Genomic DNA, 55,586 nt, shown 5'->3' on the forward strand with positions numbered 1-55,586 from the left:
GGCGTCCCTTGCGGACGCCGCCCCTCCTCTTGCACTCTTTCCCCAGGCCCGCGGCAGCCCCGCGCCCCCTCATCCGATAGGAGTCGACGATGACCGGCCCCACTCTCTACATCGAGCGCCCCCATATCACTGCTGAAGAGCGCGCCGCCCGACGCAAGCGCAAGCGTGCCGAGGCCTGGGCCGAAGCCGCCGGAGCGGGGTGGAAGGTCTGGCTCGTCAAGATCGTCTGCCTCGGCATCATCGACGCGATGGGGATCTACGCGATCCTCGTCCTCATCGGCAGCGGCTTCCTCGTGCCGCTGCTGATCGCCGCCGCGATCCTCCTCATCAACGTCATCTATCTGAAGCCAGGACTCCTGCCGGCGAAGTACCTCACCCCCGGCCTCGTCTTCCTCTTCGTCTTCCAGATCTTCGTGGTGCTCTTCTGCATCTACATCGCGTTCACCAACTACGGGTCGGGCCACGTCTCGACGAAGGACGACGCCGTCAACGCGCTGCTCATCCAGAACCAGCAGCGCGTCGACGACTCCCCCACCTACCCGCTCTCGATCGTCGAGCAGAACGGCTCCTACTTCTTCCTCGTGACCGATCCCGACGGCGACGCGCTCGTCGGCGGCGCGGATCGGCCGCTCGAGCCGGCTGACGACGCGCAGTTCAGCGGAGACCGGGCCATCTCGCTCCCGGGCTACACCACCCTGAACTTCGCGCAGATCGTCGCCAACCAGTCGGCCATCACCGCGCTGGCCGTCCCGTTCTCCGACGATCCGAACGACGGCACCCTGCAGACCCGCGACGGGTCGGTCGCCTACCAATACACCTCGACCCTCGCCTGGGATGCGACGGCTGGCACCATGACGAACACCGAGACGGGTGTCGTCTACAAAGACAACGGCAACGGCTCGTTCGTGTCGGATGACGGACAGACCCTTGCGACGGGATGGCAGGTGTGGGTCGGCCTCGACAACTTCGTCCGCGCCTTCACCACCGAGTCCATCCGCGGTCCGTTCATCGCGGTGACGATCTGGACGTTCGCTTTCGCGATCCTGTCGGTCGCGACCACTTTCGCCCTCGGCCTCTTCCTCGCGATCGTCTTCAACGACCCCCGCATGAAGAGCAAGAAGTACTACCGCGTGGTGATGATCCTCCCCTACGCGTTCCCCGCATTCCTGTCGGCACTCGTCTGGGCGGGCATGTTCAACCAGGACTTCGGGTTCATCAACCAGACGCTGCTCGGCGGGGCATCCATCCCCTGGCTGCAAGACCCGTTCCTCGCGAAGGTCTCGATCCTCATCGTGAACCTGTGGCTCGGGTACCCGTACATGTTCCTCGTGACCACGGGAGCGATCCAATCGATCCCCGAAGACATCCAAGAGGCGGGCAAGGTCGACGGCGCGGGCGTGTGGCAGATCTTCCGCTACATCAAGTTCCCGCTGTTGCTCGTGGCCGTCGCACCGCTGCTGATCTCGTCGTTCGCGTTCAACTTCAACAACTTCAACCTGATCTACATGCTCACCGGCGGCGGACCCCGCATTCCCGACGCGTCGATCAACGTCGGGCACAGCGACATCTTGATCTCGATGGTCTACAAGGTCGCGTTCGTGGGAGCCGAGCGCGATTACGGTCTGGCGAGCGCCTTCTCGATCATCATCTTCGTGCTGGTCGCCGTCATCTCGTACCTGAGCTTCCGCCAGACCAAGGTCCTCGAGGAGTTGAACTGACATGAGCATCCAAGAAGCGGTTCCCGCGGCATCCGTCGCGTCCTCGTCCGGTGACGGCGGCAGCACCGGCAAGAAGTGGGGCGACGCCGGCGTCCCCGGCGCCAAAGAGCCGCGCCGGCCCTTCGGCCGCTGGTTCCGCGAGACGGGATGGCGGCACCTGGTCGGCATCGTCATGATCGTCTTCTCGGCGTTCCCGCTCGTGTACGTGCTGTCGGCCTCCCTCAACCCCGGGGGCACCCTGCTGACGGCCAACAGCCTGTTCTCGAACTTCGACATCGGCAGCTACATCGCGCTGTTCCAAGACCCGCTCCGGCCCTACGGGGCGTGGTTCGTCAACTCGATCTTCATCGGGCTCACCACGTCGTTCTTCACGGTGGTGCTCTGCGCCCTGGCCGCCTATGCGTTCTCGCGGATGCGTTTCCGTGGCCGGCGCGCGGGGCTTCTGACGCTGCTGCTCGTGCAGATGTTCCCGCAGCTGCTCGCGGTCGTGGCGATCTTCCTGCTGATGTCGGCGATCAGCGACGTGTTCCCGGCGCTGGGTCTGAACTCCCAGATCGGCCTCATCATGGTCTACCTCGGTGGCGCGCTGGGTGTGAACACGTTCCTCATGTACGGGTTCTTCAACACCGTCCCGGCATCGATCGACGAGGCCGCGAAGATCGACGGCGCCGGTCACGCGCGCATCTTCTTCACGATCATCCTGCGCCTGGTCGCCCCCGTCCTGGCCGTGATCGGCCTCCTCTCGTTCATCGGCACGATGAACGACTTCCTCATCGCGTCGGTCATCTTGGTCGACCCCGAGAAGCAGACGCTCGCCGTCGGGCTCTACCAGTTCGTCTCGCAAGAGACCGCGCGCAACTGGAGCGTCTTCGCCGCCGGTGCGGTCCTCGCCGCGATCCTGCCGATGGCGCTGTTCCTGTCGCTCCAGCGGTTCATCGTCGGCGGACTGACGGCGGGTTCGGTGAAGTGACCCACTGAGCGCGCCGTGGCCACATCGGATGGCACTCGGTAGACTGACAACACAACTGAGGGGCTCTGTCACGCGCTCGCGTGCAACCACGTCGCATCTCGCCGACGTCGGAGTCGGTACCCAACCGGAGGTCCTCATGATGGATGCCGCACGCCGCCCGCACCACGACGGCTCGCCCCTGTACGTCTCGCACTCTGCACCCGCCCTCGGCGACGAGGTCGCCGTACGACTTCGCGTGCCGGAGGGCTACGACGCGGTGGGGCGGGTGCTCGTCCGCTCCAACCCCGACCACGAACCGGTCTGGGTCGAGGCCTCACGCGACGGCGCGGCCGACGGATGGGAGTGGTGGACCGCGCACATCGTCGTCACGAACCCTCGGCACGGCTACCGTTTCCATCTGGTGCTCGCCGACGGACGGGTGGAGATCCTCAACCAGGGCGGCCTCACCGATGTCGACGCCCTCGACGGGCAGGACTTCGCCCTCGTCGCCGAGAATCCGCCGCCGGCATGGATGGACGACACCGTCCTCTATCAGATCTTCCCCGACCGGTTCGCCCGCTCACAGGCCGCCGATGCGCGACCCGCGCCGCACTGGGCGATCCCCGCGGCATGGGACGGACCGCTCGACCCGGTGCACCCGGGGCGCGGGCGCCAGTTCTACGGCGGCGATCTCGACGGCGCCGCCGAGAAGCTCGACCATCTCTCCGACCTCGGGGTCACGGCGCTGTACCACACGCCGATCTTCCCGGCGGAGTCCAACCACCGGTACGACGCCTCGCGTTTCGACGCCGTCGATCCGCTCGTCGGCGGAGACGACGCCTACCTCCGCCTGATCGAGGCGTCGCACGCGCGCGGCATCCGCATCATCGGCGACCTCACGACCAACCACTCGGGCATCGCGCACGACTGGTTCCGTGCCGCTCTCGGGCACCCCGAGGCGCCGGAGAGCGCGTTCTACTACTTTCACGACGAGGCGAACGAGACCTACGAGACGTGGCTCGACGCCGACACCCTGCCGAAGTTCGACTGGTCGAGCGCCGAGCTTCGCCGCCGCTTCATCGAGGGCCCGGACTCCGTCGTCGCGCAGTGGCTGCGTGCCCCGTACGGAATCGACGGCTGGCGGATCGACGTCGCGAACATGACCGGCCGGCTCGGCCGAGTCGATCTGAACGCCGAGGTACGGCAGACGCTTCGCCGCACCATGATCGACGTGAACCCCGACACGCTCCTGCTCGCCGAGTCGACCAACGACGCGGCATCCGATCTGCAGGGCGACGCCTGGCACGGCGGCATGACCTACCCGGCGTTCACCCGCGGCGTGTGGGCGTGGCTGGCCGACCCGCGGCGCATCCCGCACTACGGGTTCCACGGCGAGCTGAGCAACGACATGTGGTTCTTCGGGCTGCCGACGGGTATGCCGCGATACAGCGCACGCCAGTTCGTCGAGCAGTTCCAACGCTTCACCAGCCAGATCCCGTGGCGAGTGCAGCGCGGCACGATGTCGGCGCTCGACACGCACGACACGGCACGCTTCGCGACGTACGCCTCGCCCGGCGCGGTGCCGGTGGCGCTCGGGCTGTCGATGACTCTCCCCGGCATTCCCGTGGTCTATGCCGGGGATGAGTTCGGGCTCGAGGGCGTGGACGGCGAGATGAGCCGCACGCCGATGCCGTGGGATCGCATGGCCGAGCCCGAGATCGCAGCGCGCATCGCGCTCTACCGCGAACTCATCGCGCTGCGCCGCACGCACCCTGCACTGTCGACCGGCGGGCTGCGCTGGCTGCACGTCGACGACGCCGGAGTCGTGTTCGTACGTGAGAGCGCGGCCGAGAGCGTGCTCGTCGTCGCGACGCGCGGCGGTGTGGATGCCCGGGTCGAGGCCCCTCTCATCGTCGGTGCCGCCGCGGCGAAGCGCCTCTACGGCGACGCGGCGCTCGACGTCGACGCGGACGGAGCGGTGCGCGTCCGCGCCGAGGGGACGTCGTTCGCGGCCTTCGCCCTGCCCGGCGTCACCGCACCGCCGATCTCTGCGGCCTCACCGGCTCTCGAAGAGATCGACCCCGAGGCGTTCGTCCAATTGGGGGCACCGTCCGAGTGACCGCGCCGCGCCGCGCTCAGCGCGCGGCGAGCGCCGCCTGGTAGAGCTCGCGCGAGCTGAGCCCGGTCTGCGCGGCGACTTCGGCCGCGGCATCCTTCAGGCGCGTGCCCGCTGCGACGAGCGCCTGCACCTGCGCGAGGGCGTCGCCTCGCGACACCTCGCGCTCGGGGGCGCCGCCGACGACGACCACGATCTCGCCGCGCACGCCGTCTTCGGCCCAGGCGGCGAGGTCGCCGAGGCTGCCCCGCACGACCTCTTCGTGCAGTTTGGTCAGCTCGCGGCAGACGGCGGCGGGGCGACCGGGGCCGAAGGCATCCGCCATCGCGGCGAGCGTCTCGGCGAGGCGCGACGGGGCTTCGAAGAACACCATCGTGCGCGCTTCACCCGACAGCCCCGTGAGCGCGCGGCGGCGGTCGCCGGTCTTGCGGGGCAGAAATCCCTCGAACGTGAACCGGTCGGTCGGCAGGCCTGCGACGGCGAGCGCCGTGACGACGGCACTCGGGCCGGGGATCGCGGTCACCGTGACCCCTTGCGCGACGGCCTCGGCGACGAGGCCGTAGCCGGGGTCGCTCACGGTCGGCATGCCGGCGTCGCTCAGCACCAGCAGGTCCTCGTCGCGCGCCTGCGCGACGAGCTCCGCCGCCCGCTGCTTCTCGTTGTGGTCGTGCAGGGCGATCAGCTTCGGACGGTTGGCGATCCCGAGTGCCTGCAGCAGGCGCTGGGTCGTGCGCGTGTCCTCCGCCGCGACGACCGTCGCCGCTTCGAGGGCGGCCACGAGCCGCGCCGAGGCGTCGCCGAGGTTTCCGATGGGCGTCGCGGCGAGGATGATCACCCTTCCAGCTTAGGAGCGCACCCGACGCAGACATCGCCGGCGCAGGATCGCGCCGGCTCGACCGCTTAGGCTGATGCCCGTGTCCACCGCCGTCGAGCCGCTGCTTCCCGAGCTCCGCCCGTCCCGGTACGACGCGTGGCGAACCCGCCTCGCGGGCGACGCCCGCCTGCAGCGCCTCTACGGCTGGCTGCTGCCGACGCTGATCACCCTGCTCGCCGCCGTCCTGAGGTTCTGGAACCTCGGGCATCCCCACAGCCTCGTGTTCGACGAGACGTATTACGTCAAGGATGCCTGGAGCCAGTGGAACCTCGGCTACGCGGCGACGTGGCCCGACGGCGCCGACGCCCGCTTCGCAGCCGGTGAGACGGACATCTTCGGGGCGACGGGAAGCTTCGTCGTGCATCCGCCGCTGGGCAAGTTCCTGATCGGCGCGGGCATGGCACTCTTCGGTCCCGACAACTCCTTCGGTTGGCGTTTCGCCACAGCGTTGGCGGGTACGGCGCTCGTGCTCATCCTCTTCTTCTTCGCGCGGTCGCTGACGAACTCGATCGTGTTCGCCTCGATCGCCTCGTTCCTGCTCGCGATCGATGGCCTCGGCATCGTGATGAGCCGCGTCGCGCTGCTGGACGTGTTCCTGGCCTTCTTCGTGCTGCTCGCCTTCTGGTTCGTCGTACTCGACCGCAGACGTGCACCGGATCGGCTGGCCGCCCGCACCGTCGCCCGAGAACGTGACGGAGCGGCCCCCGCGTGGGGCGCGATCCTGTGGAACCGCCCCTGGCTGATCGCCGCGGGCGCCGCCGCAGGGGCGGCGACCGCCGTCAAGTGGTCGGGTGTCTGGGTGCTCGCCGCGATCGGCATCTACCTGGTGGTGACCGATGCGCTCGAACGCCGCCGCCTGGGCGTGACGTTCTGGCCGATGGATGCCGTCCGGCAGGGCCTCGTCTCGTTCGTGCTGCTGGTGCCGGTCGCCCTGTGCGTCTACCTCGCCTCGTGGACGGGATGGATCGTCACCGACGGAGGGTATGACCGGCACGCCGCCGACGCCAACCCCGCGACGGGACTGTTCTCCTGGGTGCCCCTCTGGCTGCAGAGCCTGTGGAAGTACCACCAGACGATCTACACCTCGATGGCGAACATGACCTCGCCGCACAACTACGAGAGCCCGGCATGGCAGTGGGCGCTGCTGTGGCGGCCGACGTCGATGTACGCCCAGGCGACCGGCGACGGTCAGTCCGGGTGCGCGGGCGGCAGCGCGGGATGCCTGGACATCCTCTACTCCATGCCGAACCCGCTGCTGTGGTACGCGAGCGTCGCCGCGGCCCTCTACCTCGTCTACCGCTTCGCCCTGGAGCGCAACTGGCGGCATGCGCTGATCCTCGTCGCCATCGCCGCGACCTGGCTGCCGTGGCTCGCCTTCCCGGAGCGGACGATCTTCCAGTTCTACACGATCGCGATCTGGCCGTTCCTGCTCGTCGCACTCACCTTCGCGCTGCGCGAGATCGCGGGGCCTGCGCACGCGAGTGCGACCCGCCGCCGGTCGGGTCAGCAGATCGTGCTCGTGGTTCTCATCGTCGCTGTCGCCCTGTCGATCTTCTGGTATCCGCTCTGGTCGGCGATGCAGGTGCCCTACGACTTCTACCGTCTGCACAACTGGCTGCAGGGCTGGGTCTGATCGCCGTGCCGTGGCGGTCGGGCGATGGGGAGTTCTGCCCATCGCCGGACCGCCGCGCATCTCGTACGGTGAGGGGACCGGAGCGACGACGAGGAAGAACATGGCCGACCTGAACATCGATGTCACGGAACTGACGACGAGCGCCTCGCGGGCCGAGCGGATCGCGAGCGACTTCTCCACCGCCGAGCGCATCGCCGACGAGACCGCCGGCTACACCGGCCACGACGGTCTCGCCGGCAAAGTGCGCGACTTCGGCGACAAGTGGGACATCGCGCGGCACAAGCTCGAGGAGAACCTCACCACGATCGCGCAGTACCTGCGCGCCGTCGTCGACACGTTCGACGATCTGGATACGAATCTCGCGTCCTCGCTGCGAGACTCGGCCCAGGGCGACGCCGCGATGAGCCGCGAGATCGACGACGCGGTCGTCGCGCAGTCGACACCTCCGGTGGCCCCCGCGCCCGCGCCCACGCCGTCGCCCGCCCCCGGGCCCGCACCCACGGCACCGTCGACGAACGGAGGCGATCACTGATGGCACTCCCGGGCAACCCCACCGCACTGGCCGAACGCGCCGCGACCTACCAGGCATCCGCGAGTCGGATCGACCGCGCCGCCGCCGACCTGCGCGCGCTGGCCTACACGAGCACCGCGAAGTCGCTGGATGCCATCCGGCAGCGCAGCGGCGAGGTCGCGGGCACCCTCAGCGAGGCCTACGGCCGCTACGCCGGCACGGCCGCCGCCCTCGTGGAGTACGCCGCAGCCCTCGGCGACGCGCACCGCCGCGCCGACGCCGCCGACGCCGCCGAGGCGACGGCCGAGAGCTACGCCGGGCAGGCCGGCTCCCGCCTCGACGCGCTCACCCGGCGCGTGCAGGGCCTGGAGGACGCCGCGGCGCCCCTCGGGGCGATCGAGGCCGCCGAGCGCGAGGTCGCCGACGCGCAGCGCGCCGCGCGCCGCTACGACGCCGCCGCGTCGAGCGCACGCGACGACCATGAGGCCGCCCGTCGCGAGATGGAGGCCGCCGCGCAGCGCGCCATGTCGCTCATCGACAGCGCGATCGACGCGACCAACGAAAGCTGGCTCGATCACGTCGGCAATTTCTTCGCCGGCGTCGGGTCGTGGCTCGCCGACCTCGGACGGTGGGTGGGCGAGTTCCTCCACGACCTCTGGGACGAGCTGCAACGTCTCGTCTCGACCGTGCTGGCACTGCTCGGCACGATCCTCATCCTCGTGCTGGTCTATGCCCTGCTGTCCCTCATCCCCGTCATCGGCCCGCTGATCGCGGCGCTCGTCGTCGGCATCCTCGCGGGATTCCTGCTCGGCAGCATCCTCTCGGACGTCCTGAAGCCCACCCCGAAGGTCGGCGAGTACACCCGCGACGAGCGGGAGAAGCGACAGGACATGGGGCAGCCCCGCGACCTGTCGACCGCCATCAAAGAAGCGGCGTACGTCGACAAGCTCGGCCACGTCTACACCTACAACGAGGACGGCACCGTCAAGACCGATGTCGCGAACGAGTCGGTGATCAGCGTGACCAAGGTCGTCGACGCCGACGGCGTGGTGCGCTGGCGGGTGTCGCTGCCCAGCACCCAGGAGTGGCTGTCGCGGTTCGACGGAGATCAGGGCGCGACCAACGATCTCGACAGCAACCTCGCCCTCATGCTCACTCCGTCGCTGCGTTCGCAGTACGAGCGCGCCGTGCTCGACGCGATGAAGCAGGCCGGTGTCGGTCCCGAGGACCCCGTCATGCTCGTCGGCTTCAGCCAGGGCGGGATCATGGCCGGCACGCTCGCGGCGTACAACTCCGACTACAACTGGAGCGCCGTCGTCGTGGCAGGCGCCCCGATCGACAGCATGCCCATCCCCTCCACGACGCAGGTCGTCTCGGTGCAGCACGACGGGGACCTCGTGCCCCGACTCGACAGCATCATCTCGCTCGGCACCGGTGGATACGCCCAGCACCGCCCGAACTGGACGACGATCAACGAGCCCTCACCGCTCGCGGCGGAGGGCATGGGCGGCATCCACAACGGCGCCGCGTACAACAGCACGCTGCAGAGCAACATCGGCCAGGTGCCGCCGTCGACGCGCGACGACCTGGATCGCTACTTCATCGGCGATGAGAACGCCTACGGTTACCAGGAGACGTACTACAGCTGGCAGGAGAAGTGATGCCCTCATCGAGGATCGCGCGACGAGCGCTCGCCACCGCAGCGTCCGGTGCGCTTCTGCTCGCGCTCGCCGCCGGATGCTCGGCGACGCCCCCCTTGCCCTCGTCCCCGACCACTCCCCGAGGAGAAGCCACCGTGAACGCCCTGCAGACGATGTACGACGCCGTCGCCGCCGCCGATCCGCGCGTCACGGATCCTCTCGCCACGGTGAGCCGGTCGGGCGCGAACACCGTGCTCTCCCTCAGCGTGCTCATCACCGGCGACGAGGCGGTGTCGACGCAGACGCTGAGCGCCGTCCTCCGCGCGGCGCGGGACTCGTCGATCCCCTTCGATCAGCTCGATCTCAACGCTCGCTCCGCGGCGAACTCGGAGCAGATCCTCGATCTCACCCCCGCGAGCAAGGGGCTGCCCGCCGACGCGAACGTCCTCGCCGTCGACGGCGGCGTGACGCTCATGCGCGCCGGCCTGGAGAAGATCGGCGGATGACCGACACTGCACCGGAGCTCGTCTTCCGGCTCATCGGCACGTGGTGGCGGGTCGATCTCGACTCCGACGAGACGGCCCGCGCCTCGGCATCCGACATCGCCCGCGGCACGCTCGGCAGCCGCGACAACGAGGCGACCGCACGTCGCCGGATACGCGAGGACCTCGTGCGTGCGGCGGCGCGCGCGCGCGAGGCGAACGCCCGGCTCATGCTGCTGCAGACCGAGCTCGGCCCAGGAGACCCGATGTCGGCCGCCCTGACGCTCTATGACGACGATCGGGTGCGGATGAGCCCCGCGATCGGCACGAGCCCGGACCGCGTTCTCGGAGTCCTCGAGGAGAGCCTTCCGACGATCTCGCCCGATCTCGCCGCGACCGCGGTGCGTCGCCCGTTCGAGGGCGGCGAGGCGGTGCGCGTGCACCGGATCGACGAGACCACCGAGGTCGAGGACGGCCAGGAGTTCACGCAGCGGCGGCTGGTCGCCCAGTACTGGTACCCGCAGCCCGGCTCGAAGCGGCTGGCGCTCGTCGTCCTCTCCACCCCGCTCGGCGACATCCCGCACACCCTTCTGTCGTACTTCGACGCGATCGTCGAGGTCTCGCGGTTCGACACGCCCGTCGAGCGCTGACCCCCGCCCGGTCGCCGACCGGGCACCGCGATACGATGGAGGGCTATGCCTTCCCCCGAGCCCGTGATCTCCTATCCGCCGGAGCTGCCCGTCAGCGCGGCGCGCGACGAGATCGCGCGAGCGATCGCGGACCATCAGGTCGTGATCGTCGCCGGCGCGACCGGATCGGGCAAGACGACCCAGCTGCCGAAGATCTGCCTCGAACTCGGCCGCACCTCCATCGCGCACACGCAGCCCCGGCGCATCGCCGCACGCACGATCGCCGAGCGCATCGCGCACGAGCTGCAGGTGCCCCTCGGCGGCGCAGTGGGCTACAAGGTGCGGTTCACCGACCAGGTGTCGGCCGACACCAAGATCGCCCTCGTCACCGACGGCATCCTGCTCAACGAGATCCATCGCGACCGGCTGCTCCGCCGCTACGACACGATCATCATCGACGAGGCGCACGAGCGCTCCCTCAACATCGACTTCCTGCTCGGCTACCTCGCCCGCGTCCTGCCCGAGCGCCCCGATCTGAAGGTGATCGTCACCTCGGCGACGATCGATCCGGAGAGCTTCGCGCAACACTTCGCGGATGCCGCCGGCACCCCCGCACCGGTCATCGAGGTCTCGGGGCGCACCTACCCGGTCGAGATCCGATACCGGCCCGGAACCGCGGAGAGCGAGGCCACGTCGATTCCGACGCCGGGCACGGCGCGCTCGAGCGGGCGCGCGAAGGACGACGACGCCGGCGACGACATCGACACGCTCCTCGCTGCCCTCCGCGAACTCGACCGCGAGCCCGACGGCGACGTGCTGGTCTTCCTCCCGGGCGAAGCCGAGATCCGCGACGCCGCAGATGCCGTCCGCGGCATGTACGCGAAGGACGCCCGCCCGACGGAGGTGCTGCCCCTGTACGGCAGGCTCTCCGCCGCCGAGCAGCACCGCGTGTTCGAACCGTCGACGATCGCCGGGCTGCGTCGCCGCGTCATCCTCGCGACCAACGTGGCCGAGACGAGCCTGACCGTTCCCGGCATCCGCTACGTCATCGACGGCGGCACGGCGCGCATCTCGCGCTACAGCGCGCGCACCAAGATCCAGCAGTTGCCGATCGAGGCCATCTCGCAGGCATCCGCACAGCAGCGCTCGGGGCGCGCCGGACGCACCTCGAACGGCATCGCGATCCGCCTCTACGCCGAAGACGACTTCGACGCCCGCCCCGAGTACACCGAGCCCGAGATCCTGCGCACCTCTCTCGCCTCCGTCATCCTGCAGATGCTCGCGCTCGGCTTCGGCGACATCGAGGACTTCCCGTTCCTCACGAAGCCCGACAGCCGCGGCGTGAAGGCGGCGTTCGACCTGCTCACCGAGCTGCGCGCGGTGTCGTCGTCGCGTCGCCTCACCACGCTCGGCCGCGAGATCGCCCGTCTGCCGATCGATCCGCGGTTCGCGCGCATGCTGATCGAGGCGCGCCGGCTCGAGGTGCTGCCCGACGTGCTCGCGATCGTCGCGGGTCTGTCGATCCAGGACGTGCGCGAGCGTCCCTCCGTCGAAGACCCCGGCGCGCGGGAGCAGGCCGACCGCCTGCACGCCCGCTTCACCGACCCGACGAGCGACTTCCTCACGCTGCTGAACCTGTGGAATCACCTGCAGGAGCAGCAGCGCGAGCTCGGCTCGAGCGCGTTCCGGCGCCTGTGCCGCAGCGAGTTCCTGAACTATGTACGCGTTCGGGAATGGGCCGATGTCCACCGTCAGCTCCGGCAGCTGATGGGCACGAAGGGCGCGAAAAGCGCGCCCTCGTCGGGCGCCGCCGACCCGGCCCGGGTGCACCGCGCGATCCTGGCCGGGCTGCTCTCGCACATCGGCGTGCTCGACACCCGCTCGATCGCCCCGAAGGGAACCAAGCCCGGCGACAAGCGCAAGCCGATCGCGAGCTACCGCGGTTCGCGCGGCGCGGCGTTCGCGATCTTCCCGGGCTCGGGGCTGCGCAAGGCGACCCCCGACGCGGTGATGGCGGCCGAGCTCGTGGAGACGTCGCGGCTGTTCGCGCGGACGGTGGCGGTGATCGATCCCGCGTGGGCGGAGGAGCTCGCCGGCGACCTCGCGCACCGACAGCTGAGCGATCCGCACTGGTCGAAGGATGCCGGGGCGGCCGTTGCCGCAGAGAAGGTGACCCTGTTCGGGGTCGAGATCATCCCCCGCCGGCGGGTGCAGCTCGCCCGCATCGACCGGACGCTCGCCCGCGAGCTGTTCGTGCGCCACGCGCTCGTCGACGGCGAGTGGAACAGCCAGCACCTCGACAAGCGTCTGACGGCGTTCGAGCGTCGGAACCTCGAGCTGCGGCGGCGCCTCGAGAAGGTCGAGGAGCGCGAGCGCCGCCGCGACATCCTGGTCGGTGACGAAGCCGTGTTCGTGTTCTACGACACGCGCCTGCCGCAGGACGTCGTCGACGTGCGCTCGTTCGAGTCGTGGTGGCGGGATGCCTCCGCGCGCACCCCGCGCCTGCTCGACATGACCGAGGCCGACCTGCTCGACGACGCGTCGCGCTCGGACGAGCGCGCGTTCCCGGGCCGGTGGCAGCAGGGCGATCAGGTGCTGTCACTGTCGTACCGCTTCGAGCCCGGCAACCCGGAGGACGGCGTGAGCGTTGTCGTGCCGTTGCCGCTGCTGGCGGGGCTGCGTGCCGACGGATTCGACTGGCAGGTGCCGGGGCTGCGTGCCGAGCTCACGACCGCGCTGCTGAAGGCGCTCCCGAAAGCGATCCGGCGACACGTCGTACCGGCCGCCGACTGGGCCGCGAAGCTCGGCGACGAACTCGCCGGGGCAGGACCCGAGCACCACGACGGACTGCCGCCGCAGACCCTGCGCGCCGCGCTCGCCGCCCGCATCCAGCGCGTCGCGAACCAGCCCGTCACGACGGACGACTTCGACCTCGATCGGGTGCCGGCGCACCTGCTCGTGACGTTCCGCGCCGTGGACCACCGCGGACGCACCGTCGGCACCTCGCGCGATCTCGCCGACCTGCAGGACCGTCTCGCCGGGCGCGCCCGCGAGCAGGTCGCACGCAGCCTCACACGCGAGGCCCCGCCGGCAGCGCGCGTGGCGCGCGCCTCGGGCGCCGCCGGCACCGCGTTCGCGGCGGCGGGCCCGGCGCTCGCCGAGCGTGCCGGCATCGTGACCTGGGATCTCGGCGCCCTCCCCGAGGTCGTCGACACGAGAGTCGCCGGCGGCGTCGTGCGCGGCTATCCGGCGCTCGTCGACGAGAAGGATGCCGTGGCGCTGCGCATCGAGTCGACCCCGGAGCGCGCGGCTCGCCTCACCCATGCCGGGGTTCGGCGTCTGCTGCTGCTGGCCGTCCCCTCGCCCAGCGCTTACGTCCTGGATCACCTGACCGCGGCCGAGAAGCTGTCGCTCGCGGCATCCCCGTACCCTTCCGCGAAAGCGCTGATCGAGGATGCCCGGGTCGCCGTCGCCGACGAGGTGATGGCGCGCACGGCACCGCAGGGCGTGCGCACCGCGGAGCAGTTCGCCGCCGTCCGCGACGCGCTGTCCGCCGCCGTGGTCGACGACCTCTTCCAGGCGGTGTCACTCACGGCCCGCATCCTCACGGCGCAGCGCGACGTCGACCGTGCCGTGAAGTCGCAGAACTCCATGACGCTGTTGGGGGCCCTCGGCGACGTGAAGTCGCAGCTGGCGGGGCTCGTCTTCCCCGGCTTCGTCTCGCGCACGGGACTCGCCCGTCTGCGGCACCTCCCCCGGTACCTGCAGGGCGCGCTCGATCGGGTGCGCGCACTCGCCGACAACCCGGGTCGCGATCGGCAGCGGCTCACCGAGTTCGAACGCGCCGCCGCACTCTACGCCGACGCCGGCGGCACGATCCCCCTGCCCGTGGATGCCCCCGCACCCCTCGCCCACGCCCGCTGGCTGCTCGAGGAGTACCGCGTGAGCCTGTTCGCCCAGCAGCTCGGCACAGCGGAGCCGGTCTCACTGCCGCGGATCACGAAGGCGCTCTCGTCCTGACCGACTGAGCGCGCCGAGTACCGCACGTCCCGGCATCCGACCCGGCACGAACTCCGCATCCATGCGCGTACTCCGCATCCGACCCCCGCGACGGGTGCGGAGCACGCACCGATCTGAGGAGTACGCACCCCGCGGAATACGCACGGGCGCTCATGGTTGCACCCGTCATGAGCACAGCGATCGTGTACACCGAGTTCGGAGGACCCGACGTCCTCACCGTCGCCGAGATCCCCACCCCGACCCCGGGGCCCGGCGATGTCCTCGTCCATCTCGACGCGGTCGGCGTGAACCCGATCGATCACAAGCTGCGCTCGGGTCTGCGTCCGTCGGCTGTCATCACCACGCCGCGACGGCTCGGGTCGGATGCCGCAGGCACCGTCACCGCCGTCGGCGCCGAGGTCGAGGGGTTCCGCCCGGGCGACGCGGTCGTCGTCTTCGGAGCCGCCGGCGCCTACACGACCGACCTCGTCGTGACGCCGAGCTCCCTCGTTCCACGTCCGCCGCAGGTGTCGGCCGCCGCGGGCGCGGCTCTCGGCATTCCGGTGGGCACGGCGTATCAGACCCTGCGGTCGCTCGCCGTCGGCGCCGGAGACACGCTCCTCATCCACGGCGGATCGGGTGCGGTCGGTCAGGCCGCGATCCAGCATGCCGTGCTCTCGGGCGCCACCGTGCTCGCCACCACGAGCGAGCGCCGCGCCGACCGCGTGCGCTCGCTCGGAGCGACCCCGCTCCCCTACGGGCCCGGTGTCGTCGACCGCGTGCGTGAGCTCGCTCCCGAAGGCGTCACGGTCGCGATCGATCTCGCCGGCACCGACGAGGCCCTCGAGCAATCGATCGACCTCGTCGCCGATCGCCGTCGCATCGCGACCCTCGTCCGCGGCCGCGACGCGGCCGGCCTCGGCATCCGCGCGTTCAGCGGCGGCAGTCCTGAGCCTCTCACCGCGCAGCAGCTCGCCTGGCGGGCCGAGGCGATCCCGGTGACGGTCGCGCTGCTGGCCGCGGGCCGCTTCAGCGTCGAGCTCGGTCCGCAGTTGCCGCTCGCCGACGCCGCCGAGGCCCACCGCCTCGTCGAGGCCGGCACCGACGGCAAAGTGATCCTGCTGCCCTGATCGCCCAGCGGGAGGCGATCAGCTGGCGGCGATGAGGGCGCGATAAAACCCGATCCCCCGCAGCCACACGTCGACGCGGATGCGCTCGTTGTGCGAATGCAGTGCGTCCCGCTCTGCCCGGGTCAGGTGGAACGGCGTGAAGCGGTACACGTGATCGCTGATCACCGTGAACCAGCGGCTGTCGCTCGCGCCGAGCTGGATGTACGGGGTCGTGACCACCTCATGTCCGAGTTCGTCGGCGACGGCCGTCGCGATCCGCCGCCACTGCTCCCCGCGCCAGGGCGAGACGGGCGACGGCTCCGATCCGTGCCGCAGCGTGATCTCGACCTCGGGATCGGCGACGGCGCGACGGACGTGGGCGAGGGCTCCGGCGATCGAGTCGCCGGTCAGCAGCCGGATGTTGATCGACGCGCTCGCGGTCGTCGCGAGGACGTTCTCACCGGGTGCGCCCGAGAGCTCCGTGGCGACCGCGGTCGTTCGCACCATCGCGTTCGTCTCGGCGCCGGCGAGGGTGAGCGCCCGGGCGACCATCGGACCCGTGATCGCCAGATGACCGAGCACCCAGCGCAGCGGCTGGCGCGTGTGCGGGGCGAGGGTCGCGAACAGCGCTCGGGCCGGCGGGGTCATGCGCACGGGGAAAGGATGCCGGTGGAGCCGGTCGACCGCACGCGCCAGCCGCACGGTCGCAGGCATCCGCGGCGGTGTCGAGGCGTGGCCGCCCGCCTCCGCGGCGGTGAGACGCACGGTCATCACGCCGCGCTCGGCGACGCCGACCATCGCGGTGGTGACGGAGATCCCGGGAACGACGCCGTCGACGACGGCCCCACCCTCGTCGAGCACGAGCCCCGGCCGCACGCCGCGCTCAGCCAGCAGCGCCACGATGGCACGCGCTCCGCCTCCGGCCGTTTCTTCGTTGTGCCCGAACGAGAGATAGACATCCCGCGCGGGTGAGAATCCCTCGACGACAAGTCTCTCCACCGCCTCCAGGATCGCGACGAGCGCGCCCTTGTCGTCGATCGCGCCGCGCGCGTGCACCGTGGCCTCGGCACCGTCGCCGACCACGTCGGCGGCGAAGGGCGGGTGCTCCCACTCCTCGGCCACCACGGGCACGACATCGAGATGCGCCATCAACACGAGAGGATCCGCGACATCCGCACCCGCCCATCGGTACAGCAGCGAGTGCCCGTCGACGACCTCGCGCTCGAGCGCCTCGTGCACACGCGGGTACAGACGCTCCACGGCGTCCAGGAAGTCATCGAACGGCTGCCAGTCGATGAGCGACTCATCGGCATGCGAGACGGTCGGGATCTGCAGCAGTTCTCGCAGGCGCGCGAGCGCCTCGTCATCGGGTGAGGTCACCCGTCGAGCCTACGCGCCGGTCGATTCGACATGCCCGACGCACGCATCGTCGCGGCGGACGGTGGGCGGGCGACCTCGCCGGACGGCGAGCGCACGCCGTAGGCTCGATGCATGACCGATACCGCCGAGGGCCGGAGCCCCGAGACCGACCTGTCCGTGTCCGGACCGCGGTGGGGCATCCTCGCCCCGGGCGGCATCGCCCACGCGTTCGCGAGCGATCTGCGAACGGCAGGGCGTCGTATCGCCGCCGTCGGCTCGCGCCGCGCGGAGGCGGCCGACGCGTTCGCCGCCGAGTTCGACATTCCCCATGCGCACGGCTCGTACGAGGATCTTGTCGCCGATCCCGACGTCGACATCGTCTACGTCGCCTCTCCGCACAGCCATCATCTCGCCCACGCGGCATTGGCGCTCGAAGCGGGCAAGCACGTCCTCATCGAGAAGCCGGTCACGCTCGACGCCGACGAGGCCATCGCGATCCGCGACCTCGCCGCGGGTCGCGGCCTGCTCGCGATGGAGGCGATGTGGACGCGCTACCTGCCGCACATGGTGCGCATCCGAGAACTCCTCGCGGACGGTGCACTGGGCCAGATCCGCACGGTGATCGCCGACCACACGCAGGCCCTCCCGACCGACCCCGCCCACCGTCTCAATGCGCTCGAGCTGGGCGGCGGTGCCCTGCTCGATCTGGGCATCTACCCCGTCTCGTTCGCAGTCGACGTGCTCGGCCCCGTGCGCGTCGCACTCGCGACCGGCCGCCTCGGTGAGACCGGCGCCGACAACGACGTCGCGATCGCGCTCGCGCACGACTCGGGAGCTGTATCGTCGCTCGCGGTGAGCTCGCGCGGTGCCGGCCCGAACGCCGCGCACATCGTGGGGTCGGATGCCCGTATCGAGATCGATCGCGTCTGGTACACCCCGACGTCGTTCCGAGTGATCGAGCCCGACGGCGCCGTGCGCGAGGAGTACGTGTCGCAGGTGGAGGGGCGCGGCATGCAGTTCCAGGCGCTGTACGCCGAGCGGCTCATCGCCGAGGGAGCCACCGACAGCACGCTGTTGCCGTTCGAGCAGTCGGTGGCGATCATGCGGATCCTCGACGACATCCGGGCCCAGCTGGGCGTCGTCTACCCGAAGGGGCGCTGACGTGGCCGATCTGCAGAGCAATCGCGTCGCGGTCTACCTCGACTTCGACAACATCGTGATGAGCTGGTACGACCGCGTCCACGGCCGCAACGCGTATGCGGGAGACCGGCAGAAGATCATCGCCGATCCCGACGAGCCCACGATCGCGCAGCGTCTGAAGGACGCCACGATCGATGTCGGCGCGATCATCGACTACGCGGCATCCTTCGGCACGCTCGTGCTCACCCGCGCCTACGCGGACTGGTCCTCGCCCGTCAATGCGTTCTACCGCTCGCAGCTGGTCGCCCGCGCCGTCGACCTGGTGCAGTTGTTCCCGGCGGCGGCCTATGCCAAGAACGGCGCCGACATCCGCCTGGCCGTCGACACCGTGGAAGACATGTTCCGCCTCCCCGACCTCACCCACGTGGTGATCGTCGCCGGCGACAGCGACTACGTGCCGCTCGCGCAGCGCTGCAAGCGTCTCGGCCGCTTCGTCGTGGGCGTCGGGGTCGCCGGCTCCACGGCGAAGTCGCTCGCCGCGGCGTGCGACCAGTTCGACGCCTACGACTCGCTGCCGGGCGTCGTGCCGCCGCAGCCGGCGGCGCAGAAGAAGACGGATGCCTCGGCATCCGCCACCACCTCCTCACGACGCCGCAAGAAGCCCGAGGACCCGTCCGCGGAGCTGCTCGCCCGGGCGCTGCGACTCGAGCAGGAGCGCACCGACGACGAATGGGTGCACCTGTCGGCGGTGAAGAACCTGCTGAAGCGGATGGATCCGTCCTTCAGCGAGAAGTCACTCGGTCACCGGTCGTTCTCGGATTTCGTGAACGCGTACCCTCAGGTCGCCGACATCGACGAGTCGACCAACATCGTGCGCGTGCGCTCGCACGTCTCCGACGCGGGCTGACCGACCGGAAGCGTTCAGTCGCGCGTCGACCAGAGCGCCCATGCGACCAGCACAGGCTGGAAGAAGAGGCGTACGACGCGGGCGCGGTCGCTGTCGAGGCCGAACGCGGGACGCTTGTCGAGGGCCTGGGCGATGTTGCCGGGAAAGACGGCGACGAAGAACGCGGCGAGGAGCGCGCCGATGCGGCGGCGCTCGCGGGGAAGCACGACGAGAGCGGCACCGAGCATCATCTCGACCGCCCCGGATGCGACGACGACGCCGTCCTTGTCGATGGGCAGCGCGTCGGTGACGACGTCGGGCACCTGGGCCTGGAACTCGCGCCGCGCCCAGAACAGGTGACTGAGACCCGCGAACACCATTCCGCCGGCGAGCAGCCAGCGCGCGACCGTCTTCATAGGAGCCAGTATGCCCCCTCCGGATAGGCTGGGGGTCGTGAGCGATGGCGCGAGAACCCCGATCCGCCGGATGCCCGACGGCACCGTCAAACAGGTCGGCCCCCTCACCGGGACCCAGGTGTGGACGGTCCCCGGGCGGGCGAACCGGCCTCTGGAAGCCCCGCGCGATGCGCCCCGCCCCGTCGCTCCGGGCGAGGCCGACCGCGTGTGCGCGTTCTGCGCGACGCGCTACCTCGAGACCACGCCTGAGAAGGAACGACTGGTCGGAGAGGATGTCGAACTGCACCGTCACGTTCCGCCGGGCGACCTGTTCGACACCGTCGCGGAGTTCCGTCGCTTCGGCAACCTGTTCGAGATCGTGTCGGCGGAGTACTGGCGCGAGAACCACGGATTCCGTCAGCCCTCCGCCATCGTCGAATGGGCGCAGGAGTACCTCTCCACCGCCGAGGGCCGTACGCACATCGAGACTCTTGCGGCGATCCGCGCCCAGGCCACGGGTGAGGAGGTCTCGCTCGAAGAGGCGGCGCTCGATCTTCTGGGCGGGTCGCACGACGTCATCGTCGCGCGCCGCCACCTCGTCGACGACGCCCGCTACGACGATCAGCTCGCCTCGGCGGGAACCCTCTCCCCCGACGAGCACGCCGCCTACACCGCGTTCACGGTACGCGCCCTCGCCGAGATCCAGGCCGCGCAGCCGAACGCCGCCTACGTCGCGGTGTTCCAGAACTGGCTGCGACCCGCCGGCGCGTCGTTCGAGCATCTGCACAAGCAGCTCGTCGCGATCGACGAGCACGGTCCGCAGGTCGACCACGAGCTGCGGCTGCTCTCGCACGACCGCGACCTGTACCAACGCGAGCTCGCCGACCTCGCCGTGTCCGAGCGCCTGCTCGTCGCGGCGACCGACGGCGCCGTCGCCTTCGCGGGCATCGGGCACCGGTACCCGGCGTTCGAGGTGTTCTCGACCTCGGAGGCGAACCTGCCGCAGGAGCACAGCGCGGCGGGCATCCGTGCCGTCTCCGACCTCGTTCATGCGTTGCACGCCGTCTCGGGACCGCTCGTGCCCACGAATGAGGAATGGCACTACCGTCCGCCGGGAGCACCCTGGCCGATGCCGTGGCGCGTCGTGCTGAAGTGGCGCATCTCGAACCCTGCGGGCTTCGAAGGCGGCACGAAGATCTACGTGAACACCATCGACCCGTGGGAGCTGCGGCGCCGCGCCGTCGCCGAGCTGCAGGCGCTGCGCACCGACGGCCGGATCGCGCCGGGCATCCGGATCGGCGACGAGTGCGTCGCGAGCGACGCGACGCTGCGCTACGCCGACGCGCCGGAGCGCGCGTGAGTCTTCCGTTCGAACGTTTGCGTCGCACCCCCGATGTCGAGGGGCCGGGGCTCGTCGCCGTCGACGCCGCCGACCGGCTTCTGCTCGACGAGTCCGCCGCGCGCAGAGCAGCCTGCGCGAGTGAGGATCTGGTCGTCATCGGCGACGCGTACGGGGCGCTCGCCCTCGGGTGCGCGTGGGAGTCGAGCGCAGGATGCCGCGCCGTGCGCGTGCACCAGGATTCGCTCACCGGCGAACGCGCTCTCGCCGCCAACGCCGCGCGCTTTCCGGAACGCCCGGACCTCGGCCGCCGCGTCGCGGCCAGCCCGACGCTCGATGCCGACCTGGTGCGCGGTGCGCGCGTCGTGCTGCTGCGTCTGCCGCGCTCCCTCGATGCGCTGCGCGACATCGCCGCTCTCATCGCCGCCCATGCCGACCCCGATGTCGTCGTCTATGCGGGCGGGCGCATCAAGCACATGAGCGTCGCGATGAACGCGGTTCTCGGCGAGTGCTTCTCACGCGTCGACGTCACTCATGCGCGCCAGAAGTCGCGCGTGCTGATCGCGCACGGACCGCATGACGGCCACGACCCCCGTCCCGACGCCGCCTCCCTCGACACGCCGGGCGACATCGCGCTCGAGCTGCGCGCATTCGGGGGCGCGTTCGGAGGCGCCCGGCTCGACGCCGGCACCCGGTTGCTGCTCGCCCACCTGCCGGCGCGGATCGCCGGGGGCGGGCCCGACGATCCGTTCGTCGATCTCGCGTGCGGCACCGGGGTGATCGGGGCGTGGCTGGCGCTGCGGCATTCGCAGGCGTTCGTGTGGTCGTCCGACCCGTCCGCCGCCGCGATCGCGTCGGCACGGGCGACCGCCGCCGCGAACCACGTGGACGAGCGAGTGCGGGTGGTGCGCGACGACGCGCTGTCGCTCCGGCCCGCGGGCAGCGCCTCGTTCCTCACGCTGAATCCGCCGTTCCACTCGGGCGCAGCGGTCACCGACCGCATCGCTCCGCACCTGTTCGCGGATGCCGCGCGCGTGCTGCGCCCCGGCGGCGAACTGTGGTGCGTCTGGAACTCGCCCCTCGGCTACCGCCCGATGCTCGAGCGGCTCGTCGGCCCCACCCGACAGGTGGCGCGCGATCCGCGCTTCACCGTGACGGTGTCCACACGCCGCTGAGCGTGACGGTGCGAACCGGTCGGACGGTGACCGGTCAGCCAGGTCAGACGATGCCGGCGCGGATGCCGTCGAGGGAGGCCGCGACGTTCGGCAGGCGCTGAGCGAGCGCGTCGTCGAGCTGGAAGAGGCGGTCGCGCGCCTCCTGCAGCACACGCGCGCCCTTCGCCGTCACGTGCAGGTCGCTGGCGGCACCGGCGTGCGCCGTGGCATCCTGCACGAGCCCCTCGTCGACGAGACTGCGCACCGCGGTGTGCGCGGATTGCACGGTGATGTGCGAGCGACGGGCGAGCTCCGAGAACGAGATTCCGGGTTCGGCGTAGACGTGACCGAGCAGTCCGAACTTGCGCGTCGTGATCCCGAGGTCCTTGAGAATCGCCGCCAGTTGGCCCTCCCACATCGCCGACACCGCGAGCAGCGCGATGACGGGGCTGAAACGGGGGGCGTCCTGACTCATGCGCCAATGTTAGCGAGGCGTTCCCTGTGTCGGCGGCTCGCCGTACCGTGATTTCCCGAGGGAGGGATCACAACATGGACTGGAGAATCGAGCTCATCTTCGTGCCGGTGACCGATGTCGACCGCGCGAAGGAGTTCTACACCCGGATCGGCTTCCATGCCGATGTCGACGTGACACCCGAGCCGGGGGTGCGCTTCGTGCAGCTGACGCCGCCGGGTTCGGCCTGCTCGATCGCGATCGGGGCGGGGCTGGGTTCGCAGGTGCCTCCGGGCACGCTCGATGTGATCCAGGTCGTCGTTCCCGATGCCGACGCAGCACTCGCCCACCTGCGCGAGCTCGGTGTCGAGGCGGAGGGCGTCGACGAGCAGGATTGGGGGCGGTTCGTCCGTTTCACCGATCCCGACGGCAACCGCTGGGCGCTGCAGCAGCTCGTCCCCTACGACTGAGGCGTCACGCTTTGGTGCCGCCGGGAGGGCCGATCAGCAGCAGCGCGGCGAACAGGGCCGCGACGAGGACCAGGATGCCCCCGACGAGCACCCACGGCCGGCGCAGGAACCACGCGAGCGGCGCGTCGTACCAGCGGCGCTCCGCATCGAGCGTGGCGGAGCTTTCCGTGCGCCATTGTCCGTCGAGCAGGCCGCGGCGGTGCAGCCAGATCTCGGCCGGGACCGTCGCATAGGGGACGATCGCAGAGACCAGCGCGGCCGCCGTCGGGCCGACGCGCCAGCGGTTGTTGAGCGCGACGAGGACGACGGTCGCGCCGTAGGAGAGGAACACGAAGCCGTGGATGCCTCCCCCGATCGTGACGGCCGGCGCCCAGCCGGTCGTGGCGCGGACGATGAGTCCGGCGATGAGGAGCGTCCACGACACGGCTTCCGCGAAGGCGAGCGTGCGGAACAGGGTGAGGGGTGCACGGAACATACCTTCAGCCTACCTGAAGCAGGTGTTCGGACCGACACAGCGTGATCGAGATGACACACGCCGACGGTCGAAGCCGTCCGTCGCGTCCGCAGAGCGGACGGCCTGCTGACTCGGTTCACCTCACCGGTCGAGAGACGGGACGAGAAAGGCCCGGACCCGCAAGGATCTGCGGGTCCGGGCCTATGCTCGGCTTCTTACCGGAGCCGGGCTGAGATCACTCTCAGAAGTCCCAGTCGTCGTCCTCGGTCGCGACGGCCTTGCCGATGACGTACGACGAGCCCGACCCGCTGAAGAAGTCGTGGTTCTCGTCGGCGTTCGGCGAGAGCGCCGACAGGATCGCGGGGTTCACGTTCGTCAGCTGCGAGGGGAACATCGGCTCGTAACCGAGGTTCATGAGCGCCTTGTTCGCGTTGTAGTGCAGGAACTTCTTGACGTCCTCGGTCAGGCCGATGCCGTCGTACAGGTCCTGCGTGTACTGCACCTCGTTGTCGTAGAGCTCGTACAGCAGCGAGAAGGTGTAGTCCTTCAGCTCGTCGCGCTCGGGCTGCGTGAGCTTCTCGAGCCCCTTCTGGAACTTGTAGCCGATGTAGTACCCGTGCACGGCCTCGTCGCGGATGATGAGGCGAATGATGTCGGCCGTGTTGGTGAGCTTCGCCTTGCTCGACCAGTAGAGCGGCAGGTAGAAGCCCGAGTAGAACAGGAACGACTCGAGCAGGGTCGACGCGACCTTGCGCTTGAGGGGTTCGTCGCCACGGTAGTAATCCATGACGATGTGGGCCTTCTTCTGCAGGTTCGGGTTCTCGACCGACCAGCGGAAGGCGTCGTCGATCTCGGGCGTCGAGCACAGCGTCGAGAAGATCGACGAGTAGCTCTTCGCGTGCACCGACTCCATGAAGGCGATGTTCGTGTACACCGCCTCCTCGTGGGGCGTGATCGCGTCGGGAATGAGCGACACGGCGCCGACCGTGCCCTGGATCGTGTCGAGGAGCGTCAGCCCCGTGAACACCCGCATCGTGGTGGTCTGCTCTTCGGGGGTCAGCGTCGCCCACGACTGGATGTCGTTGGACAGCGGCACCTTCTCGGGCAACCAGAAGTTGTTCACGAGGCGGTTCCACACCTCGAGGTCCTTGTCGTCCTGGATGCGGTTCCAGTTGATCGCCTGGACGTGGTCGATGAGCTTGAGCGGCTCGGAGGGAGTCATGTTCTCTTCTCTTGATTCCGGATCAGAAGGTCACAGCATGCACGAGACGCACTCGGCCATGTCGGTGCCCTCGAGCGCCAGCTGCCGCAGGCGGATGTAGTAGATCGTCTTGATGCCCTTGCGCCACGCGTAGATCTGCGCCTTGTTGATGTCGCGCGTCGTGGCGGTGTCCTTGAAGAACAGCGTCAGCGACAGACCCTGGTCGACGTGCTGCGTGGCGGCGGCGTAGGTGTCGATGACCTTCTCGTAGCCGATCTCGTACGCGTCTTCGTAGTACTCCAGGTTCTCGTTCGTCATGAACGGGGCCGGGTAGTAGACGCGCCCGATCTTGCCCTCCTTGCGGATCTCGATCTTCGAGGCGATCGGGTGGATCGACGACGTCGAGTTGTTGATGTACGAGATCGAGCCGGTCGGCGGCACGGCCTGCAGGTTCTGGTTGTAGATGCCGTGCTGCTGGATGGATGCCTTCAGCTCGCGCCAGTCGTCCTGCGTCGGGATGTGGATGCCGGCGAACAGCTCCTGCACGCGCGCGGTCCGGGGAACCCATTCCTGCTCGATGTACTTGTCGAAGAACTCCCCCGACGCGTAGGTCGAGTCGGCGAAGCCGTCGAAGGCGGTGGCGCGCTCGATCGCGATGCGGTTGGACGCGCGCAGCGCGTGGAAGAGCACCGTGTAGAAGTAGATGTTCGTGAAGTCGATGCCCTCGTCCGAGCCGTAGTGCACGTGCTCCCGCGCAAGATACCCGTGCAGGTTCATCTGGCCGAGGCCGATCGCGTGCGAACGGTCGTTGCCGTCCTCGATCGAACGGACGGAGCGGATGTGGCTCTGGTCGCTGACCGCAGTGAGCGCGCGGATCGAGGTCTCGACGGTGCTCGCGAGGTCCTTGCCGTCCATTGCGAGCGCGATGTTCATCGACCCCAGGTTGCAGGAGATGTCCTTGCCGACCTGGCCGTACGAGAGGTCCTCGTTGTAGGTCGTGGGCGTGTTGACCTGCAGGATCTCGCTGCAGAGGTTGGACATGTTGATCCGACCCTTGATCGGGTTGGCCTTGTTCACCGTGTCCTCGAACATGATGTACGGGTAGCCCGACTCGAACTGGATCTCGGCGAGGGTCTGGAAGAACTCGCGCGCGTTGATCTTCGTCTTCTTGATACGAGCGTCATCGACCATCTCGCGGTACTTCTCGGTGACCGAGATGTCGCCGAACGGCACGCCGTAGACCTTCTCGACGTCGTAGGGCGAGAAGAGGTACATGTCCTCGCCGTTCTTGGCGAGCTCGAACGTGATGTCGGGGATCACGACGCCGAGCGACAGCGTCTTGATGCGGATCTTCTCGTCGGCGTTCTCGCGCTTCGTGTCGAGGAAGCGCAGGATGTCGGGGTGGTGCGCCGACAGGTAGACGGCGCCGGCGCCCTGGCGTGCGCCGAGCTGGTTGGCGTAGCTGAAGCTGTCTTCGAGCAGCTTCATGACGGGGATGATCCCCGACGACTGGTTCTCGATCTGCTTGATCGGCGCGCCGGCCTCGCGGATGTTCGAGAGCAGCAGGGCGACGCCGCCGCCGCGCTTGGACAGCTGCAGAGCGGAGTTGATGCCGCGGGCGATCGACTCCATGTTGTCTTCGATGCGCAGCAGGAAGCAGCTGACGAGCTCTCCGCGCTGGGCCTTGCCGGCGTTCAGGAATGTCGGGGTCGCCGGCTGGAACCGGCCCGAGATGATCTCGTCGACGAGCCGCTCGGCGAGACGCTGGTCACCGTCGGCGAGCCCGAGCGCCGTCATGACGACGCGGTCCTCGAAGCGCTCGAGGTAGCGCTTGCCGTCGAAGGTCTTGAGCGTGTAGCTCGTGTAGTACTTGAAGGCGCCGAGGAACGTCTCGAAGCGGAACTTGGCCGCATAGGCGCGGTCGTTGAGGCGCTGGATGAACTCGAACGGGTACTTCTCGAGCACCGCGCCTTCGTAGTACTCCTTCTCGACGAGGTAGTCGAGTCGCTCCTTGAGCGAGTGGAAGAACACCGTGTTCTGGTTGACGTGCTGCAGGAAGTACTCCCGCGCCGCGCGCTTGTCGGCGTCGAACTGGATCTTGCCGTCGTCACCGTACAGATTGAGCATCGCATTGAGGGCGTGATAGTCCATGCCCTCGAAGCGAGCCTCGGTCTTGAAGGTCGCCTCGGTCACTGCAGCTTCCACCATCGTTCCAATCCGTCGCTCACTCTCGCGACGTCGTCGGGCGTGCCGAACACTTCCAGCCGATACAGGTGCGGCACGGTGCACTTGCGGCTGATGATGTCACCGGCGAGGCAGTAGTCCTCGCCGAAATTCGTGTTGCCTGCGGAGATCACTCCGCGGATCAAGCGGCGATGCTTCTCGTCGTTGAGAAAACGGATCACCTGTTTGGGAACCGCGCCCTTCTCCTCACCTCGCCCCTGGCCGCCCCCGTAGGTCGGGGTGACGAGCACGAACGGCTCGTCGACCTCGATCACAGGGTCGGTCGGCAGGAGCGGGATACGGAGGGCCGGCATCCCGAGTTTCTCGATGAAACGCGCGGTGTTGCCCGACACGCTCGAGAAGAAGACGAGCAGCGGGGCGCTCGTCAATGTCGGCATGTCAGACCAGACGGCTCGCGAGCTCGGCGATCTTGTCGGGACGGAAGCCCGACCAGTGGTCCTCGTCCGTGACGACGACCGGCGCCTGCAGGTAGCCGAGCGACTTCACGTGCTCGAGCGCGGCGGCATCCTCGGACAGGTCGAGAACCTCGTAATCGATGCCCTTCGAGTCCAGTGCCCGGTACGTCGCGTTGCACTGCACGCACGACGGCTTCGTGTAAACCGTGATCGCCATATCGATCCGTTCTCCCCTCAATCTCAACCTTGGTGTTCGGCAGTGGCCCGCCGGGAGTCCAATACTACATATGGGTACGGACACCTGGGCGCACCACAAGGGCTAGTAGTTACATCCGTGTAGTTTTTCACCGCTCTCCCCAGGTACAACACATGTTGTCCACCGTTTCATCCACAGAAGACCGACTATCTCGCAGGCCGGAAAAGGCCGGGATCACCAGGGTTTCGACGCCCTCCGCGGCATCCATCCACAACACGCACGCTAAAGCCGCCCCCGGACATCGATGCGGCTGTGGAAACTCCTCCTCGGCGTGTCGCGGCGTGTCTGCCGTACGCGGCATCCGGCGACATGCGGCATGGCGAACAGAGCGTCCGCCGCGGGGGTACCGTGGAGAGGTGTCGGCCTATCGTGATCTGCTGCGCACCCCGGGGGTCGCTCGCATCATCGCCGCACAGCTGACCGCGCGCTTCCCGAACGGGATGACGAGCCTCGCGATCCTCCTGCACGTCGAACAGCAGACCGGCACGTACGGCGCAGCCGGCCTCGTGCTCGCCGCCGCATCGATCGGACAGGCCACGGCCGGGCCCGTCACGAGCCGGTGGATGGGCATCTGGGGCATGCGCCGTGTGCTGACCCTCACCACCAGCGTGTGCGTGGCAGCCGTGCTCGCGCTCGCCCTGGTGCCGATGGGCGTCGCCGGATACATGGTGTTCGGGCTCATCGCCGGGCTGTCCACCCCGCCCGTGCAATCGGCCGTACGCACGATCTACCCCAAGATCGTCAACGCACGCCAGCTCACGCCCCTGTTCTCGCTCGACGCCAGCCTGCAGGAGATCATCTGGATCCTCGCGCCCGTCGTCATCACGATCGTCGCGACGCAGGTCGGCACCGTCGAAGGGCTTCTGCTCATCGCGTTCATCCTGGTCGCGGGCGGGGCGTGGTTCATCCTCTCCCCCGAGGTCGGGCGCGTCCGCATCCCCCGCAGTCGGCGCGGCTTCGGCCGCGTCCTCGGAAAACCCGTCGTGCTGCTGGCGACCGTCATCGGCTTCCTCCTCATCGGAGCCTGCTCCGCCGTCGAGGCGGCCGTCGTCGCGACCTTCGGCCACGGCGGACTCGAAGCCGGCCTCGTCCTCGCCGTCTTCTCGGTCGGAAGCCTCGCGGGCGGCCTCGCCTTCGGGCACATCCCGATGGGTCCGTGGGCGATGGCGCGCCGGCTGAGCGTCGTCGCGGTCGGCCTCGTCATCGCCGTCTTCGTCGTGGGCGACATCGGCCCCTCGACGCCGTGGTGGGTGGGCGCGTGCCTGGTCGTCGCGGGCATCGGGGTCGCCCCCGCGCTCGCGGTGATGTTCGCGATGACCTCGGCCTCGGTGAAGTTCAGCGAGACCGCCGAGGCCTACGGCTGGATCGGCACCGGTCAGCTCATCGGTGCCGCGCTCGGCTCGGCCGCGGCCGGCTTCCTCATCGACGGCGTCGGTCCCGCGGGAGCGTACGGGGCCGCAGCATGCTTCGCGATGGTGGGCGCGATCGTCGCGACCGCCTTCGTCCGCGGCTTCCCCGACCTGCGCGGCCGCGACGCGAGTCCCATCCCCGACACCGAGCCGGTTCCCGTCATCACCTGACCCGCGGCGGGGCCCCCGTCACGCGATGCGCGCGAGCACGTGCAGGAGAGCGAGCGCATAGGCATCCGCGGGTTCGGGATGCTCGAACACGGAGCGCTCCCCGGCGAACTCGATGTCGACCCGGAACGTGTCCGGCAGCCGCACGAGCGCCCGAAACGCGCCGCGCAGCAGCTCGCGCAGCTGATCTTCGCGGGGCAGCCACAGGGCGTCCTCGAGGGCGACCGAATCGAGCGCCCACTCGGTCGTGCCGTTGAAGGCGAGAATCGTGCCGGTCGTGTAGCGCCGCGGCTCGATCGTCATCTCGCTCACCGTGAAGACGTCCGCCTCGAACTCGGGCTCGTCGAGCTGGAACCGGTCGCCCGAGGCAGGATGCCAGGCGAGGCCGGCCTCGCGCAGCGCCAGAGCGAGCTCGGTCGAGATCATGTCTCCATCCTGCCCCGCGCGCTGCACACCGGGGCGGCCCGAACTCCTCCAGCTGACGACGCGCGGTAGCGACAGCCCCCGCGGCACCGCGCCGACCGTTCCGGTGCGACGGCGGGATGGAGGAGTCCGGACCACCCGGCCGAGGCCCTGGCCGGTGCGGGCAGGGGCAGGATAGAGGGGTGAGTGCATTCGACCCGGCCGCGTACCTGCCCGATGACCTGCTGGAGCGCATCCGTGCGCGTGCGGCGGCGGTCGATCGCGACAATGTCTTCCCCGACGAGGATCTCGCCGAGCTGCGCGCCGCCGGCTACCTCGCCGTCCTCGTGCCGCAAGAGCTCGGCGGAGCGGGCCTCGGCCTCGCCGAGGTCGCCGTCCTGCAGCAGCGGCTCGCCGGTGCCGCCCCGGCGACCGCCCTCGCGATCAACATGCATCTCGTCTGGACGGGCGTGGCCAAGGTCATGGCCGATCGCGGCCTCGACGCGCTCCGCTTCGTGCAGGAGGGCGCCGTCGCGGGCGACGTCTTCGCGTTCGGAATCAGCGAGGCGGGCAACGACCTCGTGCTGTTCGGCAGCGACACCGCCGCCGTCCCGGCCTCCGACGGCTCCTACGCCTTCACCGGCACGAAGATCTTCACCTCGCTCGGTCCCGTCTGGACGCAGCTCGGTCTTCACGGGCTCGACACGACCGACCCGGAGAACCCGCAGATGGTCTACGCCTTCGTCCCGCGGACGGATGCCATCGTCACCCGGGACGACTGGGACACGATCGGCATGCGGGGCACCCAGTCACGCACGACCGAACTGCACGGCGCCGTCGCAGCGGCCGATCGCGTCGTCCGCCGGGTCGCGCCGGGCCCGAACCCCGACCCGATCGTGTTCGGCATCTTCAGCGTGTTCGAGGTTCTCCTGGCATCCGTCTACACCGGCATCGCCCGGCGGGCGCTCGACCTCTCCGTCGCCGCCGCGAAAGCGCGCACCTCGAAGAAGACCGGCCGCCCGTACAGCGACGATCCCGACATCCGGTGGCGCGTCGCCGAGATGGCCCTCGCCTACGACGCTCTGCCGCCGCAGATCGCTGCGGTCGCCCACGACGTCGACGGGTGCGCCGACCGCGGCGCCTTCTGGTTCCCCGCGTTGTCGGGGCTCAAGCACCGCGCCGTCGTCGCGGCGAAGCAGATCGTCGACGAGGCCATGCTCGTCGGCGGCGGGTCGTCGTACTTCGCCCGCAACGAGCTGAGCCGCCTCTATCGCGATGTGCTCGCCGGCATGTTCCACCCCTCCGACCCCGAGTCGGCGCATGCCACCGTCGCCGCCGCATGGCTCGGACCGGTCTCCGGCTGAGCCGGGCGCCGGGCATCCGTGAACCCGATCCGTCGGGATGAGCAATACGGATGTGAGCACAGACAACGAGGTGATCGAGCGATCCGCCGGCGAACCCGGCGCGTTTGCGACGCTCTACGACCGGCATGCGCGCGCGATCTACCGCTACGCGGCGCAGCGGATCGGCGATGATCGGGCCGAGGACGTCCTGTCCGAGACCTTCCTCGTGGCCTTCGAGAAGAGAGCCGTCTACGACCTCGCCGTCGTCGACGCCCGCCCGTGGCTGCTCGGGATCGCGACGCGTCTCCTCCGCAAGCACGTGCGGGTCGAGGCTCGGGCCTGGAAGGGGATGGTCGCCGACCTCGCCGCCCGGCTCGCGACCGATCAGATCGATCAGGCGGGAGCGCGCGTGGACGCCGCACGGCGCGTGCGGAAGCTGGCGGGGGCGCTGCGTGGGCTGTCGCCGGCGGATCGAGACACGCTTCTCCTCTATGCCTGGGGCGACCTGGACTACGCGGGGATCGCCGACGCGCTCGAGGTGCCGATCGGCACCGTGCGCTCACGACTGAACCGGGCGCGCCGTCTGCTGCGGAATGCAGCGGGCACGTCCGACACCGAACAGGAGACAGAGCATGGACGAACTGACCCTGCTGCGCAGCACGCGTAGCGATGCCGAACCGCCGCGCGACGTCCTCGACCGGGGGCGCGCCGCGCTCCTCGCGCGAGCGGCGCAGACCGACGGGCCGCTCCCGTCGCCGACCCGCCGCCCGCGCCGCGCCCGTCGACTCACGATCGGAGGCCTCAGCGCACTGGGGGCCGCAGCGCTCGTCACGGGCCTCGTGGTCACCGACCTCGTCGGCCTCGCGGGGTGGCGCGGCGGCGCGGATGCCGCGGCGGCCGCCGTCCTCGAGGACGCGAGCGTCGCGGCGATCGACACCGTCGACCCGGTGGTCGCGCCGGGTCAGTACCTGTCGGTGCACACGCGCGCCGTGCACCGGATGACCGGCCAACGCGGCGACATCACCGCGACGTTCCAGTACCTCGCCGACGACACGCTCTTCGTCCCCGCCGACCGCGCCGACGACTGGGTGTGGGATCGCGGGCCCCAGTCGGTCGCCGCGACGTTCGGGCCCGACTCGCAGGCCATCGCCGACGCCTGGCAGGCGGAGGCGCCCGCGGACGCGATCTCCGGCGGGGACCTGCTCCGCGCACCGGCGGGCGCGTTCTACGGAGGCAGCCCCGACGCGGGCTTCGACGACATCGGCGCGCTCCCGCGCGATCCGTATCGTCTGCTCAACCACATCTACCGGGTGACGCTCGGCTCCGGGCCCTCCCCCGACACCGAGGCGCTGGTCTTCCTCGCCGACCGCCTGCGGATCGGCGACGTGCCGGCCGACCTGCGTTCGGCGATGTACCGCGCGGCGGCGATGATCCCCGGCGTCGCCCTCGTCGACGACCAGGCGACCCTCGACGGCCACCGCGGGGTCGCGATCGGCCGCGATGAGCCGGCGTGGGGCAGCCGCATCGAGATCATCATCGATCCGGCCACGGGCGCGTTCCTCGGCGAGCGGGAGACGCTGCTGCGGAGCCAGGACGGGATTCCGGCGGGCACGATCGTCAGCTGGACGGCCGTGACGACCTCGGTCGTGGACGCCGCACCCGACGGCGGGACGCCGTGCGGACGGATGGCGGACGAGTCGACGAGCGGACGGTGCTGACCGTGGCGCGCGGCGAAGCGGCGGCATCCCTCGGCGACGGATTCGGCGTCGGATACGGTCCCGCCGATGTCGTCCTCCCGCCGACCGAGCCGATCGCGGTCCCCACGGCACCTGCCGGGCGATGATGCCGAGGGCATCCGGTGCGCACGTCGGCGCCGGGTGCCCTCGCCGCGTCGCGCGGCGCTCTCCACGGGCTCAGCGGGTCTCAGCGGGTCTCGAGGTCGTACGCCTTCAGCAGTTCGGTCACGGCGCGGTCGCGCTCCTCGCCGCCCTCGGCGAACATGTGGGCGACGTGGGTACGCAGATGGTTCTCGATGAGCAACTTGTCCAATGACGCGAGAGCTTTCTGCACCGCCCGCGACTGGGCGATGATGTCCATGCAGTAGTCCTCGTTCTCGATCATCTTGGCGAGCCCGCGCACTTGCCCCTCGAGGATGCTCGTGCGGTGCAGGGCGCGCTTCTTGATGTCGTCGATCACGCGGTCAGGATACGCCGCCGCGGGAGCGTCGTGACACACTGGCGGGATGCCACGCACCCCGACCGAACTGCTGAGCCCCGCCGATCAGGAGCGCCGACGGTCTCTGCGCGTCATGAAGGGAGTCGCCCTCGGCGCGCTGGTCGTCATGGCGGTGCTGTTCGTGATCGCGTTCGTGACGCAGGAGCGGATCCCCGCGATGGCCTACGTCCGGGCCGCCGCCGAGGGCGGGATGGTCGGCGCGCTCGCGGACTGGTTCGCGGTGACGGCGCTGTTCCGACACCCCCTCGGCATCCCCATCCCGCACACCGCGATCATCCCGAAGCGCAAGGACGAGATCGGCCGTAGCCTCGGCGAGTTCATCGAGACGAACTTCCTCGCAGGAGAGGTCGTGCGCGCCAAGCTCGAGTCGACGCCGATCGCCGCGACCGCGGGCGCGTGGCTGCGCGATCCGGAGCATGCGGAGCTCGTCTCGCGGGAGGCGTCGACGATGGCCGCCGGCATCTTGCGTGCCCTCAGCGACGACGAGGTGCAGGACCTCATCAGCGACCTCGCCCGCGAGCACCTGCTGAGCCCGGAGTGGGCGCCCACCCTCGGCGGCTGGCTCGAACGCGTCGTCGACGCCGGCGCCCATCACGGTGCCGTCGACCTCGGCATCGACAGCCTCTCGACGTGGCTGCGCACCAACCGCGACTCGTTCTCGGGACTGGTGTCGCGCCGCCTGCCGTCGTGGGTGCCGTCGGTGGCGATGCGGCTGGTCGACGACACCGTCTACAACGAGGCCGTGAAGTTCGCCGCCGCCGTGCAAGCCGACCCCGAGCATCCCGCACGTCATGCGATCGACCGGTACCTCTCCCGGCTCGCGGAGAACCTGCAGCACGACCCCTCGACGATCGGCCGACTCGAAGACGCCAAGAGCGCCGTCTTCGACAGCCCGCGCGTCCGCGAGCTCGCCGCCGAGGCCTGGAACACCGCCAAGGCGGGTCTGCTCGCCTCGCTCGCCGATCCCGACAGCGCACTGCGCCGCCGCGGTGTCGCGGCCCTGCGCGAAGTGGGCGACCGGCTCGCGACCGATCCGACGCTGCAGTCGCGCGTGGATCAGCGCGTCGCCGATGCCGCGGTCTTCGTGGTCGACCGCTACCGCCACGACATCGCGTCGATCATCACCGACACGGTCGAGAAGTGGGACCCGGCGGAGACGACCGAGAAGATCGAGCTCATGGTGGGTCGCGACCTGCAGTACATCCGCCTGAACGGCACGGTGGTGGGCGCCCTCGCCGGCGTCGCGATCTTCGCGATCGCACACGCGTTCCTCGGCTGACCCACGGCGCGGGCCTCTCGCCGCGTTCACGACGCCGGGGGTACGGTGAAGGCGTGAGCGAGCACCCCGTCGAGCAGCTGCTGTTCACCTACGGCACACTTCAGTACGCCGAGGTGCAGCTCGACACGTTCGGACGGCTGCTCGCGGGTGAGCCCGACACGCTCCCGGGATACACGATCGACTACGTCGACATCGAGGATCCGCGTGTCGTCGACGTCTCGGGCCACTCCGTCCACCCGGTGATCCGTTTCACTGGAAACCCCCGCGACAAGGTGGTGGGGCGGGCCGTGCACCTGACCTCCGATGAGTTGGATGCCGCGGACGAGTACGAGGTCTCGCTCTACCGCCGTGTGCGGGTCGCGCTCGCCAGCGGACGCGAGGCCTGGGTGTACGTCGGATGACTTCGCCACGCCCACGCGCACGCGACCACGCCCCGATGACATCGAACGAAAGGAGTCCGAGTGACGACTCTCGTCCTCGTCCGCCACGCCAAGAGCGACTGGGGCGACCCCGGTCTGGACGATCATGATCGCCCCCTGAACACCCGCGGCATGCGCGATGCACCGACGCTCGCCGCTCGCCTGGCCGACTCCGGGTTGCGACCCGATGCCCTGCTGTCGTCGACAGCACTGCGGGCACGGACCACGGCGGGCTTCTTCGGATCCGCTCTGGGCCTCGACGTCGAACTCGATCCGGATCTCTACGGTGCACCGGCCTCGGCGCTGCTCGCGGCCGCCGCAGCGCGCTCCGTCGACGGTGTCATCGTCGTCGCCCACGACCCCGGCATGACCGTGCTCGCCGAGCGTCTGTCGGGCGGCGGGATCGGGCACATGCCGACGTGCGCCGTCGCGACGTTCCGCTGGAGCACTCCCGACTGGGACGTCGCCACCTCCGTCGATCCCGACGAATGGACGTTCGACAGCCCCCGAGGCTGAGCCAACGCCGCCCGGGGCAAGCGGGTGCAGCCTGGGCGGCCCGGGCGACCCCTGCTGCCCCTGCGGCCCGATCGACCGGCGTCAGGCGGACACGACGACATCCGCCGCGCGCGCGATCTCACCCGACAGCACGAGCGCGGTGGCCGTCTCGATGTCGGGGCTGACGACGCGATCCGCGCCGGGTCCGTCGATTCCGGCCGCGCGCACGCGGTCCCGCACGGACGCCGTCGCCGGCGCGGGCTCCAGCGGCGCACGCAGATCGAGGGCGCGGCATCCCGTCACGATCTCGATCGCGAGCACCCGTGCGAGCCCGTCGATGCCGCGACGCAGTTTGCGCGCGGCCGCCCAGCCCATCGAGACGTGGTCCTCCTGCATCGCCGACGACGGGATCGAGTCCACCGAGGCGGGCACGGCGAGTCGCTTCAGCTCCGAGACGATGCCGGCGGCGGCATACTGCGCGATCATGAGGCCCGAATCGACGCCGACCTCGTCGGCGAGGAACGGCGGCAGCCCGTGGCTGCGGGTGCGGTCGAGCGCCCGGTCGGTGCGGCGTTCGGAGAGGGATGCCACATCGGCCACGGCGATCGCGAGGAAGTCGAGCACGTAGGCCACCGGCGCACCGTGGAAGTTGCCGTTCGATTCGACCCGTCCGTCGGGGGTGACGACGGGGTTGTCGACCGCCGCGGCCAGTTCGCGCGAGGCGATGAGCGCCGCGTGGGTCGCGGTATCGCGAGCCGCGCCGTGCACCTGCGGCGAGCAGCGCAGCGAGTAAGCATCCTGGACGCGCGTGCAGACGGCGGGATCACGGTGGCTCGCCATGATGGGCGATCCGGCCAGCAGCGCGCGCAGCCGGGCGGCCGAGTCCGCCTGGCCGATCTGGGGGCGCAGCGCCATGAGGTCGGCCGCGAACACGGCGTCCGTGCCGAGCTGACTCTCAACCGACAGGGCGGCGGCGATGTCGGCGGTGTCGAGCAGCACGCCGAGGTCGTGGAGGGCGAGCAGCAGCATGCCGAGCATGCCGTCGGTGCCGTTGATCAGGGCGAGCCCCTCCTTCTCCTGCAGGACGAGGGGCGCGATGCCGGCGGCGGCGAGGGCGTCGTATGCCGCGACGAGCGCTCCTGACCCGTCCCGCACGTCCCCCTCGCCGATCGCCGCGAGCGCGACGTGCGAGAGCGGCGCGAGGTCGCCCGAGCATCCGAGCGACCCGTACTCGCGCACGATCGGCGTGATGTCGCTGTTGAGCATCGCCGCGTAGGTCTCGACGACGATGGCGCGCACGCCGGTGCGTCCGGTGGCGAGGGTCTGCAGACGCAGCAGCATGAGGACGCGGATGACCTCGCGCTCGACCTCGGCGCCCGTGCCCGCGGCGTGCGAGCGGATGAGGCTCGCCTGCAGCTGGCGACGCCGCTCCGGAGCGATGAAGGTCGTCGCGAGCGCGCCGAAACCGGTCGACACGCCGTAGTGGGGCTGGGGGTCGTCTGCGAGCCGCTCGATGAGCGCGCGCGACGCCGCGACCGCATCGAGCGCTGCGGGCGAGATCGCGACGCGGGCACCGTTGCGCGCGACCGCGACGACCTCGGCCGGTGTCAGGGGATGCTCCCCGATCGTGACGGTGACGGGGGTGCGGACGGATGCGGGCTCGAGCACGGCGGAGGAGGTCATGATCCGATTCCATCGCGACCCGTTCGATGATCCGGCGGTCTCGTGCGATCCTGTGTCTGTGATCCCAGACATTCACGATCCGGGTGCGGCTCGTGCGCCGCAGGTCCCGGCCGCGGATCAGACCCTGCGCATCCTGTCCTTCCTCGCTCGGCAGCGCGGCCCGGCCGCGGCGCACGCGATCTCCGATCACCTCGGCATCCCCCGATCGAGCGTCTACCACCTGCTCGCCGCGATGGCCGCGCACGGTTTCGTCGTCCACATCGCCTCCGAGCGCCGCTGGGGCCTCGGGACGGCAGCGTTCGAGCTGGCCGGCGGCTACACGCGCCAGCAGCCCCTCGCCCGTCTCGGCCGCCCGCTCGTTTCGGGGCTCGCCGATCGCGTCGGCGAGAGCGCGCACCTCGCCGTTATGACGGGGCGAGACGTCCTCTACATCGTCGAGGAGCGCGCGCCACGGCGCCCCGCGCTCGTGAGCGAGGTGGGTGTGCGCCTCCCCGCGCATCTGGCGGCGACGGGCCGCGCCATGCTCGCCGCGCTGCCGCGAGAGCAGGTGCGGGCACTGTACCCGGATGCCGCGACGTTCGCCGACCGCACCGGCCGGGGCCCGCGGCGCCCGAGCGAACTGCGCGACGTGCTGCGACGCACCAGGCAAGACGGGTACGCGAGCGAGGACGGAGAGGTCACCCTGGGGTTCCGCTCGATCGGTGTCGCCGTCCTCGACCACACCGGATGGCCCGTCGCCGCACTCGCGGTGACGTGGGAGGCCGCGGCCACCGCCCTCGCCGGCGCGTCCGTCGCGCCGGCGGTGCGCAGCGCCGCCGATGAGCTCTCTCGGCGCCTGCGCTGAGAACGATCGGACGCGCGCTCAGTCGACGCGCGCGATCGTCCCGCCGGTGAGGGCGACCAGTTCGTCGAATGTCAGGGGGAAGACCGTGTGCGGGGTGCCGCCGGCGGCCCAGATCTCGGGGAACGCGGCGAGCGCCTCGTCGACGACGGTGACGAGGCGGGTCGGATGCCCGGTCGGCGCGACGCCGCCGATCGCCTGCCCGGTCGCTTCGCGCACCTGCTCGACCGAGGCGCGCGCGATGGTTCCGCGGCCGATCCGCGCGGCGAGCGCGACCGTGTCGACGCGGTGCGCGCCACTGGTCATGACCAGCAGCGGATCGCCATCCGACCAGAACACGAGGCTGTTGGCGATCGCCCCCACCTCGATCCCGAGGGCGGCCGCGGCGAGAGCGGCCGTCGACGCGGCATCCGGCAGCACGACGATCTCCCCGCCGACACCGGCTGCGCGCAGGGCGTCGTGGACGAGTCGACTGCGTGCGGAAAGGCTCTCTGCGCTCATGCTCACACCTTAGCCAGGCCGTCCGCCGCCCCCGTTCCGCCGACGCACCCTCGACGGCGACACCGCCGAGCTGGCGGGGCGTCGCCTCGGTGCCCGCATGATGCAGGGGTACGGCATGAGCGAGCTGAGCCCTGTCTCGCATGCGATGCCGTACACGCGCGACGACGTTCCGGTCAGCTCGGTGGGGACGATCCTGCCGAACATCGTCTGCAAACTGGTCGACACCGCCTCGGGCGAAGAGATCACCGAGGTCGAGGCGGAGGGCGTGACCCGACCGGGCGAGCTCTGGGTGAAGGGGCCGAATGTGATGCTCGGCTACCTGAATCGGCCCGAGGCCACCGCGGAGACGATCGACGCCGATGGATTCCTGCACACCGGCGACATCGCCGTCTATCACGAGGGCGGCTACTTCTCGATCGTCGACCGGGTCAAGGAACTGATCAAGTACCACGGCTACCAGATCGCCCCGGCCGAGCTCGAAGCCCTTCTGCTCGGCCATCCGCAGGTGATGGATGCCGCTGTCATCGGCGTCCTCGACGACGAACGCGAGGAGATCCCGAAGGCGTTCGTCGTCGCGGCGCCCGACTCCGGCCTCACCGCCGAGGAGGTCATGTCGTTCGTCGCCGAAAACGTCGCACCGTACAAGAAGGTGCGGAGGGTGGAGTTCGCGGACGCGATCCCGAAGTCGACGTCGGGAAAGATCCTCCGGAAGGACCTCCGCCTACGGGAGCAGGGCGCCTGAGCCACGCTCGCGGGCGGATTCCGAAGAGGGCCCCGTCTCGGCAGAAGACGGGGCCCTCTTCATCGTGCGATCAGCGGGTCACTCGACCGGGCTGAGGCTCTTCGCGATGTGCGTGTGGACGGCCTTCAGCCACGACAGCAGGAAATCGGCGGTCGACTCGTCGGTGACCTGGCCCTCGTCGTCGATCAGTCCGTCGCGCAGGTGGATGTACGCCTCGGGCTGCGAGAGCTCGGGAGAGGCGAGGAAGGAGAGGATCGACCGCAGGTGCTGCTGCGCGACAGCCGTGCCGATGGCGCCGACCGAGGCGCCGATGACGGCCGACGGCTTGCCGGCGAAGCTGTTGTCGCCCCACGGACGGCTCGCCGTGTCGAGAGCGTTCTTCAGGACGCCCGGAACGGAGCGGTTGTATTCGGGAGTGACGATCACGACGGCGTCGGCCGACTCGATCGCGGACTTGAACTCGGCGGCCTCGGCGGGAATCGCACCGTCGTTGTCGTACGAGTAGAAGGGCAGACCCTTGATCGGGATCTCGGTGAGCGCGAGGTCGGCCTGAGGTGCGAGAGCGATGAGGGCCTTCGCGAGGCGACGGTTGATGGACTCCGTCGCGATGGAGCCGATGATGACGCCGACGTTGTAGGTGGTCATGAAGAACGAGCCTTTCCGAGAATCGATTCAGGTGCATACATACTACCCGCGTATGCGAGACGCGACTGGGCACCGAGAGGTGAAACGTCGGTGACATCCGATCGAATTCCTTCGCACGACGGATGCATGCGGCGTCGCCGCGGCGAGAGCGTCACGCGCCGTCACGCCGCGTGGATTCGCCCTCGACCAGCGCGACGGGCAGCACCCGCGCCGAACCGTATCCCGGGGCGTGGGCTCCGTTCATGGCTTCATCGAGGAGCTCCATCGCCCGGGCGGCGATGCCCGGCCAATCCTGACGGATCGTGGTGATCGTCGGCGAGATGCGCTGTGTCCACGCGATGCCGTCATAACCGCACAGCAGCAGATCGCCGGGAATCGATCGCCCGGACTGCTGGGCCTCGAACAGGGCGCCGATGGCCTGCATATCGCTCAACGCGAAGACTGCATCGACGTCGGGCGCCTCTTCCAGCAGCTCCGCCATCCCCGCCTGGCCGCCGTCCATGCCGTAGGCCGACCCGGCGATGGTGACCGCCGACGCCGGTACGCCACGATCGGCGAGACCCGCCAGAAAACCGTCGCGGCGCTCCTGAGTGGAAGGCAGGTAGCCGTTGCCACCGACGAGGCCGAAACGCGTGCCCCCCGCATCGACGAGGTGGTGCGCGGCCGTCCGCCCGCCTCCGAAGTTGTCCGAGCGCACCGATCCGGCGATCAGCAGCGAATCCGCGGGCTCATCGCACGTCACGATCGGCACCGGCGACGCGGCGAGCCGGTGCAGGCCCGACCGCGGCGGCCGGGAGGGCGAGACGATGATGCCGTCGGCGCTCTGCACGAGGGTCTCGAGAGCCTCGAGCTCCTGGTCGGGCTCATACCCCGATGACGCGAGGACGATCGACCAGTCGCGAGAGGTGCCCTCCTGCTCGAAGGCGTGCGCGAGCTCGGCGTACGCCGGGTTGCGGACATCGGGCAGCACGATGCCGACCGTGATCCGATCGGTGCGGGCGCGCCCGCGCGCCGATCCTGAGCGGGAGTATCCGAGGCTCGCCGCCGCTTCGAGGACGCGCTCGCGCAGCGCGACGCTCACGCCACGACGGCCGCTGAGCGCGTTGGATGCCGTGGCGAGCGATACTCCCGCGGCGGTGGCGACCTCTTGAAGCGTGGGTGTGCGAGTTCCTGAGTCTGCCTGCGTGTCGTCCATCGCCCCTCCTGCTGCGAGCCCGCCCGCCGGGCCGATACCCACCCCGTCCCGAGTGTAGGGGAGGCTCCGACCGCTCCCCCGCTGTGCGCTCATTCCAGCTCCGCTCGCAGCCGGGCGATCTCGCGAAGGACGTCGGCGAGCGCGAGACCCTGCGCATGCAGCGCCTCACGCCCCCACTCCGCCGACGCGCCGGTGGGATCACCGATCGTGCCCGATGCCGATACGTCGCGTGTACGCCACGGCAGCGGGACGGCACCGAACAGTCCCACGCTCGGAGAGACGGCGCCCGTCGCGAGGGCATCGATCCGGTCGATGCCGTCGGCCGCGGCGAGCGGCAGCCGCACCGCAGCGGGGTGGAGGGCCAGCAGCACGCTCGTCTCGTAGAAGCCGGCGTGCACATCGAGGTCGGCGCGGCCCATCTGGTCGGCGAGCGCCGCCGGCAGGGGCAGGCTGGGGCCGTGCACCGAGACGGCGAGAACACCGGTCTGATCGCGGATGTCGCGGGCGACCACCTGCAGCAGCTCGGGATTGCCGCCGTGGGCGTTGACGAAGACGAGGGTGCGGATGCCCGCCGCGGCGACGGAGCGCGCGATGTCAAGACACACCGCGAGCAGGGTCGTGGACGACAGCGTCACCGTGCCGGGAAAGCCGGCATGTTCGGGCGACAAACCGTAGGCCAGCGTCGGGAGCATCCAGAGCGATGGGGCATCCTCGTCGCCCGATGCGGCACGCGCGTGCACAGCGTCTGCCGCGGCCTCGGCCAGCGCGGTCGCGATCAGCGCATCCGTCGTCAGGGGAAGGTGCGGGCCATGCTGCTCGGTCGCGCCGATGGGTTGCACGGCGATGCCGCCGGCGGCGGCGATCGCCGTGACGTCGGGCGACGTGGGGTCGATCACGCTCAGAGCCCGATCAGGCTGCGAGCCTCGGCCCGCTGCACGGGGTCGGAGTCGTAGACGCCGCGGCTCGACACCGAGAACGCCTCCGATCCCACGGTGCGCTCGCCCCGCGCCCACATGCAGGCCTGTTCCGCCGAGAGCACGACGAGCACTCCTCGGGCGCCGATCGTGTCGACGACCGTCTGGGCGATCTGGTCGGCGAGGCGCTCCTGCATCTGCGGGCGCGCGGCGAGCACGCGGATCATCGCATCGAAGTCGCCGATGCCGGCCAGCATCCGATCGGGCAGGTAGGCCACCGACACGACCCCCTTGAAGGGCAGCATGTGGTGCTCGCAGACGGAGGAATAGGGGATGTCGCGCACCACGACCGGTCCGGGGTAGACGCCTTCGATGGGTTCGCCTCCCCCGAGCGCACGCACCGGGTCTGCGTGCAGTCCGCGGAAGAGATCGAGTCCGGCCTGCGCGACCCGTCGAGGCGTGTCCACGATCGTCGGGTGGTCGGCGTCGAGGCCGAGCGCGATCATGAACGCGCGGTACGCGCGTTCGGCGGCGTCGAGGTCGGCGGGGGCGCCGGAGGCGGCGACGGGGGTGAGGGCCATGGATCTGCCTTCTTTCGGTGCGACGGGAGGGGGGAAGGAGCGGGTGGTGTTCAGTGGAACAGGAGGGCGGTGGCGCGGTCGACGTAGTGGTGGAACTCGGGGGTGGCCATCATCTCGATGGTGCGCGGGCGCGGCAGGTCGACGTGGATGACCTCTTTGATCGTTCCGGGGCGGGGACTCATGACCGCGATGATGTCCGACAGCAGAACCGCCTCGTGGATGCCGTGGGTCACCATGACGGCCGTCGCGCCCTGCTCCGACCAGAGGCGCTGCAGTTCGAGGTTGAGACGCTGGCGCGTCATGTCGTCGAGGGCGCCGAACGGCTCATCGAGGAAGAGGACGCTCGGGCGCAGCGCGAGCGCGCGCGCGATGGCCACACGCTGGCGCATGCCGCCGGACAGCTGCCAGGGGCGGGCGCGGGCGAACTCGGTCAGACCGACCAGTGCCAGCAGGTCGGCGATCCAGTCGCGGTCGACGGGGACGCCGGCGACGTCGAACGGGAAGCGCACGTTCGCCTCGACGGTGCGCCACGGCAGCAGCGCGTGATCCTGGAAGGCGATGCCCAGCTGCTTGCGCCGACGCAGCTCCGCGGGCGCCATGCCATTCACGGAGGCCTCTCCTGCCGTCGGCGTATCGAGATCGGCGAGGATGCGCAGGATCGTCGACTTGCCGCATCCGCTGGGTCCGAGAAGCGAGAGGAAGGATCCGCGCGGGGTGTCGAGGTCGACGCCGGACACGGCGTGGACCACACCGTGGCGGGTGACGAACTCGCGCGTGAGGCCGCGCAACCGCACCCCGACCGGGACGGCGGGTTCGATCTCATCGGCGGCCGGCGACGCGGCGGGAAGATGTGCGGCAGCGCTCGTCATGTTGCGCCTCCTCGGCGGACGACGGTGGATGGGGGCGGGAAGCGGCCGGCGAGTGCCAGCCGTTCGGCCAGGGCGACGGCGCCGTAGGCGGCGAGGGCGAGGGCGATGGTGACGACGACCAGCGTCCACAGCAGTCCGTAGTCGGAGTAGGACTTGCTGGTCAGCAGGTTCGCTCCGAGCCCTTCGAACGAGAACAGGAACTCGTAGAGCGTCGCGGCGGAGATGGTCGCCGGAGCGGCGATCTTGAGACCCGCGAACAGGTAGGGCAGCGCGCTCGGCAGCTGCACGCGCCAGAGCAGTGTCACGCGTCCGCCGCCGTACGCGTGGACGAGGTCGACGGTCTCGGCGGATGCCGCCGCCATCCCGGTCGTCACGTTCATCAGCAGCGGGAAGAAGGTCACAACGCCGGCGATGACCGCCGCAGTGACGATCCCCGCGCCGAAGACGGCGTAGATGACGGGCGCTATGGCGATCAGCGGCACGGTCTGCAGCACGAGCGCGATCGGCAGGAAGGTTCCGCGCAGCCCGCGCGACACCGACATCGCGATCGAGCCGACGAGGCCGAGCGAGACGCCGAATGCCAGTCCGACGCTCGCATGCAGCAGTGTGACCCCGATCATCGGTACGAGGGCTGCACGCCGGTCGGCTGCTGCGGCGGGCGTGAACCTGCCGTCGACGAGAAGGTAGTCGAACACGTCGAGCGGCGTCTTTGTGAGATACGAGCTGACGTGACTCATCGAGACGGTCAACTGCCACCCCACCAGCAGGACGACGAGAGTGGCGAGGGTCGTCAGGATCGGCACCAGCCGAGGGCGCAGTCGATTCATCGTCGGCCTCCGGTGACGTGGCGGGTCCAGGGCGCGATGGCGGCGGCCACCACAGCGAGGGCTGCGTAGCCCGCGGCGGAGACGGCCGTGGCCAGCAGGGCGATCGCCCACATGCCGGTGTAGTCACCCACGTACTGCTGCGAGATCAGCAGGCGACCCACTCCGGCGTCGACTCCGACGGCGAAGAACTCGCCGGTCATGGCGCCGAGGAAGGCGGCCGGTGCGCCGATCTTGAGTGCGGTCAGAAACGCCGGCAGCGCGCTGATGAGGCGGACACGTCGGATCGCGGTGAGCTCTGTGCCGCCGTACGCGTGGACGAGATCGAGTTGGGCGGGGCTGGTCGCACGCAGGCCGAGGAGGACTCCGATGATCATCGGAAAGACGACGGCGAGTACGGCCAGTACGACGCTGACCGCGCGCGAGCCCGAGGGCGAGAGCAGCACGACGATGGGGCTGATCGCGGCCACCGGGATGCACGCGGCGATGATGCCGAGCTGCGTCGCGAAGGCATCCAACACAGGCGCAAGGATCACGGCAACGCCGAGCACGAGGGCGATCGCGACCGCGATCACGTATCCGGTGAGGGCGGAACCTGCTGTCGCGGCCAGGCCCGACCAGTATCCGGCGTCGCTCAGGTTCTGCGTCACGCGCGCCAGGACGGCACCGGGAGGGGGAACGGCGCCGTAGGTGCCGTTCTCGCGGGTGAACATCGTGACAGCCACCAGTTGCCACGCGACAACGATGAGGATCGCCCCGATCAGCCCGGTGAGCGTCGTCGTCAGCACGGGCCGCGAGATGCGCACGACGCCGGGGGCACGGCGCAGGCGCAGAGAAGGAGCGGTCATGATGTCTCCTGTCGCGTGTGGTGGAAGGATGCCGGGGCGAGGGGGGCGCCCCGGCATCCGGTTCGCGTCGGCGTCGTCAGGACGCCGGGACGGTGAAGCCGGCGATGAGATCCGGGTTCTCCGTGTAGAGCTCGCTCAGCAGGGAGGTATCGAACTCGGAGGCGTCCGCGGTGATGCCCGCCGCCCCCAGGGAGGACACGGCCTGCGTGACGAGGTCGGGCGTCAACGTGAAGATGCCGTTCTTGACGGTGTCGGTGGTGAGCATGAAGCTCGGCAGCACCGTCGCGCTGGAGAGCTGGAGCTTGGCGTCGAGGTCGTTGTCCTTACCGCCGTACTCCATCGCGATGTCGGCGATGCCTTGCGGCCCGGCCTTCAGCGCGGCGTTCCACCCCTGGATGACCGACTTCATCATCGCCTTGACCTCGTCGCGGTGGTTAGCCAGCATGTCGTCGCTGACGACCACGGCGTCGCCGAACTGGGCGTAGCCGGCGTCGCTGAAGCTGAGCGTCACGACGTCGCCGCCAGCCTGCTTCACCGCGATCGGGTAGTTGGTGAGGAACCCGACGAGTGCATCGACGTCGCCCTTCATGAGCGGGTCGATGCCGTTGGGCACCGAGACGAACGTGACCGTGTCGGCGGGCAGTTTGTTGGCGGCGAGGACCGCTTCGACAGCGAGCTTGCCACCCGCGTCCACGCCGATCTTCTTGCCCTTCAGGTCGGCGACCGAGGCGATGGGGTTGCCCTTGAGCGAGACGAAGCCGACCGGGCTCTTCACGAACTGCGCACCGATGATCTTCAACGGCGCCCCTCCGTGGATCGCGCCGGTGATACCGGTGAGGTCAGACGCGAGGCCGATCGTCGCGTTGCCGGCCAGCACGGTGTCCCACGGGTTCGTGGTGCCGCCGCCGGCGATGATGTCGACCGACGAGAAGCCGTTCTTCGTGTAGTCGCCGTTCTTGTCGGCGTAGTAGTAGCCGGCGAACTCGTAGTTCTTGATCCAGCTGAGGGCGACTCCCCCGGTGCCGAAGTCGGCGGTGCCGGCGGAACTCGTGGTCGCCTCGGGAGAGCTCGCACAGCCCGAGAGCAGGACGGCAGCGGTGGCGGCGACCGCTAGCGCGGTGGTGAGGCGGGAACGACGGGTGAAGCGGGTGGAGCGGGTGGAGCGGGAGGAACTGAGCGCCATATCGGATGCGGCGCGCGGAATCGGGTGCGTCACTGTGAGACCTCCATCTCGTTCGCGGGACGCACTCAACGTAAAGTCTTTACGTTTCGTGAATTGGCGACGGTTGTTTCACCGGTGTTACCTTTCGCGCCGCCCTTCGTCTGGTCGTCACGTCTGGTCGTCACGTCAGGTCATCGGCCGGCGTGCGCGAGGGAGTCCGACGAAAGGCTGTTCGGCCTGCCGTGCTCTAGCCTCGTGTCGTGATTCATCTCGTCGCGCGACGTATCCGCCCAGATCACCGCGATCGAGTGGTCGACTGGTTGCGTCAGGTCGATGGCCCTCGTCGCTTGGAGGCTCTGGAGTCGCTCGCCGCCGAAGGCGTCGAGCACGAAGCCGCGATGATCGTCGACACGAGCGACGGCCCCATCATCGTGTACGCAATGCAGACCGACGACCTGGCACGTTCACGCGTCGTAGCGGACGAATCTGCGCGCTCGGTGGATGCTGAGCACCGCGCCGTGATGCGGGATGCCGATGATGGACCGGCCCGTGCCGAGATCGTGCTCGATCTGCGTCCCGAGGAACCTGGCGCCACTCGGTGAGCACTCGGATACAGGTGAGTGCGGCGAGGAGGGCGATCGTGCCTCGGTCCACGACCACGGGTGTCGCAACGGATAGCTGCCCCCGCCGACACCATATTCCGTGGCATGCGAACGCAACTACGTTACGGCCCTTTTGTCAACACAATGACTATCGACGGTCCGGTGGCAAGGTCAAGCTCCTGTGCCCGCGCTCTTGGCTGCCCGACGTTATCCAGTGGACGCTGATTCAGCTCTATCGAGGAACATCTCGACTCGATCACGCACATGCCTGTGCATCTCTAAGAAGGCGGCTAGCTCGAGTCCGTGGAGCATCGCCGCACGGCCGTTGATTTGGGCAAGTTCCTGGATGTCTTGCTTGTACTGTGCGAGTTCTGCGGCCGAGAAAGGATGTGACTGCGGCTCGTAGGCCGCTGGCGTGGCGGCAGCTTCAGACTGCTCGAACGACGCTGCCTGAGCATCCGGTGCCGTTGTTTCCAGCACATATCGAATGACCATCGCTTGATACACATCGAGCTGTTGACGGGATTGCTCAAGAGAGAGACGGGATTGCTCGAGAGAGTGCTGAACTCTTGTCGCGGCCGATCGTTGCTGGTAGACAACCGCCCAGACGGTCGCAGCTGCGGCGAGTAGCGTTGCGACGACTCCGGAGGCTGCGAGCCAGTCCATCTTTACCGTCCTTCATGTCCAGCATACGAAGAGAACTACTCGCTGGACCCGTCGCGATAATGCTAAGGCTCAGAAGTGCCCGCATACCAGGAGAGGGAGGCCGCGACGATCACTGGTTCCGGTGAACGACTACGCCCGAGCGTCGACATCCATCCGACCCGAGATGATCCTCCGCACAGCGTACGTCGCGCGTCTGACACGATGCACCGCACCGGCAACCAAGCGTTCTTCAACCGATCCGCTTTACACGCAATGAGAACGTGACAGCGCTGGTCGACAAAACCACTCGCCGGAGCGTCACTGAGACCGCAAAAGCAAACGGCGCCTCTCTGAAAGAGAGACGCCGCTTTGTCGTGGTGGACCTAAGGAGATTCGAACTCCTGACCTCCTCGATGCGAACGAGGCGCGCTACCAACTGCGCCATAGGCCCAATAACGTCATCTACCGTATCACGCGCCGCGGCGGCTTCCGTACACGGGACGGCAGGCAGGATGGAGGGATGAGTTCTCCCCTCTCGCCCGTGACCCTCATCCGCAATGTCCGCGTGCCGTACGGCGGCGCCGATCACGCCGTCGACATCGCCGTCGAGGGCGACACGATCACCGCCGTCCCACCCGCAGATCGCAGCGCGGCATCCACCGCGACGGCGCCGGGCAGTTACGACGGCCGCGGACTGCTCGCACTCCCCGGCCTCGTCAACGCGCACGCGCACATCGACAAGTCGTGGTGGGGTCTGCCGTGGCAGTCCTACGGCGGCGAGGGCACCACCGAGGGCCGCATCCGGCACGAGCGCGCGCGACGCGATGAGATCGGGATGCCCTCGGTCGAGATCACACGCCGGGTGCTCGACCAGTTCGTCGCCCACGGCACGACCGCCCTGCGCACACACGTCGACGTCGACCTCGGCCTGGGTCTGCGCGGCATCGAGGTGGTGCGTGAGGCGCTGGCGGCGTACGGCGGGGCGCTCACGGCTCAGATCGTCGCGTTCCCCCAAGACGGTGTGCTGCGCCGCCCGGGCGTGCTGGCCCTGCTCGAGCAGGCCGCACGCGAGGGAGTCGACCACATCGGCGGGCTCGACCCGGCCACGATCGATCGCGACCCGGTCGGTCAGATCGACGCGCTCGTGGGCCTCTCCGCCGAGCACGGTGTCGGCATCGACATCCACCTGCACGACCCCGCCGAGCTGGGTGCGTTCCAGATCGAGCTGGTGCTCGACCGCGTGGAGCGTCTCGGACTCGAGGGCCGCGTCACGATCGCGCACGGCTTCGCCGTCGCCCAGCTCGCCGACAGCCGCCGACGCGATCTGCTCGCCCGTATGGGAGAGGCCGGCGTCACGATGACCACGGTCGCACCTCTCCGACTCCCCCAGCTCCCGCTGCACGAGCTCGACGAGCACGGTGTGGCCTTCGCGTTCGGCACCGACGGTGTGCGTGACCTGTGGAGCCCGTACGGCACCGGAGACCTTCTCGGCATCGCGTGGCAGTACGCGCGGGCATCCAGCCTCGTGCACGACGACGACCTGCGCCGCGTGGTCGAGATCGCAACCGGCGCCGGCGCGCCGTTCGCCGGACTGCCGGCGAACGAGCTGCGCGTCGGCGATCGGGCCGACATCGTGCTGATCGACGCCGAGAACCCGATGGATTCCCTCGTGCGCACGCCGCCGCGCGAGGCCGTGATCGCCGGCGGTCGCCTCCTCGTCGGCTGAGCCATCGAAGCCCCGGCGGCGAGAGAGCTCAGCCGGGGACGGTCACTGACCGGATGCCCGACGCTCGAGCAGCCGTCGAACGTGCGCCTCGATCGCCTCGTCACCCGCGGCCGGGCCGCCGGCGAACTCCGCCTCGCGCTGGGTGGTGCGGGCGGTGCGGGCGACGGCGATCGACGTGGGGCGCTGGGCCTCGGCGCGAGCGCGCATGCGCTCGTCGAGCGCCGCGCGACGCAGGGCGTCTCTCGCGTCCGCCTGGTCGAGTACCACTGCGGCGCGCGAGCCGGCGGAAGCGGTCAACGGGCGCGGAAGCTCGCGGGGCGTCCAGGCGACACGGTCGGATGCCAGCGACACGTCCTGCAGCTCGGTCGCCGCCCGCTCCACCGCCGGGGCGGCCTCGCGCACGACGGCTCGACGACTGACGACCGACATGCGCTGCAGCACGGCGATGCTCGCGAGGGCCAGCGCGACGGCGGGCCAGAGGAGCAGCTGCGAACCCGTCGACGCCAGCTGCACACCACCCCAGGCGGCGAGAGCGACGGAGGCGATCGCGACGACGGTCGCGATCAGACGGGCGCGGCGACGCGCCCGGGCGCGACGCAGTTCCGGGCGCGCCCGCTCGGCGCGCGCGTCGGCAGCGGCGCGCTCACGGGCAGCCGCGGCGTCGGCCTTGGCCTGCAGGCGCGCGACCGCCAGTTCGGCGCGTGCACGTTCCAGGTCGGCCTGCTCGCGCTCGGCCTGGGCCTGCTTGGCCAGACGCTGCTGCGCGAGGGCCGTGCGGGCGTTGAGCTCGAGGCGGACCTCTTCGGGCGTCTCGCTCGTCTCGGCGAGCACACGCAGCGCCTGGTTCAGCCGCACCGCGTTGCGCTCTGCGGCGTTGAACTGGTGCCTGCCGTGCCACGAGGGCAGTAGATACACGAGCCACAGCACGACCGCGACGAGGACGATGACACCACCGCCGAGAACCTGCCCACCCATGCCGACCACGGTACGTGTGAGAAGCGCCGTCGCCGGTCATCCGGTCCGCGTGTCTGACCTTCGAGTAGAACATGAAGGTCAGACACCGCTCCACGTCCGTGCGTGGCGAGGCTCGTCGCGCGGACTCAGATCCCGCCGGGCCGATCCGCCACGGGCACCGTCGCGGCATCCGTCGGCGCTGCTCCGCGCACCCATCGCTGCAGCACACCCTCCGGCACCTCTTCGCGGACGAGCGCGAACGCGTAGTGATCGCGCCAGTCCCCCGCGATGTGGATGAAGCGTCGCCGCAGTCCCTCGTAGCGGAAGCCGAGCTTCTCGACGACCCGCAGGCTCGCCTTGTTCCCGGGCCGGATGCAGATCTCCATGCGGTGCAGGCCGAGCTCGCCGAAGCACACGTCGGTGGCGAGCGCGACAGACGTCGGTGTGATCCCGCGCCCCGCGAAGCGTTCGCTCACCCAGTATCCGATGGTCGCCGACGAGAGCGACCCGCGCGAGATCCCCCACACATTCAGCTGCCCCGTGATCTCGCCGTCGTACTCCATGACGAAGGGGACGCCGCCGCCGTCGCGATACTGCTGCAGTAGACGTCGGATGCCCAGGCGCATGTCGAACGACACGGGCCCATCGGGGCTCGTCGCCTCCCACGGGCGCAACCAGGAGCGGTTGCCCAGCAGCTCGGCCTGCAGCGCCTTCGCGTCGCGCTGTTTGACCAGCCGGATCGACACCCGCCCATGCTGGCGCGGCACCGTCAGATCCACGCGCTCTCCTTCACACTCGCCGCGCCGCGGTCACAGCCGCTGCGCGAAGTCCCTGAGCCAGGGACGCAGCTCCGGGCCGAGGTCGTCGCGGTCGGCGGCCAGCTGCACGATGGCCTTGATGTACTCGACTTTATCGCCGGTGTCGTAGCGGCGCCCCCGGAACACGACGCCGAGCACACCATCGGTCACGGCTAGCTCTTCGAGCGCGTCGGTCAGCTGGATCTCTCCGCCGCGACCGGGCGCCGTGTGCTCCAGCACGTCGAAGACCCCGGGGGTGAGCAGGTACCGGCCGATGACCGCATAGTTCGAGGGAGCGTCTTCCTTCGTCGGCTTCTCGACGAGGCCGGTGATCCGCACCACGTCGGGATCGTCGGTCGACTCGACCGCCGCGACGCCGTAGAGGTGGATGTGCTCGGGGTCGACCTCCATGAGGGCGACGACACTGAGGCCGGTCCGCTCGTTCTCGGCGATCATCTTCTCGAGCAGTACGTCGCGCTCGTCGATCAGGTCGTCACCCAGCAGCACGGCGAAGGTGTGGTCGCCGACGTGGTGGCGCGCCCGCAGCACGGCGTGGCCGAGGCCTTTGGGCTCGCCCTGCCGCACGAAGTGGATGTCGGCCATCTCGGTCGACGCCTGCACCCGACGGAGCTTGTCGAGGTCGCCCTTGGTGGTGAGGTTCGATTCGAGCTCGGGCACCGAGTCGAAGTGGTTCGAGATGTTGTTCTTGTTGCGCCCCAGAATGATGAGGACGTCATCGATGCCGGCGGATACCGCCTCTTCGACGACGTACTGGATCGCCGGCTTGTCGACGACGGGGAGCATCTCCTTCGGCATCGCCTTGGTGGCGGGCAGGAATCGGGTTCCGAGTCCTGCGGCGGGGATCACAGCCTTGATGCGCGAGGTCGTCATAGCGCCACCCTATCCGCCGCGTCGCCCGGGCAACCCGCGCGCGGGAGCCGGGCTCCGCCCTGATGACACCTACAATCGGACCATGGCCGACCCGATCGACGACGCGAAGCGCGCGCTGCGCGCGGACCTCCGCGAGCGGCGTCAGCAGCGCTCCGAAGCGGCCCGCACGGCCGACGAGGCCGGCGTGAAGGGGCAGTTGGATGCCTTGGTCGCACGCCTCGGCGCCACGTCGGTGTCGTGCTTCCTGTCGACGCCCACCGAGCCCGGCACGCATGCGTTCATCGTCGACGCGGTCGCTCGAGGCATCCGCGTGCTGCTGCCGATCACACGCGCCGACGGGCTGCTCGACTGGACGATCGCCGATCCCGAGGGCGAGGTCGCCGAAGGATTGTTCGGAGTGCCCGAGCCGGTCGGCGACATTCTGAGCCCGTTGGCCGTGAACGACGTCGACCTTCTCATCATCCCCGCCGCCGCCGTGGACCGCAGCGGCATGCGTCTCGGCTGGGGGCGCGGATTCTTCGACAAGACCATCGGATCGATGGAGCGCTGCCCGCCCGTCTACGCCGTGATCTTCGACACCGAGCTCCTCGACGAGGTCCCTCGCGACCTGCACGATCAGGCCGTCTCCGGTGTCGTCACCCCTACGCAGACCCTGACCCTCACGCCGACGCGGCGCTGATCTTCCCTTCAAGGAGCCCGATGCCCACCTACGCCTACGCCTGCACGCAGTGCGGCCACCGATTCGACGCGGTGCAGTCTTTCAGCGACGCGGCCCTCACGCAGTGCCCCGAGTGCGGCGGAGCGCTCCGCAAGCAGTACGGCTCGGTCGGCGTGACCTTCAACGGCTCGGGCTTCTATCGCACCGACTCCCGCGCGTCGGGATCGTCGTCGGGTGGCGCGACGTCATCCGTTCCGACATCATCGAAGTCCGAGGCACCCTCGGCATCCACGTCGTCGACCTCGTGATCCCGGACCGGACCGGGCACTGTAAGGAGCAGAAATGATCAAGGGCTTCAAAGACTTCATCATGCGCGGCAACGTCATCGACCTCGCGGTCGCTGTCGTCATCGGTGCAGCATTCACGGCCATCATCAATGCGATCGTCGAAGGACTGATCAACCCGCTGATCGGCGTGATCTTCCAGGTCGGCGACCTCAGCGGCTGGACGATCGATGTCCCGACGCTCAGCGGTGGCGTCTCCACGTTCCATGTCGGCGCGATCGTCGGCGCGATCATCAACTTCGTCGCCGTCGCGGCGATCGTCTACTTCGTGTTCGTCATGCCGATGAACGTCTTCAAGGAGCGCCAGGCCGCCAAGGCCGGCGTCACCGAGGCAGAGGAGGAGAAGCTGCCGACCGAGCAGGAACTCCTCGTGCAGATCCGCGACCTCCTGGAGACCCAGAAGCGCTCGTCCTAATAGTGCGGCGGCACGTCCTGCCGCAATCGCGCATCGTTCGGACCGGATGCCCCGGCCCCACCCTCTCGGGGGCGGGTCGGGGCATCCGTGCGTCGTACCGGAATGTCGGGCGACGTGTCGGTCCCGGCGACGGCGGTCAGACGCGCTCGGCGCGCACCGCGCACCCGTTCGACGTGCTGGCGCGACGGTGCGTCCTCGTCAGCGCACATCGATCGGCTCGGTCTCGCCGTGAGCGGCGCCGGCCTCCGGCGGCACGCCGAGGATCGCGGCGATCCGATCGGCGACCCCTGCCGGGTCGCTGTACACGTCGAACGCGTGCACCCGGATGTAATGCCAACCGAGACGTCGCAGCACCTGCGGTCGCAGGCGCAGCGTCTCGCGCAGCGACTCGGTCGACGTGTCGGAATCACTCTCGGCGACGACGGCCTTGCCCTGGTACTGCGCGACGATCGGCAGCTGGCCACGGTAGTCGACGTCAACCGAGACACCTCGCGCCCGCAGGTGACGCGCGAGGGTAAGCGTCAACGGATCGGCCAGGTCTTCGAGGCGCGCGTCGCGGGCCCGCGCGGCGATGCCGCCGAGGATCGACATGAGCGTCGATGCCCCGGACTCGAGGCGCCCCTCGTCGAAAGCCGACGGGCGGATCGACGACACGATGACCATCGATCGCCGTGCGCGCGTCATGCCCACCGTCAGCAGGCGCTCACCGTCGGGGCCGGACAGGTCGCCGAAGTCGCTGAGGACGCGGCCGTGCTTCGTGAGACCGAACCCGAGCGAGAAGACGACACGATCGCGGCTCTCGGCGACGGAGTCGTCGAGTCCCAGCACGGCGAACGGCTCCGCCGTATCGCGGCCGACGAAATCGGCGACATCCGCGCGGCCCGCGAAGGCCGACGCGACGGCGGCGCGCACCCGCTCGGCGTGGCGGCGCGACGCGGTGACGACCATGAGCGATTCGGCGGGCCGGTTCACGGCGTGCTCGACGACGAGCGTCACGACACGCGCGACCTCGGCGTCGGGGCTCTCGACGGCACCCGAGATCGGGTCGGGCGCGCCGGTGCCGCCTTCGACGTAGTCGACGCTGAGGCTGCCGCGCCCGAGATACGAACCGGCCCACGGCAGCGACACGAGTCGCCCGCCATAGAAGGCCGTGTTCACGAGCTCGGCGAGGTCTTCTCCCCCGGCACGGTAGCTGCGGGTGAGGGTCTCTCCGGGGAGCAACTCCGCCAGGCGCTCGAAGACACTGACGTCGTCGAACTCGGCCTGGGGTCGCTCGTCCGGCTGGCGATCGCCCGCACCGACCCGGAACGGCGTCGGTCGCTGGGTGACCGGATCACCGAAGGCCACGACGTGGCGCGCGCGCCGGAGGGACGGAGCCGCCTCGGCGAGGCAGAGCGCCGCGGCATCCGCGATGATGACGACGTCGAACGACGCATCGGCGGGGATCGAGGGGACCTCGTACGGCGAGGCGAGCCACACCGGCGCGAGCGTGCGCACGAGAGTCGGCGCGGCGGCGACGAGTTCGCGGGGGCTCGTCGCACCCGAGCGCAGCGCATGCTTGAGGGCGTTCGCCTCGCGCGGTTCGTCGACGACCGCGATCTTCCACCGCGTCGCCAGCTCGGCCGCGAGAAGCGGCCCGGCCGACCCGGCGTGCGCCTCATCGACGAGGCGATAGTCGCGCTCGAGCCGGTCGACGATCGAGGTGTTCGCGCCCAGCAAAGCGCGATCGGTGCGCAGCATGGCTTCGAGCGCCGACTGCCACCAGGCGAACTCGAACTCCAAGGCGACCTGCGATTCGGGCACGTGCCGCACCGACAGTTCCGTGAGCAAACCGTCGAGGCCCATGTCGGTGAGCTGTCCACGCAGCGTGGCGCGCTCGACGAGGTTGTCGAAGACCTTGGATTCGGCGGCGAGCCCCGCAAGCGTACGCAACAGGTACGGGATGGGGAGCGACGCCAGCGGCTCGGTGCGGCCGAGGGCGGCGTCGAGCGCCGTGAGGTCGGCGCTCACCCGCTGCCACGACGCGGCCACCTCATCGAGCCCGAGGGGGATCTCGGGCAGCACGCCCGGGTCGACCAGCTGCTGCCACTGCGCACGCTGGTTCTGCACGCGCACGAGCCCCTCGTGCATGTCGGTGACGTGCATGCCGGGCCGCACGTACTCGCGCGAGAGCTGCTTGAGGCGGCGGCGCTGGGGCCCCGACATCTCGGGGGCGTCGCGGCGGGCGGCGTACGCGCTGATGAGCTCGTCGAGCGGGCGTTCGAAGACGGTCGAGCTGAACTTGTCGAGAGAGCCGCGGATGCCCTGGAGCAGGTGGATGTACGTGCCGAGGCCCGAGACCGTCGTAAAGGGACGCATGCGGGTTTGAGCGATCAGCTCGTAGCCCCGCTCGAGGATCGCCGGAACCTCGGCGCGATGCAGCCGGACGGCGAGCGCGTGGGCGTCCGTGGCATCCTGCGTGGTGTCGAACGCCACCCCGTACCAGGGCGAATCGTCGGGACCGAACCGGAACTCTCCGAGGCGCGCGGCCGTGGCGAGCGAGTGGGCCGCCTCAGCGCGACGCGTCGCGAGCAGCTGCAGGGTGCGCATGTCGAA

56 protein-coding genes and 1 tRNA gene (1 of these 57 only partly in view) are annotated in these 55,586 nt (G+C 69.7%); 30 read left to right on the forward strand and 27 right to left on the reverse strand.

Annotation, left to right across the window (positions count from 1 at the left end; genetic code table 11):
- Nucleotides 1-89 precede the first annotated feature (89 nt).
- The 3 genes from JOE64_RS09510 to JOE64_RS09520 all read left to right on the forward strand — a co-directional run bounded on the left by JOE64_RS09510 (nt 90) and on the right by JOE64_RS09520 (nt 4,786).
- Nucleotides 90-1,718, forward strand: coding sequence for an ABC transporter permease subunit (locus JOE64_RS09510; protein ID WP_204964026.1), 1,629 nt, complete (start codon nt 90-92; stop codon nt 1,716-1,718).
- 1 nt (nt 1,719) lies between these two features.
- Complete coding sequence (locus JOE64_RS09515; RefSeq protein ID WP_230403892.1) at nt 1,720-2,688, forward strand: sugar ABC transporter permease; 969 nt, start codon at nt 1,720-1,722, stop codon at nt 2,686-2,688.
- A gap of 136 nt (nt 2,689-2,824) precedes the next feature.
- Nucleotides 2,825-4,786: a glycoside hydrolase family 13 protein gene (locus tag JOE64_RS09520; RefSeq protein ID WP_204964027.1), complete on the forward strand. Its 1,962-nt coding sequence runs from the start codon at nt 2,825-2,827 to the stop codon at nt 4,784-4,786.
- Nucleotides 4,787-4,802: 16 nt separating this feature from the next.
- Here JOE64_RS09520 and rsmI read toward each other — a convergent pair whose 3' ends face one another.
- The gene (gene rsmI, locus JOE64_RS09525; RefSeq protein ID WP_204964028.1) at nt 4,803-5,618 is read right to left on the reverse strand and encodes a 16S rRNA (cytidine(1402)-2'-O)-methyltransferase; all 816 of its coding nucleotides are present in this window, start codon (nt 5,616-5,618) and stop codon (nt 4,803-4,805) included.
- Between the two features lie 79 nt (nt 5,619-5,697).
- Here rsmI and JOE64_RS09530 point away from each other — a divergent pair, with 79 nt between their 5' ends.
- The 7 genes from JOE64_RS09530 to JOE64_RS09560 all read left to right on the forward strand — a co-directional run bounded on the left by JOE64_RS09530 (nt 5,698) and on the right by JOE64_RS09560 (nt 15,681).
- A complete protein-coding gene (locus JOE64_RS09530; RefSeq protein WP_204964029.1) occupies nt 5,698-7,290 on the forward strand; it encodes a dolichyl-phosphate-mannose--protein mannosyltransferase in 1,593 nt (530 codons plus the stop codon).
- 100 nt (nt 7,291-7,390) lie between these two features.
- Nucleotides 7,391-7,822 carry a hypothetical protein gene (locus JOE64_RS09535; protein WP_204964030.1) on the forward strand — a complete coding sequence of 144 codons (432 nt, stop codon included), beginning with the start codon at nt 7,391-7,393 and terminating at the stop codon, nt 7,820-7,822.
- Complete coding sequence (locus tag JOE64_RS09540; protein WP_204964031.1) at nt 7,822-9,462, forward strand: EI24 domain-containing protein; 1,641 nt, start codon at nt 7,822-7,824, stop codon at nt 9,460-9,462. The genes JOE64_RS09535 and JOE64_RS09540 overlap by 1 nt, the downstream gene beginning before the upstream one ends.
- Nucleotides 9,462-9,947 (forward strand): hypothetical protein, encoded by a 486-nt coding sequence (locus tag JOE64_RS09545; RefSeq protein ID WP_204964032.1) that lies wholly within the window; start codon nt 9,462-9,464, stop codon nt 9,945-9,947. The genes JOE64_RS09540 and JOE64_RS09545 overlap by 1 nt, the downstream gene beginning before the upstream one ends.
- On the forward strand, nt 9,944-10,573 hold the full coding sequence (locus JOE64_RS09550; protein ID WP_204964033.1) for a hypothetical protein: 630 nt from the start codon (nt 9,944-9,946) through the stop codon (nt 10,571-10,573). The genes JOE64_RS09545 and JOE64_RS09550 overlap by 4 nt, the downstream gene beginning before the upstream one ends.
- Nucleotides 10,574-10,618: 45 nt before the next feature.
- A complete protein-coding gene (gene hrpA / locus JOE64_RS09555) occupies nt 10,619-14,572 on the forward strand; it encodes an ATP-dependent RNA helicase HrpA (protein ID WP_204964034.1) in 3,954 nt (1,317 codons plus the stop codon).
- 167 nt (nt 14,573-14,739) lie between these two features.
- Entirely contained in the window at nt 14,740-15,681 is a 942-nt protein-coding gene (locus JOE64_RS09560) for a quinone oxidoreductase family protein (RefSeq protein ID WP_204964035.1), read from the forward strand.
- 18 nt (nt 15,682-15,699) lie between these two features.
- On the opposite strand, the gene JOE64_RS09565 is transcribed toward JOE64_RS09560, so the two are convergent.
- Entirely contained in the window at nt 15,700-17,040 is a 1,341-nt protein-coding gene (locus JOE64_RS09565; protein WP_204964036.1) for a M20/M25/M40 family metallo-hydrolase, read from the reverse strand.
- Between the two features lie 111 nt (nt 17,041-17,151).
- Between JOE64_RS09565 and JOE64_RS09570 the strand changes: the two genes are divergently transcribed.
- Both JOE64_RS09570 and JOE64_RS09575 read left to right on the forward strand, forming a co-directional pair.
- Complete coding sequence (locus JOE64_RS09570; RefSeq protein ID WP_204964037.1) at nt 17,152-18,180, forward strand: Gfo/Idh/MocA family protein; 1,029 nt, start codon at nt 17,152-17,154, stop codon at nt 18,178-18,180.
- A 1-nt stretch (nt 18,181) separates the two neighbouring features.
- Nucleotides 18,182-19,066: an NYN domain-containing protein gene (locus JOE64_RS09575; RefSeq protein WP_204964038.1), complete on the forward strand. Its 885-nt coding sequence runs from the start codon at nt 18,182-18,184 to the stop codon at nt 19,064-19,066.
- Nucleotides 19,067-19,080: 14 nt separating this feature from the next.
- Here the strand turns inward: JOE64_RS09575 and JOE64_RS09580 are convergent, their stop codons facing one another.
- Nucleotides 19,081-19,461 (reverse strand): DoxX family protein, encoded by a 381-nt coding sequence (locus JOE64_RS09580; RefSeq protein WP_204964039.1) that lies wholly within the window; start codon nt 19,459-19,461, stop codon nt 19,081-19,083.
- Between the two features lie 37 nt (nt 19,462-19,498).
- Here JOE64_RS09580 and JOE64_RS09585 point away from each other — a divergent pair, with 37 nt between their 5' ends.
- The gene (locus JOE64_RS09585) at nt 19,499-20,800 is read left to right on the forward strand and encodes a DUF4921 family protein (RefSeq protein ID WP_204964040.1); all 1,302 of its coding nucleotides are present in this window, start codon (nt 19,499-19,501) and stop codon (nt 20,798-20,800) included.
- The gene (locus tag JOE64_RS09590; protein WP_204964041.1) at nt 20,797-21,954 is read left to right on the forward strand and encodes a class I SAM-dependent methyltransferase; all 1,158 of its coding nucleotides are present in this window, start codon (nt 20,797-20,799) and stop codon (nt 21,952-21,954) included. The genes JOE64_RS09585 and JOE64_RS09590 overlap by 4 nt, the downstream gene beginning before the upstream one ends.
- Nucleotides 21,955-21,997: 43 nt before the next feature.
- Here JOE64_RS09590 and JOE64_RS09595 read toward each other — a convergent pair whose 3' ends face one another.
- Nucleotides 21,998-22,408, reverse strand: a complete 411-nt coding sequence (locus tag JOE64_RS09595) for a MarR family winged helix-turn-helix transcriptional regulator (RefSeq protein WP_204964042.1) — start codon at nt 22,406-22,408, stop codon at nt 21,998-22,000.
- Nucleotides 22,409-22,482: 74 nt separating this feature from the next.
- Here JOE64_RS09595 and JOE64_RS09600 point away from each other — a divergent pair, with 74 nt between their 5' ends.
- Complete coding sequence (locus JOE64_RS09600) at nt 22,483-22,854, forward strand: VOC family protein (protein WP_204964043.1); 372 nt, start codon at nt 22,483-22,485, stop codon at nt 22,852-22,854.
- 4 nt (nt 22,855-22,858) lie between these two features.
- Here the strand turns inward: JOE64_RS09600 and JOE64_RS09605 are convergent, their stop codons facing one another.
- The 5 genes from JOE64_RS09605 to nrdH all read right to left on the reverse strand — a co-directional run bounded on the left by JOE64_RS09605 (nt 22,859) and on the right by nrdH (nt 27,365).
- Complete coding sequence (locus JOE64_RS09605) at nt 22,859-23,329, reverse strand: DUF3817 domain-containing protein (RefSeq protein WP_204964044.1); 471 nt, start codon at nt 23,327-23,329, stop codon at nt 22,859-22,861.
- 220 nt (nt 23,330-23,549) lie between these two features.
- Nucleotides 23,550-24,530: a class 1b ribonucleoside-diphosphate reductase subunit beta gene (nrdF, locus tag JOE64_RS09610; RefSeq protein WP_204964045.1), complete on the reverse strand. Its 981-nt coding sequence runs from the start codon at nt 24,528-24,530 to the stop codon at nt 23,550-23,552.
- A gap of 30 nt (nt 24,531-24,560) precedes the next feature.
- A complete protein-coding gene (gene nrdE, locus JOE64_RS09615) occupies nt 24,561-26,717 on the reverse strand; it encodes a class 1b ribonucleoside-diphosphate reductase subunit alpha (RefSeq protein WP_204964046.1) in 2,157 nt (718 codons plus the stop codon).
- The gene (nrdI, locus tag JOE64_RS09620) at nt 26,699-27,130 is read right to left on the reverse strand and encodes a class Ib ribonucleoside-diphosphate reductase assembly flavoprotein NrdI (protein ID WP_204964047.1); all 432 of its coding nucleotides are present in this window, start codon (nt 27,128-27,130) and stop codon (nt 26,699-26,701) included. Before nrdI ends, nrdE begins: the two co-directional genes overlap by 19 nt.
- A 1-nt stretch (nt 27,131) precedes the next feature.
- Nucleotides 27,132-27,365 (reverse strand): glutaredoxin-like protein NrdH, encoded by a 234-nt coding sequence (gene nrdH, locus JOE64_RS09625; RefSeq protein ID WP_204964048.1) that lies wholly within the window; start codon nt 27,363-27,365, stop codon nt 27,132-27,134.
- Nucleotides 27,366-27,760: 395 nt separating this feature from the next.
- On the opposite strand from nrdH, the gene JOE64_RS09630 reads away from it, so the two are divergent.
- Entirely contained in the window at nt 27,761-28,984 is a 1,224-nt protein-coding gene (locus JOE64_RS09630) for an MFS transporter (RefSeq protein ID WP_204964049.1), read from the forward strand.
- An 18-nt stretch (nt 28,985-29,002) separates the two neighbouring features.
- Here JOE64_RS09630 and JOE64_RS09635 read toward each other — a convergent pair whose 3' ends face one another.
- Nucleotides 29,003-29,407 carry a pilus assembly protein CpaE gene (locus tag JOE64_RS09635; RefSeq protein ID WP_204964050.1) on the reverse strand — a complete coding sequence of 135 codons (405 nt, stop codon included), beginning with the start codon at nt 29,405-29,407 and terminating at the stop codon, nt 29,003-29,005.
- Nucleotides 29,408-29,586: 179 nt separating this feature from the next.
- On the opposite strand from JOE64_RS09635, the gene JOE64_RS09640 reads away from it, so the two are divergent.
- From JOE64_RS09640 to JOE64_RS14695, 4 genes are read left to right on the forward strand one after another with little or no spacing between them, the layout of a single operon-like run.
- Entirely contained in the window at nt 29,587-30,747 is a 1,161-nt protein-coding gene (locus JOE64_RS09640) for an acyl-CoA dehydrogenase family protein (RefSeq protein ID WP_271202516.1), read from the forward strand.
- A 52-nt stretch (nt 30,748-30,799) separates the two neighbouring features.
- Entirely contained in the window at nt 30,800-31,393 is a 594-nt protein-coding gene (locus JOE64_RS09645) for an RNA polymerase sigma factor (protein ID WP_271202515.1), read from the forward strand.
- Nucleotides 31,359-32,444 carry a CU044_5270 family protein gene (locus JOE64_RS09650; protein WP_204964052.1) on the forward strand — a complete coding sequence of 362 codons (1,086 nt, stop codon included), beginning with the start codon at nt 31,359-31,361 and terminating at the stop codon, nt 32,442-32,444. The genes JOE64_RS09645 and JOE64_RS09650 overlap by 35 nt, the downstream gene beginning before the upstream one ends.
- Nucleotides 32,438-32,569, forward strand: coding sequence for a hypothetical protein (locus tag JOE64_RS14695; protein WP_271202514.1), 132 nt, complete (start codon nt 32,438-32,440; stop codon nt 32,567-32,569). The genes JOE64_RS09650 and JOE64_RS14695 overlap by 7 nt, the downstream gene beginning before the upstream one ends.
- 80 nt (nt 32,570-32,649) lie before the next feature.
- On the opposite strand, the gene JOE64_RS09655 is transcribed toward JOE64_RS14695, so the two are convergent.
- On the reverse strand, nt 32,650-32,922 hold the full coding sequence (locus JOE64_RS09655) for a metal-sensitive transcriptional regulator (RefSeq protein ID WP_204964053.1): 273 nt from the start codon (nt 32,920-32,922) through the stop codon (nt 32,650-32,652).
- Nucleotides 32,923-32,968: 46 nt separating this feature from the next.
- On the opposite strand from JOE64_RS09655, the gene JOE64_RS09660 reads away from it, so the two are divergent.
- Genes JOE64_RS09660 through JOE64_RS09670 form a run of 3 tightly spaced genes read left to right on the forward strand, consistent with a single transcriptional unit; the run spans nt 32,969 to nt 35,175 of the window.
- Nucleotides 32,969-34,240, forward strand: coding sequence for a DUF445 domain-containing protein (locus JOE64_RS09660; RefSeq protein WP_204964054.1), 1,272 nt, complete (start codon nt 32,969-32,971; stop codon nt 34,238-34,240).
- Between the two features lie 53 nt (nt 34,241-34,293).
- Nucleotides 34,294-34,641 (forward strand): gamma-glutamylcyclotransferase family protein, encoded by a 348-nt coding sequence (locus JOE64_RS09665; RefSeq protein ID WP_204964055.1) that lies wholly within the window; start codon nt 34,294-34,296, stop codon nt 34,639-34,641.
- A 60-nt stretch (nt 34,642-34,701) separates the two neighbouring features.
- A complete protein-coding gene (locus JOE64_RS09670) occupies nt 34,702-35,175 on the forward strand; it encodes a SixA phosphatase family protein (RefSeq protein ID WP_204964056.1) in 474 nt (157 codons plus the stop codon).
- 81 nt (nt 35,176-35,256) lie between these two features.
- Here the strand turns inward: JOE64_RS09670 and hutH are convergent, their stop codons facing one another.
- The gene (gene hutH, locus JOE64_RS09675; protein WP_204964057.1) at nt 35,257-36,837 is read right to left on the reverse strand and encodes a histidine ammonia-lyase; all 1,581 of its coding nucleotides are present in this window, start codon (nt 36,835-36,837) and stop codon (nt 35,257-35,259) included.
- 52 nt (nt 36,838-36,889) lie between these two features.
- Between hutH and JOE64_RS09680 the strand changes: the two genes are divergently transcribed.
- Complete coding sequence (locus tag JOE64_RS09680; RefSeq protein ID WP_271202513.1) at nt 36,890-37,681, forward strand: IclR family transcriptional regulator; 792 nt, start codon at nt 36,890-36,892, stop codon at nt 37,679-37,681.
- 18 nt (nt 37,682-37,699) lie between these two features.
- Here the strand turns inward: JOE64_RS09680 and JOE64_RS09685 are convergent, their stop codons facing one another.
- Entirely contained in the window at nt 37,700-38,179 is a 480-nt protein-coding gene (locus tag JOE64_RS09685; RefSeq protein WP_204964059.1) for a YbaK/EbsC family protein, read from the reverse strand.
- Nucleotides 38,180-38,249: 70 nt separating this feature from the next.
- Here JOE64_RS09685 and JOE64_RS09690 point away from each other — a divergent pair, with 70 nt between their 5' ends.
- Nucleotides 38,250-38,921 carry an AMP-binding enzyme gene (locus tag JOE64_RS09690; RefSeq protein WP_271202565.1) on the forward strand — a complete coding sequence of 224 codons (672 nt, stop codon included), beginning with the start codon at nt 38,250-38,252 and terminating at the stop codon, nt 38,919-38,921.
- Between the two features lie 78 nt (nt 38,922-38,999).
- On the opposite strand, the gene JOE64_RS09695 is transcribed toward JOE64_RS09690, so the two are convergent.
- The 8 genes from JOE64_RS09695 to JOE64_RS09730 all read right to left on the reverse strand — a co-directional run bounded on the left by JOE64_RS09695 (nt 39,000) and on the right by JOE64_RS09730 (nt 46,013).
- On the reverse strand, nt 39,000-39,566 hold the full coding sequence (locus JOE64_RS09695; protein WP_204964060.1) for an NADPH-dependent FMN reductase: 567 nt from the start codon (nt 39,564-39,566) through the stop codon (nt 39,000-39,002).
- Nucleotides 39,567-39,717: 151 nt separating this feature from the next.
- The gene (locus JOE64_RS09700) at nt 39,718-40,761 is read right to left on the reverse strand and encodes a LacI family DNA-binding transcriptional regulator (RefSeq protein ID WP_204964061.1); all 1,044 of its coding nucleotides are present in this window, start codon (nt 40,759-40,761) and stop codon (nt 39,718-39,720) included.
- An 89-nt stretch (nt 40,762-40,850) separates the two neighbouring features.
- Nucleotides 40,851-41,657: a creatininase family protein gene (locus JOE64_RS09705; protein ID WP_204964062.1), complete on the reverse strand. Its 807-nt coding sequence runs from the start codon at nt 41,655-41,657 to the stop codon at nt 40,851-40,853.
- A gap of 2 nt (nt 41,658-41,659) precedes the next feature.
- Nucleotides 41,660-42,256, reverse strand: coding sequence for a GTP cyclohydrolase I (folE, locus tag JOE64_RS09710; RefSeq protein WP_204964063.1), 597 nt, complete (start codon nt 42,254-42,256; stop codon nt 41,660-41,662).
- 50 nt (nt 42,257-42,306) lie between these two features.
- Nucleotides 42,307-43,125, reverse strand: a complete 819-nt coding sequence (locus tag JOE64_RS09715) for an ABC transporter ATP-binding protein (protein ID WP_204964064.1) — start codon at nt 43,123-43,125, stop codon at nt 42,307-42,309.
- Nucleotides 43,122-43,952, reverse strand: a complete 831-nt coding sequence (locus tag JOE64_RS09720) for an ABC transporter permease (RefSeq protein WP_204964065.1) — start codon at nt 43,950-43,952, stop codon at nt 43,122-43,124. The genes JOE64_RS09715 and JOE64_RS09720 overlap by 4 nt, the downstream gene beginning before the upstream one ends.
- Nucleotides 43,949-44,797 (reverse strand): ABC transporter permease, encoded by an 849-nt coding sequence (locus tag JOE64_RS09725; RefSeq protein ID WP_204964066.1) that lies wholly within the window; start codon nt 44,795-44,797, stop codon nt 43,949-43,951. Before JOE64_RS09725 ends, JOE64_RS09720 begins: the two co-directional genes overlap by 4 nt.
- A 76-nt stretch (nt 44,798-44,873) precedes the next feature.
- Nucleotides 44,874-46,013 (reverse strand): ABC transporter substrate-binding protein, encoded by a 1,140-nt coding sequence (locus JOE64_RS09730; protein ID WP_204964067.1) that lies wholly within the window; start codon nt 46,011-46,013, stop codon nt 44,874-44,876.
- A 206-nt stretch (nt 46,014-46,219) separates the two neighbouring features.
- On the opposite strand from JOE64_RS09730, the gene JOE64_RS09735 reads away from it, so the two are divergent.
- Nucleotides 46,220-46,561, forward strand: coding sequence for a DUF6176 family protein (locus tag JOE64_RS09735; RefSeq protein WP_204964068.1), 342 nt, complete (start codon nt 46,220-46,222; stop codon nt 46,559-46,561).
- Nucleotides 46,562-46,768: 207 nt separating this feature from the next.
- Here the strand turns inward: JOE64_RS09735 and JOE64_RS09740 are convergent, their stop codons facing one another.
- Nucleotides 46,769-47,227: a hypothetical protein gene (locus JOE64_RS09740; RefSeq protein ID WP_204964069.1), complete on the reverse strand. Its 459-nt coding sequence runs from the start codon at nt 47,225-47,227 to the stop codon at nt 46,769-46,771.
- Nucleotides 47,228-47,581: 354 nt separating this feature from the next.
- Nucleotides 47,582-47,657, reverse strand: a tRNA-Ala gene (locus JOE64_RS09745).
- Nucleotides 47,658-47,726: 69 nt separating this feature from the next.
- Here JOE64_RS09745 and JOE64_RS09750 point away from each other — a divergent pair.
- A complete protein-coding gene (locus JOE64_RS09750) occupies nt 47,727-48,932 on the forward strand; it encodes an amidohydrolase family protein (protein ID WP_204964070.1) in 1,206 nt (401 codons plus the stop codon).
- 42 nt (nt 48,933-48,974) lie between these two features.
- Here JOE64_RS09750 and JOE64_RS09755 read toward each other — a convergent pair whose 3' ends face one another.
- The 3 genes from JOE64_RS09755 to galU form a co-directional block, all read right to left on the reverse strand.
- A complete protein-coding gene (locus JOE64_RS09755; RefSeq protein ID WP_204964071.1) occupies nt 48,975-49,907 on the reverse strand; it encodes a large exoprotein in 933 nt (310 codons plus the stop codon).
- A 125-nt stretch (nt 49,908-50,032) separates the two neighbouring features.
- Nucleotides 50,033-50,665 carry a GNAT family N-acetyltransferase gene (locus JOE64_RS09760; protein WP_204964072.1) on the reverse strand — a complete coding sequence of 211 codons (633 nt, stop codon included), beginning with the start codon at nt 50,663-50,665 and terminating at the stop codon, nt 50,033-50,035.
- Between the two features lie 30 nt (nt 50,666-50,695).
- Nucleotides 50,696-51,574, reverse strand: coding sequence for a UTP--glucose-1-phosphate uridylyltransferase GalU (galU, locus tag JOE64_RS09765; protein ID WP_204964073.1), 879 nt, complete (start codon nt 51,572-51,574; stop codon nt 50,696-50,698).
- 82 nt (nt 51,575-51,656) lie between these two features.
- Between galU and JOE64_RS09770 the strand changes: the two genes are divergently transcribed.
- From JOE64_RS09770 to mscL, 3 genes are read left to right on the forward strand one after another with little or no spacing between them, the layout of a single operon-like run.
- Entirely contained in the window at nt 51,657-52,253 is a 597-nt protein-coding gene (locus JOE64_RS09770) for a 5-formyltetrahydrofolate cyclo-ligase (protein WP_204964074.1), read from the forward strand.
- Between the two features lie 20 nt (nt 52,254-52,273).
- Complete coding sequence (locus tag JOE64_RS09775; protein WP_204964075.1) at nt 52,274-52,540, forward strand: FmdB family zinc ribbon protein; 267 nt, start codon at nt 52,274-52,276, stop codon at nt 52,538-52,540.
- A gap of 34 nt (nt 52,541-52,574) precedes the next feature.
- On the forward strand, nt 52,575-52,991 hold the full coding sequence (gene mscL, locus JOE64_RS09780) for a large conductance mechanosensitive channel protein MscL (RefSeq protein ID WP_204964076.1): 417 nt from the start codon (nt 52,575-52,577) through the stop codon (nt 52,989-52,991).
- Between the two features lie 198 nt (nt 52,992-53,189).
- Here the strand turns inward: mscL and JOE64_RS09785 are convergent, their stop codons facing one another.
- Nucleotides 53,190-55,586, reverse strand: the 3' portion of a protein-coding gene (locus JOE64_RS09785; RefSeq protein ID WP_204964077.1) for an AAA family ATPase. Its footprint extends 1,296 nt past the window's final position; the window shows 2,397 of its 3,693 coding nt (coding positions 1,297-3,693); its start codon lies off the right edge, out of view; its stop codon occupies nt 53,190-53,192.

It is taken from the genome of Microbacterium dextranolyticum, assembly GCF_016907295.1.
Taxonomy (GTDB): Bacteria; Actinomycetota; Actinomycetes; order Actinomycetales; family Microbacteriaceae; genus Microbacterium; species Microbacterium dextranolyticum.

What these genes read in the sequence shown, in the direction of transcription:
- JOE64_RS09605 (WP_204964044.1), bottom strand. Translation starts at nt 23,329, where the DNA reads ATGTTCCGTGCACCCCTCACCCTGTTCCGCACGCTCGCCTTCGCGGAA.
- JOE64_RS09695 (WP_204964060.1), bottom strand. Translation starts at nt 39,566, where the DNA reads ATGACCACCTACAACGTCGGCGTCATCATCGGCTCCATCGCGACGGAG.
- hrpA (WP_204964034.1), top strand. Translation starts at nt 10,619, where the DNA reads ATGCCTTCCCCCGAGCCCGTGATCTCCTATCCGCCGGAGCTGCCCGTC.
- JOE64_RS09515 (WP_230403892.1), top strand. Translation starts at nt 1,720, where the DNA reads ATGAGCATCCAAGAAGCGGTTCCCGCGGCATCCGTCGCGTCCTCGTCC.
- mscL (WP_204964076.1), top strand. Translation starts at nt 52,575, where the DNA reads ATGATCAAGGGCTTCAAAGACTTCATCATGCGCGGCAACGTCATCGAC.
- JOE64_RS09570 (WP_204964037.1), top strand. Translation starts at nt 17,152, where the DNA reads ATGACCGATACCGCCGAGGGCCGGAGCCCCGAGACCGACCTGTCCGTG.
- JOE64_RS09715 (WP_204964064.1), bottom strand. Translation starts at nt 43,125, where the DNA reads ATGACGAGCGCTGCCGCACATCTTCCCGCCGCGTCGCCGGCCGCCGAT.
- folE (WP_204964063.1), bottom strand. Translation starts at nt 42,256, where the DNA reads ATGGCCCTCACCCCCGTCGCCGCCTCCGGCGCCCCCGCCGACCTCGAC.
- JOE64_RS09545 (WP_204964032.1), top strand. Translation starts at nt 9,462, where the DNA reads ATGCCCTCATCGAGGATCGCGCGACGAGCGCTCGCCACCGCAGCGTCC.
- JOE64_RS09580 (WP_204964039.1), bottom strand. Translation starts at nt 19,461, where the DNA reads ATGAAGACGGTCGCGCGCTGGCTGCTCGCCGGCGGAATGGTGTTCGCG.
- JOE64_RS09595 (WP_204964042.1), bottom strand. Translation starts at nt 22,408, where the DNA reads ATGAGTCAGGACGCCCCCCGTTTCAGCCCCGTCATCGCGCTGCTCGCG.
- JOE64_RS09725 (WP_204964066.1), bottom strand. Translation starts at nt 44,797, where the DNA reads ATGACCGCTCCTTCTCTGCGCCTGCGCCGTGCCCCCGGCGTCGTGCGC.
- nrdI (WP_204964047.1), bottom strand. Translation starts at nt 27,130, where the DNA reads ATGCCGACATTGACGAGCGCCCCGCTGCTCGTCTTCTTCTCGAGCGTG.
- JOE64_RS09510 (WP_204964026.1), top strand. Translation starts at nt 90, where the DNA reads ATGACCGGCCCCACTCTCTACATCGAGCGCCCCCATATCACTGCTGAA.
- nrdH (WP_204964048.1), bottom strand. Translation starts at nt 27,365, where the DNA reads ATGGCGATCACGGTTTACACGAAGCCGTCGTGCGTGCAGTGCAACGCG.
- hutH (WP_204964057.1), bottom strand. Translation starts at nt 36,837, where the DNA reads ATGACCTCCTCCGCCGTGCTCGAGCCCGCATCCGTCCGCACCCCCGTC.
- JOE64_RS09540 (WP_204964031.1), top strand. Translation starts at nt 7,822, where the DNA reads ATGGCACTCCCGGGCAACCCCACCGCACTGGCCGAACGCGCCGCGACC.
- nrdF (WP_204964045.1), bottom strand. Translation starts at nt 24,530, where the DNA reads ATGACTCCCTCCGAGCCGCTCAAGCTCATCGACCACGTCCAGGCGATC.
- JOE64_RS09660 (WP_204964054.1), top strand. Translation starts at nt 32,969, where the DNA reads ATGCCACGCACCCCGACCGAACTGCTGAGCCCCGCCGATCAGGAGCGC.
- nrdE (WP_204964046.1), bottom strand. Translation starts at nt 26,717, where the DNA reads ATGGTGGAAGCTGCAGTGACCGAGGCGACCTTCAAGACCGAGGCTCGC.
- galU (WP_204964073.1), bottom strand. Translation starts at nt 51,574, where the DNA reads ATGACGACCTCGCGCATCAAGGCTGTGATCCCCGCCGCAGGACTCGGA.
- JOE64_RS09740 (WP_204964069.1), bottom strand. Translation starts at nt 47,227, where the DNA reads ATGGACTGGCTCGCAGCCTCCGGAGTCGTCGCAACGCTACTCGCCGCA.
- JOE64_RS09700 (WP_204964061.1), bottom strand. Translation starts at nt 40,761, where the DNA reads ATGGACGACACGCAGGCAGACTCAGGAACTCGCACACCCACGCTTCAA.
- JOE64_RS09720 (WP_204964065.1), bottom strand. Translation starts at nt 43,952, where the DNA reads ATGAATCGACTGCGCCCTCGGCTGGTGCCGATCCTGACGACCCTCGCC.
- JOE64_RS09560 (WP_204964035.1), top strand. Translation starts at nt 14,740, where the DNA reads ATGAGCACAGCGATCGTGTACACCGAGTTCGGAGGACCCGACGTCCTC.
- JOE64_RS09535 (WP_204964030.1), top strand. Translation starts at nt 7,391, where the DNA reads ATGGCCGACCTGAACATCGATGTCACGGAACTGACGACGAGCGCCTCG.
- JOE64_RS09550 (WP_204964033.1), top strand. Translation starts at nt 9,944, where the DNA reads ATGACCGACACTGCACCGGAGCTCGTCTTCCGGCTCATCGGCACGTGG.
- JOE64_RS09520 (WP_204964027.1), top strand. Translation starts at nt 2,825, where the DNA reads ATGATGGATGCCGCACGCCGCCCGCACCACGACGGCTCGCCCCTGTAC.
- JOE64_RS09750 (WP_204964070.1), top strand. Translation starts at nt 47,727, where the DNA reads ATGAGTTCTCCCCTCTCGCCCGTGACCCTCATCCGCAATGTCCGCGTG.
- JOE64_RS09650 (WP_204964052.1), top strand. Translation starts at nt 31,359, where the DNA reads ATGGACGAACTGACCCTGCTGCGCAGCACGCGTAGCGATGCCGAACCG.
- JOE64_RS09685 (WP_204964059.1), bottom strand. Translation starts at nt 38,179, where the DNA reads ATGAGCGCAGAGAGCCTTTCCGCACGCAGTCGACTCGTCCACGACGCC.
- JOE64_RS09600 (WP_204964043.1), top strand. Translation starts at nt 22,483, where the DNA reads ATGGACTGGAGAATCGAGCTCATCTTCGTGCCGGTGACCGATGTCGAC.
- JOE64_RS09770 (WP_204964074.1), top strand. Translation starts at nt 51,657, where the DNA reads ATGGCCGACCCGATCGACGACGCGAAGCGCGCGCTGCGCGCGGACCTC.
- JOE64_RS09755 (WP_204964071.1), bottom strand. Translation starts at nt 49,907, where the DNA reads ATGGGTGGGCAGGTTCTCGGCGGTGGTGTCATCGTCCTCGTCGCGGTC.
- JOE64_RS09635 (WP_204964050.1), bottom strand. Translation starts at nt 29,407, where the DNA reads ATGATCTCGACCGAGCTCGCTCTGGCGCTGCGCGAGGCCGGCCTCGCC.
- JOE64_RS09775 (WP_204964075.1), top strand. Translation starts at nt 52,274, where the DNA reads ATGCCCACCTACGCCTACGCCTGCACGCAGTGCGGCCACCGATTCGAC.